The sequence below is a fragment of the Streptomyces sp. NPDC090083 genome (genome assembly GCF_044747445.1).
Lineage (GTDB): Bacteria > Actinomycetota > Actinomycetes > Streptomycetales > Streptomycetaceae > Streptomyces.
Genome location: NZ_JBIVED010000001.1, coordinates 803,148 through 859,515, shown reverse-complemented (window position 1 = coordinate 859,515; position 56,368 = coordinate 803,148). Strand labels below are relative to the sequence as shown.

The 56,368-nt window shown below is 72.6% G+C and carries 51 protein-coding genes (2 of these 51 only partly in view); 30 read left to right on the top strand and 21 right to left on the bottom strand.

Annotated features, from left to right (window positions below; all coding sequences use genetic code 11):
* The 3 genes from rsgA to ACIPTO_RS03620 all read left to right on the top strand — a co-directional run.
* Positions 1–552 carry the 3' portion of a ribosome small subunit-dependent GTPase A gene (gene rsgA / locus ACIPTO_RS03630; RefSeq protein ID WP_401189202.1) on the top strand. 543 nt of this gene lie to the left of the window's left edge, so only the last 552 of its 1,095 coding nucleotides appear in the window; the start codon falls outside the window, past its left edge; its stop codon occupies positions 550–552.
* Between the two features lie 92 nt (positions 553–644).
* Entirely contained in the window at positions 645–2,099 is a 1,455-nt protein-coding gene (locus ACIPTO_RS03625) for a bifunctional transcriptional activator/DNA repair enzyme AdaA (RefSeq protein WP_401189693.1), read from the top strand.
* A complete protein-coding gene (locus ACIPTO_RS03620) occupies positions 2,096–2,605 on the top strand; it encodes a methylated-DNA--[protein]-cysteine S-methyltransferase (RefSeq protein ID WP_366311958.1) in 510 nt (169 codons plus the stop codon). The genes ACIPTO_RS03625 and ACIPTO_RS03620 overlap by 4 nt, the downstream gene beginning before the upstream one ends.
* A gap of 1 nt (position 2,606) precedes the next feature.
* Here the strand turns inward: ACIPTO_RS03620 and ACIPTO_RS03615 are convergent, their stop codons facing one another.
* Positions 2,607–2,978, bottom strand: coding sequence for a PPOX class F420-dependent oxidoreductase (locus ACIPTO_RS03615; RefSeq protein ID WP_401189200.1), 372 nt, complete (start codon positions 2,976–2,978; stop codon positions 2,607–2,609).
* Positions 2,979–3,158: 180 nt separating this feature from the next.
* Here ACIPTO_RS03615 and ACIPTO_RS03610 point away from each other — a divergent pair, with 180 nt between their 5' ends.
* On the top strand, positions 3,159–4,523 hold the full coding sequence (locus tag ACIPTO_RS03610) for an SGNH/GDSL hydrolase family protein (RefSeq protein WP_401189197.1): 1,365 nt from the start codon (positions 3,159–3,161) through the stop codon (positions 4,521–4,523).
* A gap of 10 nt (positions 4,524–4,533) precedes the next feature.
* Here ACIPTO_RS03610 and ACIPTO_RS03605 read toward each other — a convergent pair whose 3' ends face one another.
* From ACIPTO_RS03605 to ACIPTO_RS03595, 3 genes are all read right to left on the bottom strand, one after another.
* The gene (locus ACIPTO_RS03605) at positions 4,534–5,016 is read right to left on the bottom strand and encodes a DUF456 domain-containing protein (RefSeq protein ID WP_366311953.1); all 483 of its coding nucleotides are present in this window, start codon (positions 5,014–5,016) and stop codon (positions 4,534–4,536) included.
* Positions 5,017–5,052: 36 nt separating this feature from the next.
* Positions 5,053–6,033 carry a helix-turn-helix domain-containing protein gene (locus tag ACIPTO_RS03600; protein WP_401189194.1) on the bottom strand — a complete coding sequence of 327 codons (981 nt, stop codon included), beginning with the start codon at positions 6,031–6,033 and terminating at the stop codon, positions 5,053–5,055.
* A gap of 473 nt (positions 6,034–6,506) precedes the next feature.
* Entirely contained in the window at positions 6,507–6,770 is a 264-nt protein-coding gene (locus ACIPTO_RS03595) for a hypothetical protein (RefSeq protein ID WP_401189191.1), read from the bottom strand.
* A gap of 454 nt (positions 6,771–7,224) precedes the next feature.
* On the opposite strand from ACIPTO_RS03595, the gene ACIPTO_RS03590 reads away from it, so the two are divergent.
* On the top strand, positions 7,225–8,175 hold the full coding sequence (locus ACIPTO_RS03590; RefSeq protein WP_401189189.1) for a protein phosphatase 2C domain-containing protein: 951 nt from the start codon (positions 7,225–7,227) through the stop codon (positions 8,173–8,175).
* Between the two features lie 72 nt (positions 8,176–8,247).
* Positions 8,248–9,990: a pyruvate dehydrogenase gene (locus tag ACIPTO_RS03585; RefSeq protein WP_366311948.1), complete on the top strand. Its 1,743-nt coding sequence runs from the start codon at positions 8,248–8,250 to the stop codon at positions 9,988–9,990.
* Here ACIPTO_RS03585 and ACIPTO_RS03580 read toward each other — a convergent pair.
* Positions 9,987–11,249, bottom strand: a complete 1,263-nt coding sequence (locus ACIPTO_RS03580; RefSeq protein ID WP_401189185.1) for a helix-turn-helix domain-containing protein — start codon at positions 11,247–11,249, stop codon at positions 9,987–9,989. The genes ACIPTO_RS03585 and ACIPTO_RS03580 overlap by 4 nt on opposite strands.
* Positions 11,250–11,395: 146 nt before the next feature.
* Between ACIPTO_RS03580 and ACIPTO_RS03575 the strand changes: the two genes are divergently transcribed.
* Complete coding sequence (locus tag ACIPTO_RS03575; protein ID WP_401189183.1) at positions 11,396–11,866, top strand: hypothetical protein; 471 nt, start codon at positions 11,396–11,398, stop codon at positions 11,864–11,866.
* 484 nt (positions 11,867–12,350) lie between these two features.
* Positions 12,351–12,803, top strand: coding sequence for an ATP-binding protein (locus tag ACIPTO_RS03570; RefSeq protein WP_366311942.1), 453 nt, complete (start codon positions 12,351–12,353; stop codon positions 12,801–12,803).
* A 110-nt stretch (positions 12,804–12,913) separates the two neighbouring features.
* On the opposite strand, the gene ACIPTO_RS03565 is transcribed toward ACIPTO_RS03570, so the two are convergent.
* Together ACIPTO_RS03565 and ACIPTO_RS03560 are read right to left on the bottom strand one after the other, a co-directional pair.
* On the bottom strand, positions 12,914–13,957 hold the full coding sequence (locus ACIPTO_RS03565) for a DUF2637 domain-containing protein (RefSeq protein WP_366311940.1): 1,044 nt from the start codon (positions 13,955–13,957) through the stop codon (positions 12,914–12,916).
* A 303-nt stretch (positions 13,958–14,260) separates the two neighbouring features.
* Positions 14,261–15,109, bottom strand: a complete 849-nt coding sequence (locus ACIPTO_RS03560; RefSeq protein ID WP_366311938.1) for a (2Fe-2S)-binding protein — start codon at positions 15,107–15,109, stop codon at positions 14,261–14,263.
* A gap of 158 nt (positions 15,110–15,267) precedes the next feature.
* On the opposite strand from ACIPTO_RS03560, the gene ACIPTO_RS03555 reads away from it, so the two are divergent.
* Positions 15,268–16,074, top strand: a complete 807-nt coding sequence (locus ACIPTO_RS03555; RefSeq protein ID WP_401189179.1) for a GntR family transcriptional regulator — start codon at positions 15,268–15,270, stop codon at positions 16,072–16,074.
* 128 nt (positions 16,075–16,202) lie between these two features.
* Positions 16,203–16,463 (top strand): hypothetical protein, encoded by a 261-nt coding sequence (locus ACIPTO_RS03550; RefSeq protein WP_401189176.1) that lies wholly within the window; start codon positions 16,203–16,205, stop codon positions 16,461–16,463.
* Between the two features lies 1 nt (position 16,464).
* Here the strand turns inward: ACIPTO_RS03550 and ACIPTO_RS03545 are convergent, their stop codons facing one another.
* Both ACIPTO_RS03545 and ACIPTO_RS03540 read right to left on the bottom strand, forming a co-directional pair.
* Positions 16,465–17,247 carry a hypothetical protein gene (locus tag ACIPTO_RS03545; protein WP_366311932.1) on the bottom strand — a complete coding sequence of 261 codons (783 nt, stop codon included), beginning with the start codon at positions 17,245–17,247 and terminating at the stop codon, positions 16,465–16,467.
* A 128-nt stretch (positions 17,248–17,375) separates the two neighbouring features.
* Positions 17,376–19,049 carry a PucR family transcriptional regulator gene (locus ACIPTO_RS03540; protein ID WP_401189173.1) on the bottom strand — a complete coding sequence of 558 codons (1,674 nt, stop codon included), beginning with the start codon at positions 19,047–19,049 and terminating at the stop codon, positions 17,376–17,378.
* A gap of 323 nt (positions 19,050–19,372) precedes the next feature.
* Between ACIPTO_RS03540 and ACIPTO_RS03535 the strand changes: the two genes are divergently transcribed.
* From ACIPTO_RS03535 to ACIPTO_RS03515, 5 genes are all read left to right on the top strand, one after another.
* Positions 19,373–20,272, top strand: a complete 900-nt coding sequence (locus ACIPTO_RS03535; RefSeq protein ID WP_366311928.1) for a xanthine dehydrogenase family protein subunit M — start codon at positions 19,373–19,375, stop codon at positions 20,270–20,272.
* On the top strand, positions 20,272–20,856 hold the full coding sequence (locus ACIPTO_RS03530; protein ID WP_366311926.1) for a (2Fe-2S)-binding protein: 585 nt from the start codon (positions 20,272–20,274) through the stop codon (positions 20,854–20,856). Before ACIPTO_RS03535 ends, ACIPTO_RS03530 begins: the two co-directional genes overlap by 1 nt.
* Before the next feature lie 2 nt (positions 20,857–20,858).
* Entirely contained in the window at positions 20,859–23,243 is a 2,385-nt protein-coding gene (locus ACIPTO_RS03525) for a molybdopterin cofactor-binding domain-containing protein (protein ID WP_366311925.1), read from the top strand.
* A 154-nt stretch (positions 23,244–23,397) separates the two neighbouring features.
* Entirely contained in the window at positions 23,398–24,858 is a 1,461-nt protein-coding gene (locus ACIPTO_RS03520; protein WP_366311923.1) for an NCS2 family permease, read from the top strand.
* Positions 24,859–24,904: 46 nt separating this feature from the next.
* The gene (locus ACIPTO_RS03515) at positions 24,905–26,056 is read left to right on the top strand and encodes an XdhC family protein (protein WP_401189167.1); all 1,152 of its coding nucleotides are present in this window, start codon (positions 24,905–24,907) and stop codon (positions 26,054–26,056) included.
* A gap of 10 nt (positions 26,057–26,066) precedes the next feature.
* On the opposite strand, the gene ACIPTO_RS03510 is transcribed toward ACIPTO_RS03515, so the two are convergent.
* On the bottom strand, positions 26,067–28,232 hold the full coding sequence (locus ACIPTO_RS03510; protein WP_401189165.1) for a serine/threonine-protein kinase: 2,166 nt from the start codon (positions 28,230–28,232) through the stop codon (positions 26,067–26,069).
* Positions 28,233–28,392: 160 nt separating this feature from the next.
* Between ACIPTO_RS03510 and ACIPTO_RS03505 the strand changes: the two genes are divergently transcribed.
* Positions 28,393–29,034 carry a LysE family translocator gene (locus ACIPTO_RS03505; protein WP_401189162.1) on the top strand — a complete coding sequence of 214 codons (642 nt, stop codon included), beginning with the start codon at positions 28,393–28,395 and terminating at the stop codon, positions 29,032–29,034.
* Between the two features lie 10 nt (positions 29,035–29,044).
* On the opposite strand, the gene ACIPTO_RS03500 is transcribed toward ACIPTO_RS03505, so the two are convergent.
* Positions 29,045–29,485, bottom strand: a complete 441-nt coding sequence (locus tag ACIPTO_RS03500; protein WP_366311915.1) for an SRPBCC family protein — start codon at positions 29,483–29,485, stop codon at positions 29,045–29,047.
* A 202-nt stretch (positions 29,486–29,687) separates the two neighbouring features.
* On the opposite strand from ACIPTO_RS03500, the gene ACIPTO_RS03495 reads away from it, so the two are divergent.
* On the top strand, positions 29,688–30,698 hold the full coding sequence (locus tag ACIPTO_RS03495; protein ID WP_401189691.1) for a DUF2278 family protein: 1,011 nt from the start codon (positions 29,688–29,690) through the stop codon (positions 30,696–30,698).
* Positions 30,699–30,761: 63 nt separating this feature from the next.
* Here the strand turns inward: ACIPTO_RS03495 and ACIPTO_RS03490 are convergent, their stop codons facing one another.
* Both ACIPTO_RS03490 and ACIPTO_RS03485 read right to left on the bottom strand, forming a co-directional pair.
* The gene (locus tag ACIPTO_RS03490) at positions 30,762–31,496 is read right to left on the bottom strand and encodes a polysaccharide deacetylase family protein (protein WP_401189158.1); all 735 of its coding nucleotides are present in this window, start codon (positions 31,494–31,496) and stop codon (positions 30,762–30,764) included.
* 217 nt (positions 31,497–31,713) lie between these two features.
* Positions 31,714–32,304 (bottom strand): histidine phosphatase family protein, encoded by a 591-nt coding sequence (locus ACIPTO_RS03485; protein WP_401189689.1) that lies wholly within the window; start codon positions 32,302–32,304, stop codon positions 31,714–31,716.
* Positions 32,305–32,999: 695 nt separating this feature from the next.
* Between ACIPTO_RS03485 and lanL the strand changes: the two genes are divergently transcribed.
* The 4 genes from lanL (at position 33,000) to ACIPTO_RS03465 (ending at position 37,987) form a co-directional block, all read left to right on the top strand.
* The gene (gene lanL / locus ACIPTO_RS03480) at positions 33,000–35,705 is read left to right on the top strand and encodes a class IV lanthionine synthetase LanL (RefSeq protein ID WP_401189155.1); all 2,706 of its coding nucleotides are present in this window, start codon (positions 33,000–33,002) and stop codon (positions 35,703–35,705) included.
* A gap of 44 nt (positions 35,706–35,749) precedes the next feature.
* Complete coding sequence (locus ACIPTO_RS03475) at positions 35,750–35,905, top strand: VenA family class IV lanthipeptide (RefSeq protein WP_329347455.1); 156 nt, start codon at positions 35,750–35,752, stop codon at positions 35,903–35,905.
* 106 nt (positions 35,906–36,011) lie between these two features.
* The gene (locus tag ACIPTO_RS03470) at positions 36,012–37,112 is read left to right on the top strand and encodes an ATP-binding cassette domain-containing protein (RefSeq protein WP_401189151.1); all 1,101 of its coding nucleotides are present in this window, start codon (positions 36,012–36,014) and stop codon (positions 37,110–37,112) included.
* On the top strand, positions 37,109–37,987 hold the full coding sequence (locus ACIPTO_RS03465; RefSeq protein WP_401189148.1) for an ABC transporter permease: 879 nt from the start codon (positions 37,109–37,111) through the stop codon (positions 37,985–37,987). The genes ACIPTO_RS03470 and ACIPTO_RS03465 overlap by 4 nt, the downstream gene beginning before the upstream one ends.
* A gap of 25 nt (positions 37,988–38,012) precedes the next feature.
* Here the strand turns inward: ACIPTO_RS03465 and meaB are convergent, their stop codons facing one another.
* The 6 genes from meaB to ACIPTO_RS03435 form a co-directional block, all read right to left on the bottom strand.
* A complete protein-coding gene (gene meaB / locus ACIPTO_RS03460; protein ID WP_366311911.1) occupies positions 38,013–38,996 on the bottom strand; it encodes a methylmalonyl Co-A mutase-associated GTPase MeaB in 984 nt (327 codons plus the stop codon).
* Positions 38,993–41,182: a methylmalonyl-CoA mutase gene (gene scpA / locus ACIPTO_RS03455; protein WP_401189143.1), complete on the bottom strand. Its 2,190-nt coding sequence runs from the start codon at positions 41,180–41,182 to the stop codon at positions 38,993–38,995. Before scpA ends, meaB begins: the two co-directional genes overlap by 4 nt.
* Positions 41,182–42,987 (bottom strand): methylmalonyl-CoA mutase family protein, encoded by a 1,806-nt coding sequence (locus ACIPTO_RS03450; RefSeq protein WP_401189140.1) that lies wholly within the window; start codon positions 42,985–42,987, stop codon positions 41,182–41,184. Before ACIPTO_RS03450 ends, scpA begins: the two co-directional genes overlap by 1 nt.
* Positions 42,988–43,117: 130 nt before the next feature.
* Positions 43,118–44,467, bottom strand: coding sequence for a diaminopimelate decarboxylase (gene lysA, locus ACIPTO_RS03445; protein WP_401189137.1), 1,350 nt, complete (start codon positions 44,465–44,467; stop codon positions 43,118–43,120).
* A gap of 9 nt (positions 44,468–44,476) precedes the next feature.
* Complete coding sequence (locus tag ACIPTO_RS03440) at positions 44,477–44,920, bottom strand: SAV_915 family protein (protein WP_401189135.1); 444 nt, start codon at positions 44,918–44,920, stop codon at positions 44,477–44,479.
* Between the two features lie 157 nt (positions 44,921–45,077).
* Entirely contained in the window at positions 45,078–45,611 is a 534-nt protein-coding gene (locus tag ACIPTO_RS03435) for a universal stress protein (RefSeq protein WP_401189133.1), read from the bottom strand.
* Positions 45,612–45,976: 365 nt separating this feature from the next.
* Here ACIPTO_RS03435 and ACIPTO_RS03430 point away from each other — a divergent pair, with 365 nt between their 5' ends.
* Entirely contained in the window at positions 45,977–47,587 is a 1,611-nt protein-coding gene (locus tag ACIPTO_RS03430; protein WP_401189130.1) for a purple acid phosphatase family protein, read from the top strand.
* A 122-nt stretch (positions 47,588–47,709) separates the two neighbouring features.
* Here the strand turns inward: ACIPTO_RS03430 and ACIPTO_RS03425 are convergent, their stop codons facing one another.
* On the bottom strand, positions 47,710–48,285 hold the full coding sequence (locus tag ACIPTO_RS03425; RefSeq protein WP_401189128.1) for a hypothetical protein: 576 nt from the start codon (positions 48,283–48,285) through the stop codon (positions 47,710–47,712).
* A 204-nt stretch (positions 48,286–48,489) separates the two neighbouring features.
* Here ACIPTO_RS03425 and ACIPTO_RS03420 point away from each other — a divergent pair, with 204 nt between their 5' ends.
* The 4 genes from ACIPTO_RS03420 (at position 48,490) to ACIPTO_RS03405 (ending at position 52,372) form a co-directional block, all read left to right on the top strand.
* Positions 48,490–48,996 (top strand): SigE family RNA polymerase sigma factor, encoded by a 507-nt coding sequence (locus ACIPTO_RS03420; protein ID WP_366311897.1) that lies wholly within the window; start codon positions 48,490–48,492, stop codon positions 48,994–48,996.
* A 10-nt stretch (positions 48,997–49,006) separates the two neighbouring features.
* Positions 49,007–49,582, top strand: a complete 576-nt coding sequence (locus tag ACIPTO_RS03415) for a hypothetical protein (RefSeq protein ID WP_401189124.1) — start codon at positions 49,007–49,009, stop codon at positions 49,580–49,582.
* 292 nt (positions 49,583–49,874) lie between these two features.
* The gene (locus tag ACIPTO_RS03410) at positions 49,875–51,119 is read left to right on the top strand and encodes a glycosyltransferase (RefSeq protein ID WP_401189121.1); all 1,245 of its coding nucleotides are present in this window, start codon (positions 49,875–49,877) and stop codon (positions 51,117–51,119) included.
* Positions 51,116–52,372: a hypothetical protein gene (locus ACIPTO_RS03405; protein WP_401189120.1), complete on the top strand. Its 1,257-nt coding sequence runs from the start codon at positions 51,116–51,118 to the stop codon at positions 52,370–52,372. Before ACIPTO_RS03410 ends, ACIPTO_RS03405 begins: the two co-directional genes overlap by 4 nt.
* A 39-nt stretch (positions 52,373–52,411) precedes the next feature.
* On the opposite strand, the gene ACIPTO_RS03400 is transcribed toward ACIPTO_RS03405, so the two are convergent.
* Positions 52,412–53,341 (bottom strand): NADP-dependent oxidoreductase, encoded by a 930-nt coding sequence (locus ACIPTO_RS03400; protein WP_401189688.1) that lies wholly within the window; start codon positions 53,339–53,341, stop codon positions 52,412–52,414.
* A 104-nt stretch (positions 53,342–53,445) separates the two neighbouring features.
* On the opposite strand from ACIPTO_RS03400, the gene ACIPTO_RS03395 reads away from it, so the two are divergent.
* The 4 genes from ACIPTO_RS03395 to ACIPTO_RS03380 all read left to right on the top strand — a co-directional run.
* Positions 53,446–53,832, top strand: coding sequence for a winged helix-turn-helix transcriptional regulator (locus ACIPTO_RS03395; RefSeq protein ID WP_401189117.1), 387 nt, complete (start codon positions 53,446–53,448; stop codon positions 53,830–53,832).
* 540 nt (positions 53,833–54,372) lie between these two features.
* The gene (locus ACIPTO_RS03390; protein WP_401189116.1) at positions 54,373–55,911 is read left to right on the top strand and encodes an amino acid adenylation domain-containing protein; all 1,539 of its coding nucleotides are present in this window, start codon (positions 54,373–54,375) and stop codon (positions 55,909–55,911) included.
* Positions 55,908–56,198, top strand: coding sequence for a phosphopantetheine-binding protein (locus tag ACIPTO_RS03385; RefSeq protein ID WP_401189113.1), 291 nt, complete (start codon positions 55,908–55,910; stop codon positions 56,196–56,198). The genes ACIPTO_RS03390 and ACIPTO_RS03385 overlap by 4 nt, the downstream gene beginning before the upstream one ends.
* Positions 56,199–56,201: 3 nt before the next feature.
* Positions 56,202–56,368 carry the start of a thioesterase II family protein gene (locus tag ACIPTO_RS03380; RefSeq protein ID WP_401189111.1) on the top strand. It continues 601 nt past the right edge of the window, so the window shows 167 of its 768 coding nt (coding positions 1–167); its start codon is at positions 56,202–56,204; its stop codon lies off the right edge, out of view.

The window sequence follows — 56,368 nt, the reverse complement described above, 5'->3', positions numbered from 1 at the left end:
GTGAGCGCCGCCACCGGGGACGGCGTCGACGTGCTGGCCGCGGTCGCCGCCGGGGGCACGTCCGTGCTGCTCGGGCAGTCCGGCGCGGGCAAGTCCACGCTCGCGAACGCGCTGCTGGGCGAGGACGTGATGGACGTCCGGGCGACGCGTGACGTCGACGGCAAGGGGCGCCACACGACCACCACGCGCAACCTCCTCGCCCTGCCCGGCGGCGGGGTCCTGATCGACACCCCCGGGCTGCGCGGGGTCGGCCTGTGGGACGCGCAGACCGGCGTCGGCCAGGTGTTCGCCGAGATCGAGGAACTGGCGTCCCGGTGCCGTTTCCACGACTGCGCCCACACCGCGGAACCGGGCTGCGCCGTCCTCGGCGCCGTCGACTCGGGCACCCTCCCTGAGCGCCGCCTCGACAGCTACCGCAAGCTCATGCGCGAGAACCAGTGGATCGTCGCCAAGACCGACGCCCGTATGCGGGCCGAACTCCGCCGCGACTGGAAACGGAAGGGAGCGGAGGGCAAGGCGGCGATGGAGGCGAAGCGGGGGCGCCGGGTCTAGAGCGCGAGGCCCGGGCGCCCGCCCCCGCCCCCACCACCACGTCCGATTTCCGCCAGCCCCGCCCCCGGGGATGGCGGAGACTGGACACCGTGATGGACGAGGAGAGCAGGTACGAAGCCGTGCGGAGCCGGGATGCCCGGTTCGACGGGGAGTTCTTTTTCGCGGTGGTCACGACCGGCATCTACTGTCGGCCCAGCTGTCCCGCGGTGACGCCGAAGCGGCGGAACGTGCGGTTCTTCGCGACCGCCGCCGCCGCGCAGGGCTCGGGGTTCCGGGCCTGCCGCCGGTGCCGGCCGGACGCCGTGCCGGGCTCGGCCGAGTGGAACGCGCGCGCCGATGTCGTGGGCCGCGCCATGCGGCTGATCGGCGACGGCGTCGTGGACCGCGAGGGCGTCGCCGGGCTCGCCGTACGGCTGGGCTACAGCGCACGGCAGGTCCAGCGGCAGCTCACCGCCGAACTCGGCGCCGGGCCCGTCGCCCTCGCCCGGGCCCAGCGCGCCCACACCGCGCGCGTGCTGGCGCAGACCACCGACCTGCCGATCACCGACGTCGCTTTCGCGGCGGGTTTCGCCAGCGTGCGCCAGTTCAACGACACCATCCGCGCCGTGTACGCGTCGACCCCGAGCGAGCTGCGGGCCACCAAGGCGGCGCACGTGTCCAAGGCCACGGCCGGCGGCCCCTCCGCCGGAATCCCGCTGCGGCTCGCCCACCGCGGCCCCTACCAGTCCGCCGCCGTCTTCGACCTGCTCGCCCGCGAGGCCGTCCCCGGCGTGGAGGAGATCACCGGCAGCCCCGGCCGCCGTACCTACCGCCGCACCCTCCGCCTCCCCTACGGCACCGGAATCGTCGCCGTCGTCGAACGTCCCGGCGTCCTCAGGGCCGCGTCCCTGGCCCACCCGGGCGGCTGGCTCGACGCCCGGCTGCACCTCACCGACCACCGGGACCTGACCACCGCCGTCCAGCGGCTGCGACGGCTCTTCGACCTCGACGCCGACCCGTACGCCGTCGACGAACGGCTCGGCGAGGACCCCCGGCTCGCCCCGCTCGTCGGTGCCCGCCCCGGCCTGCGCTCACCGGGCACCGCCGACCCGGAGGAACTCGCCGTACGGGCCCTGGTCGGTCCCGCGGCGGCCGAGCGGCTGGTGAGGCGGTACGGCAAGACGCTGGACGCCCCGTCCGGCGGCCTCACCCATCTCTTTCCCGAGCCGTCCGCCCTGGCCGGGGCCGCACCCGGCGAACCCCTCTCCGCCCTCGCCACCGCCCTGGCCGACGGCACGGTACGGCTCGACGCCGGGGCCGACCGGGACGACGCCCAGGCCGCCCTGCTCGCGCTGCCCGGCATGGACGCCGCCACCGTCGCCGTCATCCGCACCCGCGCCCTCGGCGACCCCGACGTGGCACCACCCGACACCGACACCCCGGACGCCTGGCGGCCCTGGCGTTCCTACGCCGCCCAGCACCTGCGGCACGAGCGGCACGAACAGCACCCAGAGCACCGCGAACACCCACAACACCTGCCCATGGCAGAGGAGTTGGAGTCCCGATGACCGGCCCCACGATCGAACCGACCATCGTCCGCTGGACGAGCTTCGACAGCCCTCTCGGCCAACTCCTGCTCACCGCCGACGAGTCCGGGGCCCTCACCTCCCTCTCCGTCCCCGGCCAGAAGGGTGGCCGCGGCGTCCGGCCGGAGTGGCGGCAGGACCCCGGCCCCTTCCGTGCCGCAGGCGATCAGCTCGCCGCCTACTTCGCCGGTGAACTCAAGGAATTCCAGCTGGAGTTCCGCACCTCCGGCACCGACTTCCGGGAGCGTGTGTGGTCCGCCCTGGACTCCGTCCCGTACGGCGCGACGACCACGTACGGCGAGATCGCCGCGCGGATCGGCGCGTCCCGGGCCGCCGTGCGGGCCGTGGGCGGTGCGATCGGGGCCAACCCGCTGCTGGTCGTCCGCCCCTGCCATCGGGTGATCGGTGCCGACGGAGCACTGACCGGCTACGCGGGCGGCCTCGACCGCAAGGTCCAACTCCTCACCCTGGAGAACGTGTTGGGCTGAATCAGCCGGTCTCCAGGCCCCAGCTGTGGATCCGCCGGGGGTGGATGCGGATCACCTCTTCGCTCATGTGCGGCCCCAACTCGTGCGGGCCGACCAGGAGTTCGGCCTCACCCCGGATGTCGATGCCCCGTACCTGCCAGGGGCTGACGCTGACGATGTCGTCCACGACCAGCGCGACCTTCGGGTTCTTCCGCAGGTTGCGCCACTTCTTCGTCGTACCCATCGCATAGCCGCCGACCAGGATCGTCCCGTCGGCCTGCGGGAAGAAGCCGACGGGGTTCGCCTGCGGCTGGCCCTGCGGGTCGACGGTGGCCAGTCGGCCCAGCCGCTGCGAGCTGAGGTACGCGCGTTCGGCCTCGGTGAATTCGGTCATGCCCGCAGCCAAACACGCCCGCCCGCCCCGCGCATCGGCCTCGGGTCCCGGCCGCCGTCCGCAGTACGTCCTACGCCGGACAGGGGACGCGGGCCCCGGCACCGGTGATGCGCCGCCGTCCGCCCCTCCCCGCATGCCACGGTCGCCTTCGTTGTGGCTGGTGGGAGAGGTGGAGCGCGCATGGTCGGGGCCGGACGGGTCGTCGTGGGACTGCTGGTGCTGGGGCTGGGAGCGGCGGTCGGGACGGCGGGGACCGTGGAGACCGCCGGTGCGGCGACCCCCGACGCCTCCGCGTCCAGGTCCTCCGTGTCCACGTCCTCCACGTCCACGGTCCCGGCTCACCGAGGCGCTGTTCCTCAAGCCGCCGCTCCACGAGCCGCCGCTCTCCAGGCCGATGCTTCCGGAGCCGCCGTCCCCGATGTCCGGGCCCGCGACCCCTTCGGCACCTGGACCGGCACCTGGGAAGCGGCCCCCTCCGGAACCGCCCCGGCCCACCCCGGCGCCTCCTTCCGCAACGTCGTGCACCTCAGCGTCGGCGGTGGTGCCACCCGGGTGCGGCTCACCAACCGGCTCGGCACCGCGCCCCTCCGGCTCGACGCGGTGACCGTCGCGCTGCGGGAGTCGGGAGCGGACGCCGTGCCCGGCTCGATGCGTGCCGTCACCTTCGCCGGTGTCACGGCGGTCACTCTCCCCGCGGGCCAGGACCTGGTCAGCGACCCCGTCCCGCTCGCCGTGCCCGACGGTGCCGACCTCCTGATCACCGTCCACACGCCGGGCGACTCCGGCCCGGCCACCTACCACCGTGCCGCCGGACAGACCAACTACCGTGCCCCGCAAGGGAATCGGACCGCCGACGAGGACGGCTCCGCGTACACGGCGACCACCACCTCCTGGTACTACGTCACCGGCGTCGACGTCCTCGACGCGCAGGCGGCCGGCAGTGTCGTGGCCTTCGGCGACTCCCTCACCGACGGCAACGGCTCCACCCGCGACGCCAACCACCGCTGGCCCGACCGTCTGGCCGAGCGGCTCGGCGCCCTTCCGTCCTACCGCCGCCTCGGTGTCCTCAACGCCGGTGTCTCCGGCAACCGGCTGCTCCGCGACGACGTGGGGCCGAGCGGGCTGGCCCGGCTCGACGCGGACGCGCTCTCCCGGTCGGGCGTGCGCGTGCTGATCGTCCTCGAAGGCATCAACGACATCAAAGGCACCCCGAACGCCACCGACGCCGGTGCCTTCGAGGACGCGTACCGCACCCTCGTGGCCCGTGCCCACGCGCGGGGCGTCCGCGTCATCGGCGCGACCCTCACGCCGTACGGCGGCGCGGGCGCCTTCACGGCCGCGCGGGAGGCCGTACGGCAGAAGGTCAACACGTTCATCCGGGGCGGCGGGCCCTTCGACGGGATCGTCGACTTCGACGCCGCCGTCCGCGACCCGGCGCAGCCGCGGCGCATCCTTCCCGGCTACGACTCCGGCGACCACCTGCACTTCAACGACGCGGGCCTGCGGGCCCTCGCCGAAGCGGTCGACCTCACCGCGCTCGGCTGAGCGGCCCGGGTCAGCCCCAGATCACCGCGCCCACCCACGCGCCCATGATCAGCAGGCAGGTGAACAGCTCGGTCAGCACGCTGGAGCCGCCCGAGCGCATCGCCGTACGCAGGGCGGCCATCGCCTCGCCGTGCCGGCCCAGGCGGAGACGTTCGTGGAGGTAGACACCGGCCATGAAACCGGGGATCGCGCCGAGCACGGGGATCAGCACGAAGCCGAGCAGCGCGCCGACCCCGGCGTACACGCCCATTCGGGGAGTCGCGCCGCTCGCACGCAGCCGGCGCGGCGGCAGGACCCAGCGCACCACCTGGGAGAGGAAGAGGACGACGGTCGCGCCCACGAGGACGCCCCAGGCGACCGGCTGCGGGTCCTTCAGCGCCCACCACAGGACCGCAGCCCACACCAGCCACGACCCCGGCACTCCGGGCACCAGGACTCCGCACAGGCCGAGCAGGATGACGACGCCGACCAGGAGGAGTTCAGCCACTCCCATCTGTCCAGCGTGCGGGACGGACGGCGAAACCGCAGGTCAGCCACGGGCCACCCAGCCCCGTTCGTACGCGTGCCAGCCCAGTTGCAGCCGGGTCGTCACCCCGCTCAGCTCCATCAGCCGCTTCACCCGGCGCTGGACGGTGCGCAGGCCCAGATCGAGCTGTTTCGCGACGCTGGCGTCCGTCAGCCCGGCCAGCAGCAGGGACAGCACCTCCAGGTCCGTGCCGTCGGGGCCGTCCGGCTGCTGCTCGACGGCGCCGGACGTGCCCAGGCGCAGCGGGAGCGCGTCCCGCCAGACCGAGTCGAAGAGCCCGCAGAGCAGCTCCAGCAGTCCGCTCGCGTGCACGACGAGCGCGGCGGGCTCGGCGGTGTGCGAGGTCAGCGGGACCATCGCGAGGGTGCGGTCGGCGACCACCAGCTTCGTCGGCACGGTGTCCACCACCCGCACCTGTTCGTCACGGTCGAGGGCGGCGGTCAGCTCGGTGAGGCCGTCGGGCAGGTCGAGGGCGGCGCGTTCGAGGACGACCCGGTAGCGGACGCCCCGGTCGGCGGCCTGTTCCTCCGCGTGGTTCTCCCCGCCGGTGACGGCGACCGGGTTCCCGGTGACCAGCGCCCGCACCTCCTCGGTCGCGCCGAGCTGGAGCTGGAGGAAGCGGCTGCTGACGGCGGCGGCTCCGGTCACCACCTCCACCAGGTCGTGCACGGCGGGTTCGGCGGCGGTGGCCCGGTACTCCTCGGCGAGCAGTGCGGCGGCCAGTTCGGCCTTCTCCAGTTCGTGCCGCCGCTGGGTGAGCAGTGCGCCGAGGGCGACCCCGGGCGGGGCGGCGACCCAGCGGCCGGGGCGGGCGGAGGACTGGGCCGCGAGTCCGTGCCGTTCCAGGCGGCGCAGGGCGCGTTCGGTGTCGTGCTCCCCGAGGGTCAGCCGTCGGGCGAGATCGGGCACGTCCGCGGCACCCACGGACACCAGGGCGCGGTACGCCGACTCGTGCGCCTCGTCCAGGCCTATCGCTCCCAGCATCAGGTGCCGTTCCTCCCCGAAGACAGCACCCCGCGGGGTGCGCGGTGACGGAACCGGCCGCGGTGGCGGGAAACAGCCACGGCGCGAACCCGCCTCGGCACATCATCGCCGTACCACCCGTCACTCTGCCAAGGTTGCGTCACGGGGGCCTCAACTGCCGCCCGTAATGCCCGTATGGAGCCTTCTTGGTCTGTGGGTTCGCGTACGGCCCGCCGTGGGTGGGCCGTCGGACGTCACAGCGGATCTTCAGGAAGACGGGGCACACTCGGGCCGGGTCACCCAGGTCGTCGCCGGGCGGTTCTCCCGTGGGGGGTGGGACCGCCCGGCGGCTCTGTGCCGGATGGGTGTCCGGCAGGTCGCCGACGCGCCGTTCGCGGACCGGCTCACGTCTGATTTTCCGGACGCCCCGTTTCCAACCGGCCTGCGCGGTGGACAATTAGGGGCATGAGCCAGCAGGGGGGAACGCCGACCGGTCACGAGGACGACTGGTGGAGCCAGCTGTACGACGACACCACGGAGGACACGGGGCCGACGGCCGCGGGGGACTCCGTCGACGACCGGTTCGCCTCGGCCGCGGGCACGGTGGAGCTGCGCGGGCCGGGGGAGGGGACGGGGGCCGCGCCGGGTACCGGTTCGGGTCCGGCGACGGATCCCGGTACGGGTTCGGCGGGGTCGGGTGTTCCGGCGCCGCGTACGGCGGGCAACTCCGGGCGACCTGCCGCCGCGGACCCGCCCACCGAGCCTCCGGGGTTCAGGCCGTACGGACCCTCGGCCCCAGAGCCGCCGGCCGTTCCCGCGCCGCCTGCCGACACCCCCGTAGCCCCTCCGGAAGGCCTCCGACCGGAAGGCCTCAGGCCAGCAGGCTTCCGTCCGGACGGACCGGCCTCCCCGGGCGCCTCCCCGCAGCCGCCCGCCACCGCCCCCGGACCCCCGGCCCCCGCCCCGCCCTCCCTTCGCCCGGCCGGCCCGCTCCGCCCGTACGATCCGCGCCCGTACCCGCAGCCTCCCGCGGCCCCGCCGCCCGCCGACAACCCCGGTCCCGCGCGAGGGGACCTGCGTCCGGGGAACCCGCCCGGGCCCGCTCCGTACGCGCGGCCGGCCGCTCTTCCCGCCCCGGAGCCCGCCCCGCGGCCTCTCCCCAGCGCTCTGCCCCAGCCCCCGCCCCCACCACCCCTCACCACCCTCGACTACGTGGGTTCCGGACCTCCCACCTACGACGCCGAGCCCACCGCGCTGCCGCCCGCCGACCCGGACGAACTGGACGACCTGGTCGCGGACACCGTGCTGGACGGCGCGCGGTACGGGGCGAGCACGCTGCGGGCCGCCTCGGTGCGGGGGGACTCCGCGCGGTTCAGGGGGGAGCCGCGGCGGGACTCGTTGCTGACCGCGCGGTTCGGGGCCGGGGAGCAGGCGCTGGTGCTGGTGGCGATGGCGACCGGGGCGCGGGCCACACCGGGCGCGCACCGGGCCGCCGCCGAGGCGTGTCACTGGATCGCGCGCGCCGTGGGCCGCAGCCACGCGCGGCTCTCCGAGGACATCAGGGCCGCCCGGCGCGGTGACCTGAAGTCGGGGCTCCACCGCCTCACCGACCGCAGCCTCGGCAAGCTCCGGGCCAGCGCCGCCGAACAGGGCATCGACCCGGAGGAGTACTCGGCCGGTCTCCGCTGCCTGCTCCTCCCCGCCGACCCGGAGTGCCGTACCCGCGTGTTCTTCGGGGTCGGACCGGGAGGACTCTTCCGGCTGCGGGACGGCGAGTGGCAGGACATCGAGCCCAGCGTCGCCGACGCGATCGGCGAGGCCGTCGTCGGGTTCGGGTCGCAGCCCGCCGAGACCCCCGAGGGCGACCGGCTCACCATGGACCTCGGCATCCCGACACCCCCGAGCCCGTACGAACCCGCCCCCGAACCGCCCCGCGAACCCTTCCGCTTCCGTGCCTCCGTCGCCCGCCCGGGGGACGCGCTGCTCATGTGCACCGGCGGGCTGGCCGAGCCGTTGCGCGGCGAGCCCGAACTGTCCGCCCATCTGGCGGGACGCTGGTCCGGTACCACTCCGCCCGGTCTGGCCGCCTTCCTCGCGGACACCCAAGTGCGGGTCAAGGGTTACGCCGACGACCGCACGGCCGCCGCCGTTTGGGAGGCGTGAGCGCCGAGGCTGTGAATTCATGGACCCGGAGGGATCCGCAGGACACCGGAAACCGAAGGGCACGCGAGAACCATGGCCAAGCAGAACGTTGCCGAACAGTTCGTCGACATCCTCGTCCGCGCCGGAGTCAAGCGCCTCTACGGCGTCGTGGGCGACAGCCTGAACCCGGTGGTCGACGCCATCCGCCGCAACTCCGCCATCGACTGGATCCACGTCCGCCACGAGGAGACCGCCGCCTTCGCCGCGGGCGCCGAAGCGCAGATAACCGGCAGACTCGCGGCCTGCGCCGGCTCCTGCGGCCCCGGCAACCTGCACCTCATCAACGGCCTCTACGACGCCCACCGCTCCATGGCCCCGGTGCTCGCCCTCGCCTCGCAGATCCCGTCCAGCGAGATCGGCCTCGGCTACTTCCAGGAGACCCACCCCGACCGGCTCTTCCAGGAGTGCAGTCACTACAGCGAGCTCATCTCCAGCCCGAAGCAGATGCCCCGCCTGCTGCAGACCGCCATCCAGCACGCGGTGGGCCAGAGCGGCGTCAGCGTCGTCTCGCTCCCGGGCGACATCGCCGCCGAGCCCGCCCCGGACCGGGCCGCCGAGACCGCCCTCGTCACCTCACGGCCCTCCGTCCGGCCCGGCGACGCCGAGATCGAGAAGCTCGTCGAGATGATCGACGAGGCGGACCGGGTCACCCTGTTCTGCGGCAGCGGCACCGCCGGCGCGCACGCCGAGGTGATGGAGTTCGCCGGGAAGATCAAGTCCCCGATCGGACACGCCCTGCGGGGCAAGGAGTGGATCCAGTACGACAACCCGTACGACGTCGGCATGAGCGGACTGCTCGGCTACGGCGCCGCCTACGAGGCCACCCACGAGTGCGACCTGCTGATCCTCATCGGCACCGACTTCCCGTACAACGCGTTCCTGCCCGACGACGTGAAGATCGCCCAGATCGACGTACGGCCCGAACACCTGGGCCGGCGCTCGAAGCTGGACCTCGCGGTGTGGGGCGACGCGAAGGAGACGCTGCGCTGCCTCATTCCCCGGGTGAAGCCGAAGGAGGACCGGAAGTTCCTCGACCGGATGCTCAAGAAGCACGCCGACGCGCTGGAGGGCGTCGTCAAGGCGTACACGCGCAAGGTCGAGAAGCACGTCCCGATCCACCCCGAGTACGTGGCCTCCGTCCTCGACGAACTCGCCGACGAGGACGCCGTGTTCACCGTCGACACCGGCATGTGCAATGTCTGGGCCGCCCGCTACATCACGCCCAACGGCCGCCGCCGCGTGATCGGTTCGTTCTCGCACGGCTCGATGGCGAACGCGCTGCCGATGGCGATCGGCGCCCAGTTCACCGACACCGGGCGGCAGGTCGTCTCGATGTCGGGCGACGGCGGATTCTCCATGCTGATGGGCGACTTCCTCACCCTCGTCCAGTACGACCTGCCGGTGAAGGTCGTCCTGTTCAACAACTCCTCCCTGGGCATGGTCGAGTTGGAGATGCTGGTCGCCGGACTCCCCTCGTACGGCACCACCAACAAGAACCCCGACTTCGCCGCCGTGGCGCGCGCGTGCGGTGCCCACGGCGTGCGGGTCGAGAAGCCCAAGGACCTCGAAGGCGCGCTGAAGGCCGCGTTCAAGCACAAGGGCCCGGCGCTGGTCGACATCGTCACCGACCCCAACGCCCTGTCCATCCCGCCGAAGATCAGCGCCGACATGGTCACCGGCTTCGCGCTGTCGGCGTCGAAGATCGTGCTGGACGGCGGAGTCGGCCGCATGCTCCAGATGGCCCGCTCCAACATCCGCAACGTGCCCCGGCCCTAACCGCCGTACGGCACCCACCCGTTCGACGAGTACCAGAGGTGGGGCAGGCCCTTGATGCCGCTGGTGCGGAACGGCCTGCCGTGGTCGTCGACGCGGAGGGTGCCGGTGCGGCCCTGGGAGGACCAGTCCAGTTCCAGGTACCAGCGGCAGTCGCAGGTCCCGGTGCGGGCCTTGACCAGCAGGACCTCCGGGTCCGTGGCCGAGACCCGGTAGGGCAGGTGCGCCACCGGGACCGTCCGGCCCGTGTCGCTGCCGGGCTCCGGTTCGACGAGCGGGCGGTGGGCGTCCAGGTTCACGCCGAAGTAGCGCGGGGTGATGTCCCCGCCGCAGCCCTGGGCCATCGAGTACGCGGTGCCCGGGGCGGGGGCCGTGCGGCCGACGACCCGGACCCGAAGTGCCTCCAGGACCACGGCCGTCGAGCTCCGGCCCTGCACCGAGATCTCCACGTTCGTCTGCCCGCCGTGCACCGCGTGCTGTGTCGCCGCCCAGGCCCCGGCGTCCTGCTGGACCGGGGGCGGCGGCACGTCCTTCGGTGCCCTGTCGATGACGTAGTCGTGGTCGCAGCCGAGCTCCCAGATCTGGGAGTCGGCGGTCCAGGTGAGGGGCGCGGGGGCGGCGGACGGTGAAGTCCCGCTCGTGGCACCGGTGTTGGCCCCTGCCCCTGCCCCCGTTCCCGTCCCGCTCCTGGACCGGGCCGTGTCGTGCGTGGACACCGCCGACAGGGTGCCCCACACCGCGAGCACCGCGCACGCGGCGGCGGCCGTGAGGACGAGGCGCCGCCGGTACCGGGGCGAGCGGGCGGCGGTCACCGGCGGCTCACCGCCGTCCGGCACCGGCCCAGCGGCTTCGGGCACCGGCTCCTCGGCCGGTCCTTCCGGCGCCGCCTCGGCCACCGGGGCCGCCGACACCTCGGTCGCCCCGGCCGCCCCGGTCGTTCGGGCCGCCCCCGCCTCCCGCCGCCTCTGTCGTGCGGCCACCGCGAGGATCCAGTACCGGTGCAGCTCCACCCGCTCCTCCGGTGTCGCCCCGCACAGCGCCGCGAAGCGCTCCACCGGGGCGAAGCCGAGGGGGACGGCCTCGCCGACGCAGTAGCGGTGCAGGGTCGAGGCGTTCATGTCGAGGCGGCGGGCCAACTGGCCGTAGCTGCGGTCCGTGCGGGCCTTCAGGCGCCGCAGCAGCGCCGCGAATTCCTCGACGTCCTTGTCGTTGGCCTCGCCCGGCACCGTTGCTCCCGGATGTGTCGCGTCCCGGGGCGGCATCCCAGGGACTCCATGTACCAGGAGGTCAGAAGGGGTGGGACGGTTCCACCGTCGCGGGAACGGCGGGGGTGATTGCGGCCGGCGCCGCCGTCCGCCGAAGCTCGGTCCGACCACAGCACGGCACCCAACCGAAACGGGGACCACACGTGAACAGCAAGAAGGCCACGCGCCGCACCGCCCTCGCCGCCGGCCTCGCCCTCGCCCTCGGGCTGGGCGTGGCGGCCCAGGCATCCGCCGGCGCCCCGCGCACCGTGAGCGGCTCACCGGACGACAACATCACCCGCATCGCCGACTTCTACGGCGCCTACATCGACGCCGAGAGCAACCTGGACGGCGGCGGCGGGAAGCTGGTCACCGAGCTGCGCGCCTACTACCTCACCCCGGCCTACCTCAAGGAACTGACGGCCTGGGAGGCGAAGAACCACGCGGACGGTGTCCTCCAGGCGCAGAACACCCCCATGAGCTGGAAGGTCACCGACCACGGCACCGCCGACCACACCGAGGCCGCCATCACCCTCACCTGGAGCGGCGGCGACACCACCAGGCTGATCGTCGACATGACCCGCACCACCCACAAGATCATCCACATCGGCACCAAGGGAATCGGCGGCAAGTAGGGCCCGCCGAGGGCTTGTTGCCGGTTGCCGAGCGGCTGATTCCGGCCAGTTTCACGGAGCGCGGGTCCCGGGGGAGATCCGGGGCCGGTCAGGTGGGACGGGCCGGCCCGCGCCCGGGCGGACCATGGCCGGATCCGCCGTCCCGACCGGCGGCCGGTTCCCTCGCGCGTGGTCAGGACCTCACGGGGTGTCAGATCCCGTCGCCGGTGGCCCTGGCGCCCCGGAGGGAACGCACGAACCGCCTCGCCCGGGCCGGATGCTCCGCACAGCGGCTGTTCGACGTGTCGGACAGGGGTGCCCCCGGAACCCCCGCCCCGCAGGACCCGCCGTAGGCATGGCCGAACACCCGGTCGTCGACCGCTCGACATGAGTGCCCCGTTCCCGACGAGGGCATGGATCCCCGTGAACGTGTTCGAGCAGGAGGGAACCGGAAACCGGCGTGCAGGCGGGGGTCATGAAGAGGCAAGCACGAGGGGGCGGTCCCATGGCGATCGGGGCCTCCTCGGCGAAAGCGGCGGAGGACAAGGCCGACAGCGCCACGGAACCGGCGCAGCCGCCTCAACTGAGGCGCAGACTCGGACGCGCGGACCTGCGGGCGGTGCCCGAGGCGCGCAGGGCGTTGCGAGAACTGTTACGGCACTGGGGGAGGCCGGGACGATCGGAGATAGCGGAGCTGCTCACGAGTGAACTGGTCACCAACGCGCTGATCCACACCGACGACGACGCCGTGCTCACGGCGACCGTCGGACCGTGTGGACTCCGTGTGGAGGTAAGGGACTTCGTGGCCCGCAGGCCCCGCCTGCACGTACCGGACGCCGACGACGGTACGCACGGGCGGGGCCTGGTCCTCGTGCAGTCCCTCGCGGACTCCTGGGGCGTGTCGCCCCACGGGGTGGGCAAGTCCGTCTGGTTCGAACTGGATCCGGACGCGGTGTGAGCGACCTGACGGGCGCGGCACGGACAACGGGGCGGGGGCGGCGTCCAGTCGGACTCCGCCCCCGCCCCGTGTGTCGCCCGGTCCCGGTTCTCGTGTGACAGCTCTCCGGCTCAGCCGAACTGCTGCTCCAGGTCCTTGAGCTTGCGCTCCAGGGAGTCGAGACGCGGCAGGGCCATGGTGTCGTCCTCGGCGGTGAGGTCGACGGTTATCGGGTCAGATGCCCCGCGGACTGGCTGGAGTGAGGGACGCGTGCGAACCGGCAGTTGTTCCGGCGTCGATAGAGCAGGCTCCGCGGATGCTTGTCCGGAGCCGCCACGCTCCAGGGCCTGCGGTTCCGACGACCGGCCGCCGCCCCGGCCGATGAGGCCGCGCTGCCCCCGGCTTATGGCCTTGAGCTGGGCCCGCTCGATCCGCTGCTGGTCGCGGCGGCGCAGTCGGGTCTCCTCCTTCTTCGCCTTGTCCTCGCGCACCTCGTCGACCGCCTCGTCCAGGCTGCGCACGTTCTCCAGGAGCATCAGCGACCAGGCGCTGTAGGTCTCCCGGGGAGCCCGCAGCCAGCGGACGATACGGATCTGCGGCAGCGGACGCGGCACCAGACCCTGCTCGCGCAGCGCGGCCCGGCGGGTCTGCTTCAGCGCGCGGTCGAAGAGGACCGCGGCCGACAGGGACATGCCGGAGAAGAACTGCGGAGCACCCGCGTGGTCGACACCCCTGGGCGCGTGCACCCAGTTGAACCAGGCGGCCGCGGCCGCGAACGTCCACACGAGTATGCGCGAGCCGAGGGCCGCGTCACCGTGGCTGGCCTCGCGGACCGCGAGGACGGAACAGAACATGGCCGCGCCGTCGAGGCCGAACGGAACCAGGTACTCCCAGCCGTCGGTGAGGCCGAGGTTCTCCTGGCCGAAGCCGACGAGTCCGTGGAAGGAGAGTGCCGCGGCGACCGCCGCACAGCAGAACAGAAGGACGTAGGAGGCGATGCCGTATATGGCCTCCTTGCGCCTGCGGCGCTCCTCCGTGCGCTCCCACGAGTCGTCTTTCGCGTGCTCCCCGGCGGACCGCTTGCTCCGCGCGAGCACCGCAACCGCCGCCAGCATGCCCAGGAGCAGTACGGCGCCGGGAAGCAGCCAGTTAAGCGATATGTCGGTCAGTCTCATCTGGGGTCCCTTGCATTGGGATAGGGCGTAACGCCCGCCATAGTGGCCCAATCCCAACGGCCCTCAGGCGTTTTCGGGGCAAGAGGCCGCCAAGGAGGTGCAAGGGGATGCCCAGGACGGCTTTCTGCTCGAACTGCCGCTTGAGGGGCGGGAGTTGAGTTCGAATAAGACTACCCGTACGGGTGGTTCCACGGAAAGTTCCTGCGACAAGTGAGGAAGTTGTGAATCCCCTGTAACCGGGTGGGTGCCTCGTTCGGGGCTGATCCTAGCGGGCGTCGAGGGGTGCCTGTGACTGAGGGTCCCTCAACTCGCGGTGGCGGCCAGCAGCTTGGTGACCCGCTCGGTCTCACAGGTGCGCGGGCAGGTCGCGCAGGCGTCGTCCGCGTCCAGCGTGTAGTACATGCAGCAGCTCGCCCGGTCCCGGGTGGGCAGCGCCTCGCCGCCTGGTCCGGTCACCTCGCGGAACGCGGCCGAACCGACGTACGGCTTCGTGGATCCCGGCAGCAGCCGCTCCAACTCCCGTACGGCCCGCGGCTGTTCGCCGAAGAGGTCGGCGACGTACCAGATGCCCTCGACGACCTCGTCGGTCGCCATGCCCCACAGTGCGCGGCCCCGCCGGCGCATCCGCGGCCCGAAGCCGGCCAGTACGGGTTCCATGTGCTCGGCGACCGCGGCGCGCACCTCCGCCCGCAGCGCCTCCTCGTCGGCGACCACCCGGGCGCCGGGCAGGGCCGCGGCCGGGTCGCCGGGCAGACAGGCGAAGACGTCGGGACGGACGGCCAGCAGGCCCATGTCGTACCCCGCGGCCGTGCGGTCGTAGGAGACGTGGGTCACAGGGAGGCGGGGGACGCGGCGGTGCAGGAACCACGGGACGGTGAAGAGGAGGACGACCGGCCAGGAGTAGCGGTGCAGGCCGAAGGTGGCTATCACGTCCGGGCGCCCCCGGCGGCCGTGGTCGCGAAGGACCTGGGCGTCGTCCCAGGCGAGGAACGCCTCCAGGCCCGCGCCGCCCTCCGCGAGCGCCGCCGCCGAGGCCCAGCCGCCGCCGGTGGGGGTCGGCTGGTCCGGGCCGAGTTCCGTGATCCCGAGCCCGGGGACGACCTCGGTGAGGCGGGCGTACGCGTCCGCTGTGGCCGAAGAAGGCAGGGGCATGCCGGGACCACCGATTCGCCGTTGGTTTTAGAGGTAAGGCTTACCTTACCCATCCCGTCAAGGATTTGAACTAGTCCGATCTGCGCCTAAGGTGCTTGACGGACGAGTAACAAGCCGCCGTAATGACCCCAAGTACCGACACGTCCGGAGGAGGACCCGTGAAGCAGGGCACGCAGAGCTCCGCCGGTACGGGTGTCCCCGATCCCCGCCCCCGGGGTACCCGGGTGCCGCCGCAGCCGCGCGCCGCCGACGTGGACCGGGACCGGGGCGGCGCGGACGGCACGGGCGATGTGCGCGGCGAGCACACCCACAGCGAGACACCGATCCAGCCTCCCCGTGCGGTCGTCCAGCGGTCCTCCGTGCGCGGCCAGATCCTCGACGCGCTGCGCACCGCGCTCGTCGGCGGTGAACTGACCCCCGGCGAGGTCTACTCCGCGCCCGCGCTCGGCGACCGGTTCGGCGTCTCCGCCACCCCCGTCCGCGAGGCCATGCAGCAGCTCGCCACCGAGGGCGCCGTCGAGGTCGTACCGAACCGCGGCTTCCGCGTCATCGAGCGCGGCGCCCGCGAACTCGCCGAACTGGCCGAGATCCGCGCCCTGATCGAGGTCCCCGTGATGCTCCGGCTGGCCCGGACCGTGCCCGCCGCGCGCTGGGCCGACCTGCGCCCGCTGGCCGAGAGCACCGTCCGCGCCGCGGCCTCCGGGTGCCGGGCGACCTACGCCGAGTCCGACCGCGCCTTCCACCGAGGGGTCCTCGCCCTCGCCGGGAACGAGCAGCTCGTGCAGATCGCCGAGGACCTGCACCGGCGCGCCCAGTGGCCGCTGGTCGGCGGGCCGGTCACGCGCGGACGGGCCGACCTGGTCGCGGACGCGGCCGAACACCTCGCGCTCCTCGACGCGTTGGGCGCCGGGGAGTGGGACGTGGCGCAGTCACTGGTGCGGGAGCACTTCGCGGGAACCACGTGACCATGGATATGTGACTCCGGTCACGAGCGGGTCCGGGTCCGGCCACCGGACGCCGCGGTGGGAACCCGCCCGCCCGGCGCCGGCGTGCCCCACGGAGAGGACCGACCGATCCGTGGGGGAGAACGCCGATGTTTCCGAATCCCGGCCAGCAGGCCGCACGGCGCGGCGCCGAACAGTCCGCGCGCCAGGCGGCGCAGGACGGCATGCGTGCCGCCCTGACGGGCGCCCGGCGCGGCCACTCCGGCTCGTCACGCGGCGGCCTCCTGACCTTCCTGCTGCTCGTCGCCGTCGCCGTGCTGGTCGCCCGCGACCCCGAACTCCGTTCGTCCGTCCTGCACTTCGTCCATCACGTCGTGAACGTCGTGCAGAGCCGTACCGACCACGCCTGACCTACGCCGACGCCGCACCCGGCGCCGGAATCGCCAACTGCCGTGCCAGCCACGTCGGTACACCACCCAGCAGCCTGAACAGCCGCCGCGCCTCCTCGCGCAGCCGCGACGCCTCCGGCTCGGCCTCCGCGTCCGCGAGCGAGGCGAGCGCCGGTGCCGTACCGACGAGGTAGCCCAACTCCTCCCGGATCCGCAGGGATTCGGCGAAGCCGTGCCGGGCCTCGGCCAACTCCCCGTCCCGCAGGGCCAGTCCGGCCAGATGACGGTAGGTGAACGACAGCAGCAGCGGGTCGGCCTGGTCGGCGGCCCCCGCGTGCGCCCGCCGGTACGCGGCCCGCGCGGCCTGCGGCGAACGCGCCAGGTTCTCCGCGAGCAGCCCCCGCCGGAAGTCCAGCAGCGCCCGACCGGCGCCGTCCGGCGGGATCAGCGCCGCCGCCCGCCCGAGCGCGGCCCGCGCCTCGTCGGCCCGGTCGCGCACCCCGTGCAGCGTGGCCGCGTAGGCGAGGTGCCCGCGCTCGCAGGCCGCCGCGCCCCGCTCGTCGTCGCTGTGGGCCAGCGCCTCGGCCGTCCGCAGCGCGTCCTCGGCGTCCTCCCAGCCCTGCTCGGTGTAGAGACACCGCTCCACGAGCAGCGCGGTCCGCTGGAGGGCCGGTGCCGCGGACTCGGGCCGCAGCAGCGCCGCCGCGTCGGCCCAGCAGGCCCGCGAGCGCAGCCGCCACACCGCGGTCTGGAGGGGATCGTCGCCTTCGGTCGTTCCGATTCCGGACATGGCGGAAAGCGCCACGTTGCCCTCCCCGAGCACACCATTGAGCTGTTGAGTGGTGGCCGCATCTCAGCACGAATCCCGGGGCCCGGCCAAGGGGCTGGGTGAAAGAATTCACAAAGTCGTGGGATCGCCGGGCCGGCCCCGGGTCAGCTCATCCGCAGCGCCAGGAAGAAATCCAGCTTGTCCTCAAGGCGCGAGAGGTCACGACTCGTCAACTGCTCGATCCGGCCGACCCGGTAGCGCAGCGTGTTGACGTGCAGGTGCAGCCGGGCCGCGCAGCGCGTCCAGGAACCGTCGCACTCCAGGAACGCCTCCAGCGTCGGGATCAGCTCCGCGCGGTGCCGGCGGTCGTAGTCCCGCAGCGGGTCGAGCAGCCGTGCGGTGAACGCCCGCCGCACGTCGTCCGGCACGAACGGCAGCAGCAGGACGTGCGAGGCCAGCTCCTGATGACCCGCCGCGCACACCCGCCCGGGACGCGCCGCCGCGACCCGCCGCGCGTGCCGCGCCTCCTCCAGCGCCCCGCGCAGCCCCTCCGCCGAGTGCACGGCCGCGCTCACCCCGAGCGTCACCCGCCCGTCGCCGTCGAGCCCGGCCGCCAGCGGATCCCGTACGGCGTCCAGCAGCACGTCCGCGTGGATCCCCGACTCGGAGCCGTCGTGCTCCGCCGACACCGCCGGCAGCGGTACCAGCGCGATCGCCTCGTCGCCCGAGTGGGCCACCGCGATGCGGTCGGAGGGCTCCGGGCCCGTCGCCCGCGGGTCGACCAGGATCTCCTCCAGCAGCGACTGGGCGACCGGGCCCGCCTCGACGTCGGCGCCGTCCCACTCGACCCGGGCGACGACCACCTGCCAGTGCGGGGCCGCGCCGAGCCCGGGCAGCAGCACGGGAGCGGCGACCCGCAGGCGCGCGGCGATCTCGGCGGGCGCGGCACCCGTCTGGACCAGCTCCAGGACCTCCTGCGCGAGCCGTCTACGGACCGTGCGCGCCGCGTCCCGCCGGTCCCGCTCGACCGCGATCAGCTGGGTGACGCCCTGGAGCAGGTCGAGCCGTTCGTCCGGCCAGTCCCCGGCGTCCGCCTCCACCGCGAGCAGCCAGTCCGACAGCACCGTCTCGCGCACGTCCCGCGAGCCCTGCGGGGCGCGCCCGCCGCCGCGGACCGGGAAGAGCGAGTACGTCGACGCGCCGAGAGTCAGCCGGTGCGGTCCCCGGCGGCCCGTGCGGGCGGCGGCCAGCTGCTCGGCGGCCAGCCGCGCGCACACCTCGGCGGGCAGCGCGGGACCCGACACCTTCGAGCCCGCTATGAGCCGGCCGGTCGGCGACAGCACCCACGCCCGCAGATCCAGGTCCGAGCCCAGCAGGTCGAGGACCACGTCCGGGCCGCCCCCCGCGGGACCCGAGGTCATCATCCGGCGGTGCCGGTCCACCACGGCCGCGAGGTCACCGGCCCGCTCGCCCGACACCTGCCGTACGACATGCTCGGTGATCGTCGCGAACGCCACCGACTCGTTGACCGCGAACAGCGGCAGCCGGTGCCGGGCGCAGGCGGTCACCAGGTCGTCCGGGATGTCGCCCAGCTCGGCCTCGCCGGCGGCCAGCGCGGCCACCCCCGCGGTCACCAGGAGCCGTACGAACGGCTCGGTGTCGGCCGCGTACCGGCGCCAGGCCAGGCCGGTGAGGACCAGTTCGCCGCCGGAAAGGTAGCGGCTGGGATCGCGCAGGTCGGTGGTCATCACCCCGCGGACCGTGCGGTCCAGCTCGTCCTCGCCGCCGAGCAGCCGCAGCCCCAGCGCCCCGGTGTCCAGAAGTGCGCGCAGCCGCATCGCCGTCGCCGCCGTTCTTTGTCTAGAAAACTACGATGAACCAAGAGGTGCTGTGGTTGCGGGGCCGTGCGGGGCTGTTTCCCACGTTTCCACAGGGAAGCGGAAGGGTTACTGATGACCTCCGTTCATATGAATCTACAAGATGCCCGTGCTGGCCAGCCAACTCCTTCATGGTTTCCGTGACTGACCCGCTCAGCGCACCGCGCTGTGTACTGAGCCCACGCTGCATGAACAGCGCATGAACGAGCCGGACCCGCCGCACACGAACTGGCTTGATCCGTACGACCCCCGTACGACCCACGAGACGAAGAAGAGAGCCGGTCATGGACTTCCTTCGCCCCGCCAGCTGGGAGGAGGCGCTCGCCGCGAAGGCCGAGCACCCCACCGCAGTACCGATCGCGGGCGGCACCGATGTGATGGTCGAGATCAACTTCGACCACCGCAGGCCCGAGTACCTGCTCGACCTGAACCGCATCGGCGACCTCTACGAGTGGGAGGTCGGCGCCGACAGCGTGCGGCTCGGGGCCTCGGTCCCCTACACCCGCATCATGGAGAACCTGCGCGCCGAACTGCCGGGCCTCTCCCTCGCCTCGCACACGGTCGCCTCCCCGCAGATCCGCAACCGCGGCGGCGTCGGCGGCAACCTCGGCACCGCCTCCCCGGCCGGCGACGCCCACCCCGCGCTCCTCGCGGCCGGCGCCGAGGTCGAGGCCGAGTCGGTGCGCGGCAGCCGCCGTATCCCGATCGACGACTTCTACACCGGCGTGAAGCGCAACGCGCTCGCGCCCGACGAGCTGATCCGGGCCGTGCACATCAAGAAGGCCGACGGCCCCCAGCAGTACTCCAAGGTCGGGACCCGCAACGCGATGGTCATCGCTGTCTGCGCCTTCGGCCTCGCCCTGCACCCCGCCACCCGCACGGTCCGCACCGGCATCGGATCGGCCGCGCCGACCCCCGTACGGGCGAAGGCCGCCGAGGAATTCCTGAACGCCGCACTCGACGAGGGCGGCTTCTGGGACAACGGCCGGATCATCACCCCGTCGGTCGCCAAGCAGTTCGCGGACCTGTGCTCCGCCGCCTGCAACCCGATCGACGACGTCCGCGGCACCGCGAGCTATCGCCGCCACGCGGTCGGCGTCATGGCCCGCCGCACCCTGACCTGGACCTGGGAGTCGTACCGCCGCACGGACGGCCGCTCCAACGAGAAGGGGAGTGCCGCCTGATGCGCGTCAACTTCACCGTCAACGGCCGCCCGCAGGAAGCGGACGACGTGTGGGAGGGCGAGAGCCTCCTCTACGTCCTGCGGGAACGCATGGGACTGCCCGGCTCCAAGAACGCCTGCGAGCAGGGCGAGTGCGGCTCCTGCACGGTCCGCCTCGACGGCATCCCGGTGTGTTCCTGCCTCGTCGCCGCCGGCCAGGTCGAGGGCCGCGAGGTCGTCACCGTCGAAGGGCTCGCGGACTACGCCAAGCAGCGCGCCGAGCACGGGAGCTGTGCGACGGGCGGCTGCGGCACCTCCGTCGACGAGGCCAAGGGCTGGACGGCGAAACCGCTCGACTCGCAGACCGGCGAGGGCACACGGCTCGCCCCGATCCAGCAGGCGTTCATCGACGCGGGCGCGGTCCAGTGCGGCTTCTGCACCCCCGGACTCCTCGTCGCCGCCGACGAGATGCTGGAGCACAACCCCACCCCGACCGACGCGGACATCCGCGAGGCGCTCTCGGGCAACCTGTGCCGCTGCACCGGCTACGAGAAGATCATGGACGCGGTCCGCCTGGCGGCCGCCCGGCAGGGAGAGGCGGTCTGACCATGGGCACCACCGGCACCCCCACGAACCTCACCCAGCGCTCCGGGACCAAGGGCGGCATCGGCGAGTCCACGCTCCGCCCGGACGGCACCCTCAAGGTCACCGGCGAGTTCGCGTACTCCTCGGACATGTGGCACGAGGACATGCTCTGGGGCCAGATCCTGCGCTCCACCGTCGCGCACGCCGAGATCGTCTCCATCGACACCGCCGAGGCCCTGAAGACCCCGGGCGTCTACGCCGTCATGACCTACGACGACCTGCCGACCGACGTGAAGAACTACGGCCTGGAGATCCAGGACACCCCGGTCCTCGCGCACGGCAAGGTCCGCCACCACGGCGAGCCGGTCGCGATCGTCGCCGCCGACCACCCGGAGACCGCGCGCCGCGCCGCCGCGAAGATCAAGGTCGAGTACCGCGAACTCCCCGTCATCACCGACGAGGCGTCCGCGACCGCGCCGGACGCGATCCTCATCCACGAGGGCCGCGACGACCACCACATCGGCCATGTCCCGCACCCCAACATCGTGCACCGGCAGCCCATCGTCCGCGGAGACGTCGAACAGGCCGCCGCGAAGGCCGACTTCATCGTCCGGGGCGAGTACACCTTCGGCATGCAGGACCAGGCCTTCCTCGGCCCGGAGTCGGGACTCGCCGTGCCCTCCGAGGACGGCGGCGTCGACCTCTACATCGCGACCCAGTGGCTGCACTCCGACCTCAAGCAGATCGCGCCCGTCCTCGGCCTGCCCGAGGACAAGGTCCGTATGACGCTGTCCGGCGTCGGCGGCGCGTTCGGCGGGCGCGAGGACCTGTCGATGCAGATCCACGCCTGCCTGCTGGCCCTGCGCACCGGTAAACCGGTGAAGATCGTCTACAACCGCTTCGAGTCCTTCTTCGGCCACGTCCACCGCCACCCCGCCAAGCTCTTCTACGAGCACGGCGCGACGAAGGACGGCAAGCTCACCCACCTCAAGGCCCGGATCGTCCTGGACGGCGGCGCCTACGCGTCGGCCTCCCCGGCGGTCGTGGGCAACGCCTCCTCCCTGGGCGCCGGCCCGTACGTCGTCGACAACGTCGACATCGAGGCCATCGCGCTCTACACCAACAACCCGCCCTGCGGCGCGATGCGCGGCTTCGGCGCGGTCCAGGCGTGCTTCGCCTACGAGGCCCAGATGGACAAGCTCGCCGACAAGGTGGGCATGGACCGGGTCGCGTTCCGTCAGCTCAACGCGATGGAACAGGGCACGATCATGCCGACCGGGCAGCCGGTCGACTCCCCGGCGCCGGTCGCCGAACTCCTGCGCCGGGTCAAGGCGATGCCCATGCCGCCCGAGCAGCAGTGGCTCGCGGCCGGAGCGGACGCCGACGTACGGCAGCTGCCGGGCGGTCTGTCCAACACCACGCACGGCGAAGGCGTCGTGCGGGGCGTCGGCTACGCGGTCGGCATCAAGAACGTCGGCTTCTCCGAGGGCTTCGACGACTACTCGACGGCCAAGGTCCGCCTGGAGGTCGCGGGCGGAGAGCCCGTCGCCGTCGTGCACACCGCGATGGCCGAGGTCGGCCAGGGCGGCGTCACCGTCCACGCGCAGATCGCCCGCACGGAGCTGGGCGTCACGCAGGTCACGATCCACCCCGCCGACACCCAGGTGGGCAGCGCCGGTTCGACCTCCGCGTCCCGGCAGACCTACGTCACCGGCGGCGCCGTCAAGAACTCCTGCGAGCTGGTCCGCGAGAAGGTCCTGGAGATGGGCCGGCGCAAGCTCGGCACCTACCACCCGGCCTGGGCCACCGCCGAACTCCTCCTGGAGGGCGGCAAAGTCGTCACCGACGGCGGCGAGGTCCTCGCCGATCTCGCCGACGTCCTCGAGGGCGAGTCCGTCGAGATCGAGGCCGAGTGGCGCCACCGCGCGACCGAGCCCTTCGACCTCCGCACCGGACAGGGCTTCGGCCACGTCCAGTACACGTTCGCCGCGCACCGCGCCGTCGTCGAGGTCGACACCGAACTCGGCCTGGTCAAGGTGATCGAGCTGGCCTGCGCGCAGGACGTCGGCAAGGCGCTCAACCCGCTGTCCGTCATCGGCCAGATCCAGGGCGGCACCACCCAGGGTCTCGGCGTCGCGGTCATGGAGGAGATCATCGTCGACCCCAAGACCGCCAAGGTCAGGAACCCGTCCTTCACGGACTACCTGATCCCCACCATCCTCGACACCCCGACCATTCCGGTCGATGTGCTCGAACTCGCCGACGAGCACGCCCCGTACGGGCTGCGCGGCATCGGCGAGGCCCCCACCCTGTCGTCGACCCCGGCCGTCCTCGCGGCGATCCGGAACGCGACCGGACTGGAACTGAACCGGACGCCGGTACGCCCGGAGCACCTCACGGGCACGTGATCCTCCGGGATCGCCACCGGTGACGCCCTGGGGGGACTCGGTCCCCCCAGGCCCCCTTGTTCGTCTCGGGCCGTCCCCCGGGTCGTCCATCCCAAATCCCGCGCGCCGCCGAGGCGGCCGACGGGTGCCCCTGTGAACCTTGGGAGATGGCCCCATGACCCAGCAGTCAGTGGAACCCAGAACCGCCGCCGAGGACTCGGGAGAAGGAACCCGCGTCCCCGCCGGACGGTCCTGGCTGGACCGGTACTTCCACATATCCCGGCGGGAATCGACCGTCGCGCGTGAGGTGCGCGGCGGAATCACCACCTTCATGGCGATGGCGTACATCCTGCTGCTCAACCCGTTGATCCTGTCCGGCAAGGACGTCGCGGGAGACACGCTCGGCCAGAAGGGCCTGATCACCGCGACCGCGTTCGCGGCGGCCCTCACCACCCTCCTGATGGGCTTCGTCGGCAAGGTGCCCCTGGCGCTCGCCGCCGGCCTCTCCGTCTCCGGTGTGCTCTCCTCGCAGGTCGCCCCGCAGATGACCTGGCCGCAGGCGATGGGCATGTGCGTCCTGTACGGCGTGGTCATCATGCTGCTGGTCGTCACCGGCCTGCGCGAGATGATCATGAACGCGATCCCGCTCGCCCTGAAACACGGCATCACGATGGGCATCGGCCTGTTCATCGCGCTCATCGGCTTCTACAAATCCGGCTTCGTGCACCAGGGCAAGGCGACCCCGCTGACCCTGGGCCCGGCGGGCGAACTCGCGGGCTGGCCCGTCCTGTTGTTCGCCGGCACCCTGCTGCTGATCTTCATGCTCCAGGCCCGCAACATGCCCGGCGCGATCCTCATCGGCATCATCACCGGCACGGTCGTCGCCTCGATCCTCAACGCCGCCGGGGTCATCGCCCCCAAGCAGTGGGCCAGCGGCGCCGCCCCCGAACTGCACGGCAGCGCCGTCTCGATGCCGGACTTCTCGCTCTTCGGCCATGTGGAGTTCGGCGGCTGGGGCAAGGTCGGCGCGATGACGGTCGGCATGATCGTGTTCACCCTCGTGCTGGCCGGCTTCTTCGACGCGATGGCCACCATCATCGGCGTCGGCACCGAGGCCAGGCTCGCCGACGACAAGGGCCGTATGCCGGGCCTGTCCAAGGCACTGTTCATCGACGGCGCGGGCGGCGCGATCGGCGGGGTGGCGGGCGGCTCCGGCCAGACCGTCTTCATCGAGTCGGCGACCGGGGTGGGCGAGGGCGCCCGCACCGGCCTGGCCTCCGTCGTCACCGGCCTGTTCTTCGCCGCCTGTCTCTTCTTCACCCCGGTCACCGCGATCGTCCCGCAGGAGGTCGCGTCCGCCGCCCTCGTCGTCATCGGCTCGATGATGCTGATGAACGCCCGCCACGTGGACTGGGCCGACCGCGCCACCGCGATCCCGGTGTTCCTGACGGTGGTCGTGATGCCGTTCACCTACAGCATCACCGCGGGCGTCTCGGCGGGAGTCATCTCCTACGTCGCCATCAAGACCGCCCAGGGCAGGGCGCGCGAGGTCGGCGCCTTCATGTGGGGGCTGACGGTCATCTTCCTCGTGTACTTCGCCCTCAACCCCCTGGAGAGCTGGCTGGGCGTGCACTAGCCGCCCCCGACCCCCTTTCCCCGCACCCCCGTTAGGAGACCGAGAGATGCTGGACATCGCCGAAGAGCTGCACCGGTGGGTCGAGCAGGGCCGCGACTTCGCCGTCGCCACCGTGGTGGCCGTCGGCGGCAGCGCACCCCGCCAGCCCGGCGCCGCCCTCGCGGTGGACACCGACGGCACGGCGATCGGCTCGGTCTCCGGGGGCTGCGTGGAAGGCGCGGTGTACGAGCTGTGCCGACAGGCGCTCGCCGACGGCGAAACCGTCCTGGAGCGCTTCGGCTACAGCGACGAGGACGCCTTCGCCGTCGGCCTGACCTGCGGCGGAGTCATCGACATCCTCGTCACACCGGTACGGGCCGAAGACCCCGCCCGACCGGTGATCACCACCGCCCTCTCGACCGCGGCCGACGGCGGGGCGGCGGCCCTCGCCCGCATCGTCGCGGGCCCGGCCGCCCTGCGGGGACGAGCGATCGTCGTCCACCCCGACGGCTCCTACGACGGCGGGTTCGGCGCCCACCCCGAACTGGACCGCACGGTCGCGGCCGAGGCCGGCGCCCACCTGGACGCGGGCCGCACCGGCACCCTGGAGATCGGCGAGCAGGGCTCCCGGTGCGGGGCCCCGCTCACCGTCCTCGTCGAGTCCTCGGTGCCGCCGCCCCGGATGATCGTGTTCGGCGCGATCGACTTCGCCTCCGCCCTGGTCCGCGTCGGCAGGTTCCTCGGCTACCGCGTGACGGTGTGCGACGCGCGCCCCGTCTTCGCCACCCGGACCCGCTTCCCCGACGCCGACGAGATCGTCGTCGAGTGGCCGCACACCTACCTCGCCCGCACGGACGTCGACGCCCGCACCGTCCTGTGCGTCCTCACCCACGACGCCAAGTTCGACGTACCGCTGCTCCACCTCGCGCTGCGCCTGCCGGTCGCCTACGTCGGCGCGATGGGCTCCCGGCGCACGCACCTGGACCGCAACGAACGCCTGCGCCACGTCGGCGTCACCGAACTGGAGCTGGCCCGCCTGCGGTCCCCGATCGGCCTCGACCTCGGCGCCCGGACACCCGAGGAGACGGCCCTGTCGATCGCGGCGGAGATCGTCGCCAACCGGCGCGGCGGCAGCGGCGTCCCGCTCACCGGCGCGCACACCCCGATCCACCATGACGCGACGTCGCTGCCCGCGGGACGGATCGGTTCGGTGGCCTGAGCGCTACGGCTCAGCGCGCCGCGGGCGGCCGTACGGAGAAGGCGGTGTCGCCCGCCACGGCCACGACCGCGTCCTTGACGAGCAGCACGGACGGTGTGGTGTCGGCCGTCGAGTCACCGGCGTTCGACAGCGCCGACGTGCTCCACTCGACGGCTCCGGTGCCCCGGTCCAGGGCGAGCAGCCGGCCGAACCGGTTGGAGAAGTAGAGCCGGCCAAACTTCGCCGAGTACACCGGCGTCGACAGATTCTCGGTGTCCGTCTCCCGCTGCCACAGCCGCTTGCCGTCGGCCGCGCGGACGGCGGTGACCGTGCCGTTCGGGCGGACGAAGTAGATCACGCCGTCGACGAGGGTGGGCGTGCCGCGCCAGGCGCCCGGCAGCGGGACCCGCGCGCTCCCGCCGGCCGGGTCCACCTCGTCCAGGGCGGTGTACGGCTGGTCCTCGCCGCTGCCGAAGACGCCCTCCGCCAACTTCGGCACCGCGAACAGCAGCCGCCCGCCGCTCACGCCCAACGGATCCGCCCCGACGGGCAGTCGGCCGACCTCCTTCGCCGTGCCGGTCCTCGGGTCGAGGCGCAGCAGGCCGGTGTCGCCCTTGCTGGGATCGTCCTCCGGCGTGCACAGGCCGTAGGGGGCGCCGCCCAGCACGGCCGGGGTGCAGGCGTCGCCGCTCGGCGACTTCGCGGCGGCGGTCCACAGCTGGCGGCCGGACGCGTCGTAGGCGACGAACCGGGTCGCGTCCACGTCCATCGCCAGGATGCCGCCGTCGAACAGCACGGCGTTGCGGTCCTCGCTGACCGGGTGCTTCCAGAGCTGGGTGCCGGTCCGCGCGTCGAGGGCGACCAGGCGCCGGGGGATGTAGCTCTCGGACGAGTCCGGCTTGACGTAGGTGTAGACGCGGCCGTCCCGGACGCCGACCGGGCGCGAGGTCTCCGGACTGGTGCCCGAGCGCCAGCCGACCCGGCCGGAGGCGGAGTCGAGCGCGGTGACCGTGAAGCCGGTGCCCGCGCAGTACACGGCGGTGCCGCCCGCCACACAGCCGGACTCTCCGTAGTCGAGGGGCTCGCCCGTCTTGCCGGTGAGCAGGCTCGACCGCCACGGCTGCCAGCCGGCGGGCAGCGCCATGGCGGCGGCGGACGTGGACGCGGCCGGGGTGCCGGCGTCCGCGGGGCGCTCCGACATCCAGTGCAGGGTCGTCAGGCCGAGCACGGAGACGGCGACCGCGGTGGCCGCGGCGATGACCGACCGCCGGGCCCGGCGCGGTCGCCGGCCGTCGCTCGGGACCGTCTCCGGGGCGCCGGGACGGGGGTACGGCACGCGGGGACCGTCCGTCACCACGGTGGGCCAGGCCCCCTCCCCGGACCCGGACTCCGCGTCGGGCAGGTCCAGCAACAGGCCGTGCAGGTCGGCCAGTCGGGGACGGGCCGCCGCGTCCTTGTCCAGACAGCGCTCCGCGATGCTCCGCAGCGGCTCGGCCACCCCGTCCAGCCTCGGCTGCTCGTGCATGACCTGATAGCCCGTCAGATACGGGCTGGCGCCGTCGAAGGGCCGGTTGCCGGTGGCCGCGTAGACGAGGAGCGAACCGAGGGAGAAGACATCGGAGGCGGCCGTGACGTCCCGGGGCGCGGCGAACTGCTCCGGGGACATGAAGGGCGGGGTGCCGATCAGCCGGCCGGTGACGGTGAGGGACTGGTTGTCGGCCGCGCGGGAGATGCCGAAGTCGATGACGCGCGGGCCGTCCTCGGCCAGCAGCACGTTGCTCGGCTTCAAGTCCCGGTGCACGACGCCCGCTTGATGGATGTCCCGGAGCGCCTCGACCAGTCCCAGCGCGAGCGTACGCAGGGCACCGCCCACCAACGGGCCGTCCCGCTCGACGACTTCGGCCAGCGTGCGGCCCGGCACGTAGAGCGTGGCCATCCACGGCACCTCGGCGTCCGCGTCGGCGTCCACGACCGGGGCGGTGAAGGCGCCGCTCACCCGGCGGGCCGCCGCGATCTCCTGCCGGAAACGGGCCCGGAACTCCTCGTCCAGCGCGTACTGCGCGTGCACGACCTTGACGGCGACCTGCCGTCCCGAGGCCGAACGCCCCAGATACACGACGCCCATCCCGCCGCTGCCGAGCCGGTCGACCAGCGCGTATCCGCCGATCGACTCCGTGTCCCCGGGGCGAAGCGACATGGCGCCGGTCACCTTTCCTGATTCCGTGCCCGAACGGGCCGTCCAGGCCCCTCACACTAGGGCGTTCGTCCACCTCACGGGACATCGACCTCGCGGGGCACGGAGGCGGGGAGAGGGAAATGGGTTGCGGGCCCGGGGCGCCCGCACCTTCCATGGCCCCATGGTGTCCACCGACCGACTGCTCGCCTTCGCGGCCCTGTCCTTCCTGCTGATCATCGTCCCCGGCCCCAGCGTGCTGTTCGTGATCGGCCGCGCCCTCGCCCACGGCCGCCGGGCCGCGCTGACCACCGTCGTCGGCAACACCCTCGGCGCCTATCTGCTCGTCGTCGCGGTCGCGCTCGGCGTCGGATCGCTGGTGGAACGCTCGGTGCTCGTCTTCACGGCACTGAAGCTCGCCGGCGCCGCCTACCTGGTGTACCTCGGAGTGCGGGCCTGGCGTCAACGCGGCTCGCTGCGGGCCGCGTTCACGGGTGAGGAGACTGTCCCGCACAGCGGACTGCGCACCCTCTGGGAAGGGTTCGCCGTCGGGGTGGCCAACCCCAAGACCATCGTGTTCTTCGCCGCCGTGCTGCCCCAGTTCGTGGACCGCGAACAGGGGCATGTGACCGCGCAGATGCTGCTCCTCGGCCTCGTCTTCAACCTCATCGCCGTGGCCTCCGACAGCGTGTGGGGGCTGGCCGCGTCCACCGCAAGGAACTGGTTCGCGCGGTCACCCCGGCGGCTGTCCGCGGTGGGCGGGGTCGGCGGCCTCACGATGATCGGCCTCGGGGTGACGGTCGCGGTGACGGGCCGCAAGGACTGAGGAGGCGGGCTCACTCCCGCCGCAGCAGGCCGTTCACCGCCCGCCCGAACATCGACCGGGCCGTCCACCGCAGCGGTCCGTCGAAGAGGCGCGGCAGGAAGCGGACCCGCAGCTCCTCCTCCCACACCACGCGGCTACGGCCTCCGGGCCCCGGCCGCACCTCGATCTCGGCCCAGCCCAGGACGACCCGGCCCCGTTTCTCCAGCCGGACCAGACCCGGCTCGTCGTCCGTCGGCGGACGCCACACCGTGACCTCCATACGGTCGTCGAAACCGAGCGGCCCGAGCCCGGAGCGGGCCACGAAGACCGTGCCCTCGGCGGTCGGCGGGGGAGTGACCACGGTGACCCGGGTCAGCGGCACCACGTCGGCGTGGCGCGGCCAGTCCGTCAACCGGCGCCACGCCTCGTCGAGCGGGAGAGGGGCAGTGCGTTCGAGACGGAAGTCGACCATGTCTGGATCGTAGAGAACGCTTCTTGATCGGCGGTACTTTCGCCGAGGGCTCACACCCTTGGCCTAGCGGTTCACAGGTCCGGGGGCGTACACCGGACCGCCGCCGCGAGTTTCCCCGCGGCCGGTCCGGAGCGCGTGCCTCCCCCCTACGCTTGCCCGCATGGGCGGGCATCCCGCCTGCCCGCAGGGGGAGTTGGTCGTCATGCCGCTGAAGGCCTACGGCGTTCTGATCACACGCGCGGTCGACACGAGGCGCGAGGGCGCCGCCGGAACACCGCACTACCAGATCCATCTCACGGACGACTCGGGCACACACTTCCGGGCCGCCGTCAACGTCCTGTCGGCGGAGCAGCCCTCCGAGCTGCTCTACCTCGTCAGCGAGGACTTCCAGCACCCGGTCACCGCCCGCCTGGAGGGCCTGCCGAGCGGCTGGAACACCCTGCTTCCCGGCCCCGGCGGCCCGAACCTCGACTTCGTGCGCGGCAACCTCTTCGACCCGGCGGGCATGCGCACGCTGCCGCCGGACGCGAGCGGCCCCGACAACGACCTCGCCGACCTCCTCGACCACTACGTGCGCCGCGCGGTGGACGACCCGGACGCGCGGCTGTACGTCTTCGGCGAGCGCTTCGGGCCCGAACCGACCGTCAAGGACAAGGTGTTCGGCTTCCTGCCCGGCAACGGCGTCCACGACATCCACATGAACCAGGGCAACAGCCGCCGGTTCAGCGGCGACGACGGCGTCTGGCAGGACGGCGGCCTCCTCATCCACTTCCCGGCGCAGTCCCGGTGGGTCGGCATCTTCCTCGCCTTCCAGAGCCAGTCCTGGCACACCGACGACGCCACCGGCCACACCCTGGAGGGCACGGACGGTTCACGCCCCGACCCCGGCGGCCGGCCGCTGCGTGTCGTGGCGGCCCTGGTCAACCCGCGTGGTCCGGCGCCCGAGTCGGAGAGCGTGACGCTGATCAACGCCTCACCCGACCCGCTCGACCCGGCCGGCTGGCGCATCCGGGACCGGCTCGGCCACGCCTGCGCGGTACCGCCCGGCCTCCTCGCGCCGGGTGCCACCCTCCTCGTCCCGCTCACCGACGGCGTCCAACTCGGCAACCAGGGCGGCGAGATCACCCTCCTTGACGCGGACGGCCTCAAGGCGCACGGCGTCTCGTACACCGCGGACCAGGCCGCCCGCGAGGGCTGGACCCTGGTCTTCTGACCAACCGGCCCGCGTAGAAGGGGAGTTGTCCGGCCGGGGAGCGACTCCGTCCGGCCTGGCGGCTCAGGGGCGGTAGACCTTCCCCGGCTCGGCGCTCCCCGGCGCGAGCAGCTGCGGCACGGTCACGAACACGTACCCCCGCTCCTTCAGCGCGTCGATGACGTCCGGGACGGCGGGCACGGTGCCCTCGTACAGGTCGTGCAGCAGGATGATGCCGTCGCGGGAGACCTGGGCGAGGACGCGCTCGGTGATCAGCGCTGAGTCGGTGGTCGCGTAGTCCTTCGCGGTGACGCTCCACAGCACCTCCGAGAGGCCCAGCTCCCGGCAGATCCTGTGCACGGTGCCGTCGGTACGGCCCTGCGGCGGACGCATCAGCGTGGGCCGCTCGCCGGTGATGCGCTCTATCGCGGTGTTCGTGCGGTCCAGTTCGTCGCGTATCCGCGCGGGGGACAGCCGGGTCAGGATCCGGTGGTCCCAGGTGTGGCTGGCCACCTCGTGCCCCTCGGCCGCCATGCGCGCGACCAGCTCCGGGTACTTCTCGATGTGCCGCTTGCCGAGCAGGAAGAAGGTCGCCGGGACCTGCTTCTCCTTCAGCACGTCGAGCAACCGCGCCGAGTTCTCGCTCGGCCCGGCGTCGAAGGTCAGCGCGACGCACTTCACCTCACGGCAGTCGACCGCCCCGAAACGCGCCGGCGCGGCACCCGACCCCCCTTCGGCGCGGGCGGTGGCCGGCGCGGTCGTATCACCCCTGCCACACCCACTGGACGCCAGCACCACCGCCAGGCCCACCACGAACATGCCGACACCACGCAACCCGCCCCGGCTTCTTTCCCTCTTCTTGCGCAGAGACCTCAAAGTTGACATGTCGGGACTATACATAGCGAGTATATACGGGGTGTATAGCGGGGTAGCCTCGACCGATCCCGTCCGGCACAGCGCCCTTGGGGGCGCGGGGAACTGCGCGACCGGCCCCGCACCGGCCGGCAGTCAAGCGACTACCGGTCCCACCCGGCGTTCACCGCTGCCCGCCCCCACTCCCGTCCCCCAACTCCCGCCCGAGCCGCACGTTCCACCGCCCGCCCCGCCCGCTGACCTCGGTCGCGGTGAGCGGCGCCACGTCGAGCCGCCAGAACGCGGCCCCGGGAGCGCCGAGGACCGAGACCACGACGGCCCGCACGAACTCCTGCTCGACCACCGCGAGGGTCCGCCCCTCGGACCCGCCCGCCACCTCCAGCCACCGCACGGCCCGCTCGCAGAGCCCCCGTACCGACTCCCCGCCATGAGGCACCGCGTCCGGGTCGGTCAGCCAGCCCATCACCGCGTCCGGCTCCCGCCCCATCACCTCGTCGAGCGTCAGGCCCCGCCACCGCCCCATGTCCAGCGCCGCCAGCTCCGGTTCCACCACGGCCGACAGGCCCAGCGCGGACGCGGTCTCCCGGCACCGCGCGCTGGGCGAGACCAGCACCCGGTCGGCCGCCCGCAGGGAACCGGCGACGGCCGCGGCCCGCGCCGCGCCACTCGGGTCGAGCGGGCACCCGTCGTCGAACCGGGTCTCCCGCAGGGACCGGTTCATCGCGGGCGAGATCAGGGTGATGCGGCTGGTCACGTCGTCGCTCCAGTTGTCCGGGCTGTGGCGGACATCGTCCCTCACGGGGACCGGGTTCTCCATGAATGTGTGACGGCCTCAAGTCCTCCGTGCGGCAAGGCCGTTGCTGGTTCGACGCCCGGTGCGGCCGGCATTGCGCGTGGATTCTTCGCGTGCGGGGAGGCGGCAGGTCCACGGATTCGCGGGGGCGTTCCCTTTGTCCGACCGGAGGAAACCTGCTTTCCGTTCCTTTTCTGGTCCCTTTGCGGGGCGGTCTTGGAGGGGCGATGGGAAGCGGGAATTCCGGCAGATCGGTATCAGGAACTCCTTTGCTCCCCAGAATTCACATTCCTTTGCTCGCGGATACCGGACCCAACCGTGTCATCCGCACCGGCCGCACCGTCTGTCCCGTCCGTCGATCTTGGAATATCCGGCGCGACCTCGATGCGACCGCCCGGCGCGATGAAGTGAAACAATAAACGACAAATCCGAAACAAATCGACTCGAACTGTTTGCTTTCATGGGCGCGGATGATCACGTATTCGAACGGGTGGAGTATTATTTCTATGGGAAGGAATATGCGCCGTCTATATGCGCCGGACTGCGCCACCTTTCGCCTTTGTAACACCGAGCGCTCGCTGGATCTCGTTGTGCATTTATTCCTACTGAAGGAATATCTCTCTCAGCGGTTCTCACCGTTGGGAGGGGCACGCACGATGAGCCACGCAACCGAAGTCGACCTCGAAAGTCTGCTCAACCGGGCATTACAGGCCACGGGTACGAGCGCACGTTGGACCGCCGACGCGGAAGAGATGTGGTGCCGTCTCGCCCCCGAGTCCGGAATGCAACGCCGACAAGGCTGGAAACTGCATGTTTCCGCTACGTCCGCCTCCGCACCGGAAGTCCTCGTAAGGGCACTGGACGTACTCCTGCTCGACGACTCGGTATTCAAGTTCGTCCGGTCTCTCGAACAGGTGAGCGCGCTCAATTCCCGCGCCACACCACGGGGAAATGCCGGCAAGTTCATCACGGTCTATCCGCCGACCGACAGTGACGCGGCCCGATTGGCGCTGGCACTGCACGAGGCCACGGCGGGACTGGCCGGCCCCCGGATTCTGTCGGACCAGCCGTACGCCCCGCACAGTCTCGTGCACTACCGCTACGGCGCATTCGTCGGCCGGCGGCGGCTGTCGGAGCAGGGACTGCTGGTGTGGTTCATCGAGGACCCGGACGGCAATCCGGTGGAGGACAAGCGCACCGGGCAGTATGCGCCACCCCCCTGGGCGGTCAGCCCCTTCCCCGCCTCGTTGCCCCTTCCGCCGAAGAAGGAGAAGGCGAAGCGGAGCCCGGTGGTGCTCGGCGGGCGGTTCTCGGTCCGGGAGGCGATCCGGCACACCAACAAGGGCGGTGTGTACCGGGGCACCGACGTCACCACGGGCGGCGGTGTCGTGATCAAGGAGGCCCGGCCGCACGTCGAGGGCGACGCGTCCGGCTCCGACGTCCGCGACTGGCTGCGGGCCGAGGCCAGGACACTGGAGAAGCTGACGCACACCGGCCTGGCGCCGGAGCCGGTCGCCATGTTCGAGATGGGCGGGCACCTGTTCCTCGCCCAGGAGGAAGTGCCGGGCGTGCCCCTGCGCGTCTGGGTCGCCGAACGCTTCCGCGACGTCGGAAGCGAACGCTACCGGGCCGACGCGCTCGCCCAGGTCGGCCGGCTGGTGGAACTGGTCTCGCAGGCCCACGCCCACGGCTGCGTCCTGCGGGACTTCACGCCCGGCAACGTCATGGTCCGCCCCGACGGGGAACTGCGCCTCATCGACCTGGAGCTCGCCGTCCTGGAGGGCGACGCCGCACTCCCGACGAAAGTGGGGACGCCGGGGTTCAGCGCCCCGGAACGCCTGGTGGACGCCCCGGTCTCCCCGACGGCCGACTACTACAGCCTCGGTGCCACCGTGTGCTTCGTGCTCTGCGGGAAGGTGCCGAACCTGCTGCCCGAGGAACCGGCAGACCGGCCCGCCGAGCAGCGGCTCGCCGAGTGGCTGACCACGGTGTCCGGCACCCTGCGCCTGCCGGACACCGTGGTGGAGACGATCCTCGGGCTGATGAGGGACGACCCCGGCGAGCGCTGGGACACCGCCAGGGCACGTGCCGCGCTCCGGGAACCGGACCCGCCGCGACCGGGACGCCGCACAGCCGGACGGGGTCGCCACGCCGCCGGACGGGCGCGGACGGCTCGGCCGGACACCACGCCACGGGCCGGTGTCGAGGCCACGGTCGCAGGGATGGTGAACCACCTCGTCGATTCGATGACCCCCGCCGACCATCCACGGCTGTGGCCCGTGTCCGTCCTGGCCGGGGAGACCGACCCCTGCACCGTCCAGCAGGGCGCGGCCGGTGTGCTGGCGGTCCTGACCCGCTGCTTCGAGCTGACCGGCGACCCACGCCTGCCGGAGCTCCTCTCCACCGCGGGCCGCTGGATCGCCGCGCGCAGCGACCTGAAGTCCATCCGCCCGGGCCTGCACTTCGGTGGCCGGGGAATCGCCTGGGCGCTGTACGACGCCGGGCGGGCCGTCGACGACCGTACGCTCATGGAGCACGCGTCGGCCCTGGCGCTGGCCCCCCTGGAGTCGACGCCCAGCCACGACATCACGCACGGCTCGGCGGGCAGCGGACTCGCCGCCGCCCACCTGTGGCACCGGACGGGCGACCCGCGCCTGGCCGAGCTGGTCACCGACGCGGCCGACCGGCTGGTGGCCGCCGCACAGCCCGAGCCGCCGGCCGGCGCGAGCTGGCCCGTCCCCGCGGAAGCCGTGTCGGAGGAGGCGGGCAAGCGCTACCTGGGCTTCGCCCACGGAACGGCCGGCATCGGCAGCTTCCTGCTCACCGCCGCCGCGATCTCCGACGATCCACGGCACCTGGAGCTGGCCGTGGCGGCGGGAGAACACCTCGTGGCCCACGCCGTACCGGTCGGCCCCGCGACCCAGTGGCCGTCCCAGGCCACGGACCCGCCGACAGCCCCGTACTGGTGCCACGGTTCGGCCGGCATCGGATCCTTCCTGATCCGACTCGGGCGGCGGACCGGGGACGAGCGCTACGACGACCTCGCCCGCGGCGCCACCCACGCCGTGCTGGAGCGCGCCTCCCGCGCCGCCCTCACCCAGTGCCACGGACTGGCGGGGAACGGGGACTTCCTGCTCGACATGGCCGACGCGACCGGTGACCCCGCGTACCGCGCGATGGCCGACGACCTTGCCCGGCTCATCGTCTCCGAACGCGCCCACCGGGGCAGCCACATCGTCTTCCCCAACGAGTACGGAGACGTCTCGACGAGTTGGAGCGACGGCTCCGCGGGAATCCTCGGATTCCTCCTGCGGACCCTCCACACAGACCCCCGGCACTGGACTGTCCAGCAGCCGGGTTGAGCGACAGAAATCCCTGTCGCCACCGCTCACAGAAGGAGAATGTCATGGAGAACCAGGCCCTCGAACTGCTGGCCCACCTGCACGCCCTTCCGGAGACCGACCCGGTCGACTTCGACGGAGCCTCGTTCTCCGGAACGTGTGCGTGCGTCGGCCTGCTGACGATCCTCCAGACCGTCTGCGTGGGCGTCAGCTGCGCCTAGCCAGACACTCCGGCCGGCGGCTGCCTCGCGCAGCCGCCGGCCGGAGCCGCGGCCGCTGCGGCCGGCAGGCCTGCGGAAGACATCCCCCGGAAGCGAGGACCCGACCATGCGGCCACCTGCCGACGACGCCCCCCGCACCCCCGCACCCCTGCTGACCACCGCCCGCACGAGCCCCGGCACCGTACGGCCCGCCGACCACCCCGTCCCCGCCATCAGCGCGCACGGCCTGGTCAAGAGCTACCCGGGCCCGCACGGCACCACCACCCATGCCGTCCGCGGCCTGGACCTGGAGGTGTCACGAGGCGAGACCTACGCCTTCCTCGGCCCCAACGGCGCGGGGAAGTCCACCACGATCTCCCTGCTCTGCGCGCTCGCCCGCCCCACCGCCGGACGGGCCACCGTGGCGGGCGCCGACGTACGGACCCGACCGGACCAGGTACGACGACGGGTCGGCATGCTCTTCCAGCACAGCGCCCTGGACCCGGACCTGACGGCCGAACAGAACCTGTTCATCCACGCGCGCCTCTACGGACTGAGCCGCCGTCACGCCCGTCTGCGCGCCGCCCGGACGCTGGAGACGGTCGGACTGGCCGACCGCCACCGTTCCGCGGTACGCACCCTCTCCGGAGGCATGCGCCGCCGGCTGGAGCTGGCCCGCGGTCTGCTGCACGCGCCCGAAGTGCTGTTCCTCGACGAGCCGACCACCGGACTCGACCCGCACGCCCGCGCGGAGGTCTGGGAGCACCTGCGCGCGCTGCGCGACCGGCACGGCAACACGCTCTTCGTCACCACCCACTACCTGGAGGAGGCGGAGAACTGCGACCGCATCGGCATCATCGACCACGGCCGCCTCGTGGCCCAGGGCACACCCCTCGCGCTCAAGGCCGAGATCGGCGACGACCGTGTCACCCTGCGCACCGGCGACGACATCACGGCACGACAGGTCGTGGGCCGGACCGCGCCGCCGGGCGTCGCCGTCACCCTGGACGGCGAAGGGCTCTCCCTGCGGGTGTCCGAGGGCAGCGCCTGGATTCCCCGACTGTGCTCGGCGCTTGAGGCCCACGGCATCGCGGTGCACGCCGCCTCCGCGACCCCGCCGACGCTCGACGACGTCTTCTTCCACCACACCGGCCGCAGCATCCACACCCCGGGCACCCACCCGGCACCGGCCGCCCCGGATCCGGCCGACGAGGAGGACGCCCTGTGACCGCACCCGCGCTCCCGGCCCCGGAGGCGTCCGGCACCCCCGACGACGCCGGCACCGGCGGTCAGCCGGGAAACGCCCTGCGCCACGAACTGCGGGCGGTCCACGCCCTGGTCCACCGCGATCTGCTGCGTCTGTCGGCCCAGCGCACGCACACCGCGCTGATGCTGCTCCAGCCGGTGCTCTACCTCCTCGTCCTGGGGGGCGGTCTGGCCGCTCTGATCCCGCACTCCTCGCTGGGCGTCGGCTACCAGGCGTTCCTCTTCCCGGGCGTGCTGGTGATGACGGTCCAGGCGCCGGCCATCGTGGTCGGCATCCGCCTGATCACCGACCGGCAGAGCGGCTATCTGCGGGAACTCCTGATGGCCCCGGTCAGCCGGTTCACGCTCCTGCTCGGAAGCTGTGCGGGCGGCACCATCGTCTCCACGGTCCAGGGCGCCGTCCTGCTCGGCCTGGGCGGAGCCGTCGGCCTGCCCTACGACCCGCTGCTGCTGACGCTGCTCCTGGCCGGCATGATCCTGGTCTCCTTCACCATCACGGCCCTGCTCCTGCTGCTGGCCGTGAGCCTCGACCGGCCCGAGAACTTCCACATGCTGCTCGGCCTGGTGATGATGCCGCTGCTGTTCCTGTCCGGCGGCTTCTTCCCGATGGCCGGCCTGCCCGGCTGGGCCCACACGCTGGCCGCCGTCAACCCGCTCGCGTACGGCGTCGACCTGCTCCGCCGCTGCATCGCGCTGCGGGTACCGGACCGGGCGGCCACGACGGGGGTCGAGTGGTTCGGCCGGCAGCCGCCGCTGCTCCTGGAGGGCGCCCTCCTGTTCGCCCTCGGAGCCGCGGCCCTGCTCTGGGCCGCCCACCGCTTCAGCCGCCCCGAATGACAACAGGCCGCGGCACCGGACGGCTTCAGCCCGGCGGGGTGCCGAACGCCCGCAGGATCTCCTCGGCCGCCAGCGTCGCCGTCAACTCGCCCTCCCGTACCCGGCGTTCGAGGTCCGGGGCCAGTGCGCGGACCGACGGGTCGGCGTGCAGGCGGCCCAGGAGTTCGTCCCTGACCATCGTCCACGTCCAGTCCACCTGCTGCTCGCTGCGCTTCGCGGCCAGCCGACCGGTGGACTCCAGCAGCGAACGGTGTTGTTCGAGGCGTTCCCAGACCGTGTCCAGGCCGGTGCCCTCACGCGCGCTGCAACTGAGGACCGGCGGGGTCCAGGCCGCGTCGGCGGGGTGCATCAGCCGCAGCGCGCCCGCCAGTTCGCGGGCCGCGCTCCGCGCGTCGCGTTCGTGCGGGCCGTCCGCCTTGTTGACGGCGATGACGTCCGCCAGCTCCAGGACGCCCTTCTTGATGCCCTGCAGCTGGTCGCCCGTGCGGGCCAGGGTCAGCAGGAGGAACGAGTCGACCATGTTGGCCACCGCCGTCTCCGACTGGCCCACGCCCACCGTCTCGACGAGGACCACGTCGTAGCCCGCCGCCTCCATCACCACGATGGACTCGCGGGTCGCCTTCGCCACGCCGCCGAGCGTGCCGGCCGTGGGGGAGGGGCGGACGAAGGCGGCCGGGTCCACGGCGAGGCGTTCCATGCGGGTCTTGTCGCCGAGGATCGAACCGCCGGTGCGGCTGGACGAGGGGTCCACGGCCAGGACCGCCACCCGGAAGCCCAGCGAGGTGAGGAGGGTGCCGAAGGCGTCGATGAAGGTCGACTTGCCCACACCGGGTACGCCACTGATTCCGATGCGCCGGGCCCGGCCGCTGTGCGGGAGGAGTTCGGTCAGCAACTCCTGCGCCATGACCCGGTGCTGGGGCTTCGTCGACTCGACGAGCGTGATGGCGCGGGCCACGAGGGCCCGCTTGCCGTCGAGGACGCCCTTCACATAGGTGTCGACCTCGATCACAGGGTGTGCCCGAGGTCGGCGGCCAGTCGCCGCACGAGGTCGTAGGCCGCGTCCGGGATCACCGTCCCGGGCGGGAACACGGCCGCCGCGCCCATCTCCAGGAGGGTGGGGACGTCCTGCGGCGGGATCACGCCGCCGACCACGATCATGATGTCCTCCCGGCCCTCCTCGGCGAGGGACTCCTTCAGCGCCGGTACGAGGGTCAGGTGTCCGGCCGCGAGGGACGAGACCCCGACGATGTGCACGTCCGCCTCCACGGCCTGGCGGGCCACCTCGCCGGGGGTCTGGAACAGCGGGCCGACGTCGACGTCGAAGCCGAGGTCGGCGAAGGCGGTCGCGATCACCTTCTGGCCGCGGTCGTGGCCGTCCTGGCCCATCTTGGCGACGAGGATGCGCGGGCGGCGGCCCTCGGCCTCCTCGAAGGCGCCCACCAGGGTGCGGGTGCGCTCGACGGACGGGGACTCGCCGGCTTCGGTGCGGTACACACCGGAGATCGTACGGATCTGGCTCGCGTGCCGCCCGTACACCTTCTCCAGTGCGTCGGAGATCTCACCGACCGTCGCCTTCGCGCGGGCCGCGTCGACCGCCAGCTCCAGGAGGTTGCCGGTGCCGCCTTCGGCCGCGCGGGTGAGGGCGTGCAGGGCGTCCTGGGTGGCCTGTTCGTCGCGCTCGGCGCGCAACCGCCGGAGTTTCTCGATCTGTTGGGTGCGCACGGAGGAGTTGTCGACCTTGAGGACGTCGATCTGCTCGTCGGTCTCCACGCGGTACTTGTTGACGCCGATGACCGGCTGGCGGCCGGAGTCGATACGGGCCTGGGTGCGGGCCGCGGCCTCCTCGATGCGGAGCTTGGGGATGCCCGCGTCGATCGCCTTGGCCATGCCGCCCGCCGCCTCGACCTCCTCGATGTGCTGCCAGGCGCGGCGCGCGAGGTCGTAGGTCAGCTTCTCCACGTACGCGCTGCCGCCCCACGGGTCGATCACGCGGGTCGTGCCGGACTCCTGCTGGATGAGGAGCTGGGTGTTGCGGGCGATGCGCGCCGAGAAGTCGGTGGGCAGGGCCAGGGCCTCGTCCAGGGCGTTGGTGTGCAGCGACTGGGTGTGGCCCTGGGTCGCGGCCATCGCCTCCACGCATGTGCGGGTGACGTTGTTGAAGACGTCCTGCGCGGTCAGCGACCAGCCCGAGGTCTGCGAATGGGTGCGCAGGGAAAGGGACTTGGCGTTCTGCGGGTCGAACTGCCTGACCAGTTTGGCCCACAGGAGGCGGGCCGCGCGCAGCTTCGCGATCTCCATGAAGAAGTTCATGCCGATCGCCCAGAAGAAGGAGAGCCGCGGGGCGAACGCGTCCACGTCCATCCCCGCCTCCCGGCCCGCCCGGATGTACTCCACGCCGTCCGCGAGGGTGTACGCCAGCTCCAGGTCGGCCGTCGCCCCCGCCTCCTGGATGTGGTAGCCGGAGATGGAGATGGAGTTGTAGCGCGGCATCCGCTGCGAGGTGTACGCGAAGATGTCGGAGATGATCCGCATCGACGGCTTCGGCGGATAGATGTAGGTGTTGCGGACCATGAACTCCTTGAGGATGTCGTTCTGGATGGTCCCGGCCAACTTCTCGGGCGGTACGCCCTGTTCCTCCGCCGCCACGATGTACAGCGCCAGCACCGGCAGCACGGCGCCGTTCATCGTCATCGACACCGTCATCCTGTCCAGCGGGATGCCGTCGAAGAGCTGGCGCATGTCGTAGATCGAGTCGATCGCCACGCCCGCCATGCCGACGTCACCGGTCACGCGGGGGTGGTCGCTGTCGTAACCCCGGTGCGTGGGCAGGTCGAAGGCGACCGACAGGCCCTTCTGGCCGGCCGCCAGGTTGCGCCGGTAGAAGGCGTTGGACTCCTCGGCCGTGGAGAAACCCGCGTACTGACGGATCGTCCAGGGCTGGTTGACGTACATCGTCGGGTACGGGCCGCGCAGATACGGCGCGATGCCCGGGTAGGTGGCGAGGAAGTCCAGGCCTTCCACGTCCTGCCCCGTGTACAGGGGCTTGACCGCGATGCCCTCCGGGGTCTCCCACAGCAGGTCGTCACCGCTCGCCGCCTTCTTCACGGCGTCACGCCACTCGTCGGCGCCCGTTCCGGCGGCCGGGGCCCCCAGCTCGACCCCGGAGAAGTCGGGGATCCGCCCCGTCGCTGCCATCAGGACACTCCCATGCGGTCGAGGGTGGCGGAGAGCACGGCTACGGCGTCGCAGCCCGCGAAGACGTAGTCGTCGACTCCTGGGTACTGCCCGGGGCGGCCCGCGAGGAACACCCGCGCGGCACCGGCCGCCTTCAACTCCCCGGCGACCGTGGCCGCCTGCTCCTCGTACAGCGCGTCGCTGGAGCACAGACACGCCTCGGCGGCGCCGCTGTCCGCGAACTCGCCGCCGGTGACGGGCTCGATGCCGCCGGCCTGGAACAGGTTCGACGCGAAGGAGAGCCGGGCGGTGTGCGCGGCGGCCGGGCCGAGCGCCGCCAGGAAGATCCGCGGCCGGGAGCCGGTCGCCGCGAGATGCGCGTCCGAGCGGGCGCGCAGCTCTTCGTAGGCCTCGTCGCGGCGCACCCGCGGCAGCCCGCCGGAGGGCTCCGCCGGGGCGGGTGCCCGCTCCGGGAGACGCTCGGTCAGGTTCGGGAACTCGCTGACACCGGTGATGGGTTCGCGGCGCTTGGCGAGCTTCGCGCTGCGCGCGGCCCAGGTCGTGGCGAGGTCCTCGCGGAGGCTGCCGGAGCGCAACACCGCCGCCTGACCGCCCTGTTGCTCGATGTGCTGGAAGAACTCCCAGCCCGCGTGGGCGAGTTCGTCCGTGAGGCGCTCCACGTACCAGGAGCCGCCCGCCGGGTCGATCACCCGGGACAGATGCGACTCCTCGACCAGGATCGTCGAGGTGTTGCGGGCGATCCGGCGTGCGAACGCGTCCGGCAGCCCGAGGGCGTGGTCGAAGGGCAGCACGGTGACGGACTCGGCGCCGCCCACCCCGGCGGCCAGCGTCGCCACCGTCGTGCGCAGCATGTTCACCCACGGGTCGCGGCGGGACATCATCACCGGCGAGGTCACCGCGTGCTGCACCTGCCCGCCCGGCGCCCCGCACACCTCGGCGACCCGCGCCCACAGCCTGCGCGCGGCCCGCAGCTTGGCGATCGTCAGGAACTGGTCGGCGGTGGCCGCGTACCTGAACTCCACCTGTCCCGCGGCCTGTTCGACGCTCAGGCCCGCCTCGGTCAGCTCGCGCAGATAGGCGACCCCGGTCGCCAGCGAGGCGCCCAGCTCCTGCGCCGCCGAACCGCCGGCCTCGTGGTACGGCAGCGCGTCCACGGTCAGCGCGCGCAGCCCCGGGTACCCCTCGGCGCAGCGCCGGGCGAGCGCGGCGACGGGGGCGAAGGGGAAAGCCTCGTCCCCGGTGCGGGCCGCGTGGCCCAGAGGGTCGGCGCCGAGGGTGCCGCGGGCGGCTTCGGGCGCGACGCCCCGCTCCTCGTACAGCCGGAGCAACTCGGCCGCCGCGGGCTCGACTTCGCCGCCCGCGTCGAGGGCGACGGGTGCCAGGTCGAGGTAGACGCCGTCGAGGGTGGCGCCGAGCGACGCGACCGGGATGCCGCGCTCGCCCGCGACCAGCCACAGCGAGGTGACGCCGTTCTCCAGGTCGCCGAGGACCGCCGGGTTGTCGGCGGTCGTGTGGCGCTGCCGTACGTCCCAGCCGCCGAGGGTGTTGCCCTCGGCGCGCGCACCGCGCACGAAGGGGGCGAAGCCGGGGAGGCCGGGGTCGGGCGCGGAGTCGTCCGCGGTGTACAGGGGGCGGGCGCGCAGCCCGTCCTCCAGCGAGGTGGACAGGGCGTCTTCCGCTGCCGGGCCCGAGACTTCCTTGCCGGACTTGCGCAGGACGCCTGCCACCAGGCTTTGCCACTGCTCATGGGTCGCGTCAGGGAACTCGGCGGCCAGCGAGAGCCCGTCGTCAGGCAGGACCGTCATGCTCGGATGCTAGGGCAAATGCGCAGGTGAGCAGCAGAGGACGCGGCTGTGACCTTTGCCTCTCCGGGCGGTCTAGACCAGTCCGCGTGCCGTTCTCCGGCGGGCCTCCACCGGAGCGCGGGACCCGGGACTACGGTCCGACGTCCCTGCGGCTCATGTCGTCCAGCGACTCGCGGCGGACCAGCACCCGAGCGATCCCGTCGGCCACCGCGACCACCGGCGGACGGCCCACGAGGTTGTAACCGGACGCCATCGACAGGTGATACGCCCCCGCCGCCGGCACGGCGAGCAGGTCGCCGGGGTGGACGTCTCCGGGGAGCGCCACCTCGTCCGCGAGGATGTCGCCCGCCTCGCAGTGCCGGCCCACGACGGTGACCGGGCGGGTCGGCGCGGTCGCCGGGCGGCCGACCAGACGGGGCGCGTACCGCACGCCGTAGAGCGCGGGCCGCGGGTTGTCGCTCATGCCGCCGTCGACCGCGACGAACGTGCGGTCGCCGGTGCGCTTGACGGCCAGGACGCGGTAGACGGCGACCCCGGCGGGGCCGACGACGGCCCGCCCCGGTTCCAGGGTGAGCCGGGGCACGGGCAGCCCGGTGCGCGCGCAGCCGTCCTCCAGTTCGGCGCGGATCCGGTCCGCGAGGACGGAGACGTCCAACCGCTCCTCGCCGGGTCGGTAGGCGATGGCGTGGCCGCCGCCGATGTCCAACTGCGGCAGGGTGACGCCGTGTTGGTCGCGGACGCTGGCCAACAGGCCCACCAGGCGCCGGACCGCGGCGACGTACGGCTCCGTGCCGGCTATCTGGGAGCCGATGTGGCAGTGCAGGCCCACGAGTTCGAGGTGCGGCTGGTCGAGTATCCGGGTCACCGCGTGCTGCGCGGAGCCGTCGGTGATCGACAGGCCGAACTTCTGGTCCTCGGTCCCCGTGCGCACCTTGACATGGGCGCCGGCCGCGACGCCGGGTACCACCCGCACCAGCACCTTCTGCCGGGTGCCGGCCGGGGTGATCGCGGCCAGCCGGGCGATCTCCGACGTGCTGTCCACGACGATCCGGCCGACCCCGAGGCGCAGCGCGGTGCGCAGGTCCTCCGGGCTCTTGGCGTTGCCGTGCAGCACGATCCGCTCCGGCGGGAAACCGGCGGTGACGGCGAGCCCGAGTTCACCGGCCGAGCAGACGTCCAGGCCGAGCCCCTCCTCCCGCACCCAGCGGGCCATCGCCCGGCACAGGAACGCCTTGGCCGCGTAGACGACGTCGGCCTCCGGGAACGCCGTGCGGTAGGAACGGCAGCGCTCGCGGACCTCCCGCTCGTCGAGGACGTAGACCGGGGTGCCGAAACGGTCGGCGGCCTCGGCGAGCGGGACACCGCCGACGGTGAGGTCGCCGGTGGGGGCGGAGCGGGTGGAACGGGGCCAGACGGCCAGGTCGGCGGCGTCCGCCGGGATCTGGGGCAGGCCGTGCAGCGGGGCGTCCAGGACGGACATGGCGGCTCCTCAGCCGATCAGGAGGTTCAGGCACGCGACGACGACGGCGGAGCCGGTCACGCGCAGGGCACCGACGCGCAGGGGATGCCGGCGGCGCCAGGAGTTCTCCCGCTCCCGCACGGCGGCGGCCGTACGGTCGGCGGCCGGGGCGGAGAACTGCGGGTCGACGGTGAGGGCCGTCACGCCGAGCGGTGCGGCCAGGGCGCGCAGCGCCGGTTCGGAGAGCCTGATGCTCGCCTGCCCGGCGCCCAGGGTGGCGGCGAGCCGCGCCGCCGAGGTGAAGCCGACCGCCGTACGGCCGCCGGGCGGCGTACGGAAGAAGCGGGCCGTGCAGCCCGCGGGACCCGGCCGGACCGGGACGTACAGAAGTCCGGCCGGGACCCGTTCGGAGGGCTCGGCGTCCCCCGGTTCATCGAGGCCCTCGGCGTGCTCGGCGTGCTCGGCTGGAGACATCGTGCGGCTCCTTGCGGAAGGTGATGAGGGGGGCCCGGCCGGTGCGGCCGGGCGCACTTCGAAGCTAGGCCCGACGGGGAGGGGCACGGGTGCCCGCTGACGGATGCTTGACGGGGGAGGGCCCAGCCATGACGCCCTGCTGACGGAGGGCGACGGCTCAGCCCCCGCCCTCCGTCAGCTCCCGCGCGTCGACCGCGAGCCGCAGCGAGACCCTGCGGTGCAGCGACGCCAGCTCGCTCTCCAGGGGCGACGGCGGCACCGTCAGGACCGGGCAGCACGCGTGCGCGACGCAGTAGCGGGTGACGGACGGGAACAGGGCGCGGAGCGGGCCGCGCGGGCCGGGGCCGACGACGAGGAGGTCGTCCGGGCGGTCGGCGGTCTCCACCAGCGCGCGGCCCGCCGTGCCCCGGACCACCAGACCCTGGAACGGCACCCCGGGGCCCGCCGTCCCGAACGCGGCGTCGAGCACGGCCAGCAGCCGGTCGGCCGCGTCCCGGCGGAGGCGGGCCACCGGGAGTGCCGACAGCGAGCGCCCGTGGGCCAGTTCACCGCCGGGCGGCTCCCAGGCGAGAACCGCCAGCAACCCGGCGTCCGTGCGGCGGGCCTCCCGCACCGCCCGGTGCAGCGCGGCCAGGCTGCCCGTCGACCCGCTCACCCCGACTACGACACGTGCTCGCCCGCCACTGCCCATCGTCGCTCACCTCTCGGCGTACCCGGTTGTCCGTGTCCCATCGAACGGGGCAACAGGGCGGACCTCACGCGGTGTTGGCGCGCGCCTGACGCCCGAGGGCCGAATCCTGACGCGCCGGTGACGCGCCGTGGACGCGACGAGAGGGGATGCCGGCCGTGGCCGGAAAGCGCCACCCGCCCCGCGCCCCGCGACCCGCCCGCGTCAACGACGTGGCCGTCCCAGGCAAAGGCCGGGGCAAGAATCGCCTCCGGCGCCCGCACCCCGGGCCGCGATGACCGTCCCGCAACGCACCGTTCACTCGGGGGCCGCCGGGAAGCGCCACTGTGCGGTCGTCGTCAGCTCAACTGCTCGCCAGGGAGGGCACCATGACCACACAGACCGAGACACCGGACGGTTCCGCGCAGTCGTCCGAGGGGTTCAGCCGGCGGCACGCGCTGGGCCTCCTCGGTACGGCCGGCGCCGGCGCGGCCGTCACCCCCTTGCTGGGCGCGGGCACGGCGCAGGCCGCCCCGCTCGCCGCCCCGGCCCTGCACCTCACCGCGGACTCCTCCGGCACCTCCCCGGTCCAGGGCCTGCACCTCACCTTCGGCGCCGACCCGCGCACCCAGATGAACGTCTCCTGGATCACCGACAAACCGGTGACCAGACCCGTCGTCCGCTACGGCACGCTGGAGCACGGCTTCGGCTCCAAGGCCGATGCCCGCACGGTGACCTACGTGGACGGCACCTCCAGCCGCACCGTCTACGTCCACCACGCCTCGCTGAAGCGGCTGTCGCCCGGCACCGACTACGTCTACATGGCCACCCACGAGGGCGCGACCCCCGACAGCGGCACCTTCCGCACCGCGCCGCGCGGCCGGGCCCCCTTCACCTTCACCAGCTTCGGCGACCAGTCCGCCCCGCAGGTCACCTGGGCGGCCGACGGCACCGTCGCGCTGGACGCGAACTCCACCCCGGCGACGAAGGACATCGTCACCGGCATCGAGCAGGTCGCCCCGCTCTTCCACCTCCTCAACGGCGACCTCTGCTACGCCAACCTGGACGTCGACCGGGTGCGCACCTGGAACAACTTCTTCACCAACAACACCCGTTCGGCCCGCTTCCGCCCCTGGATGCCGGCGGCCGGAAACCACGAGATCGAGAAGGCCAACGGCCCGATCGGACTCGGCGCCTACCAGACCTACTTCAACCTCCCCTCCACCGAGACGGACGCCGAACTCGCGGGCCTGTACTACGCGTTCACCGTCGGCTCGGTCCGCGTGATCGTGCTGCAGAACGACGACAACTGCCTCCAGGACGGCGGCGACGTCTACATCAGCGGCTACTCCGGCGGACGCCAACTGGCATTCCTGGAGAAGGAGTTGAAGGCAGCCCGGGCCTCACGCGACACCGACTGGATCGTCGTCGCCATGCACCAGGTGATGATCAGCTCCTCGGACGCCAACGGCGCCGACCTCGGCCTGCGCCAGAAGTACGGCCCCCTCTTCGACCGCTACGGCGTCGACCTGGTCCTGTGCGGCCACGAGCACAACTACGAGCGCTCGCTGGCCGTGCGCGGTGTCGTCACCGGCAGCGAGACGCTCACCCCGAACCCGGTCTCCACGGCCACCGACTCCATCGACACCGGCCTCGGCACCGTGCACATGATCCTCGGCGGCGGCGGTGTCTCCGGCACCACGAACCAGAGCTTCTTCAAGGACGGCACCGCCAAGGTCATCACCGCCGTGTCGTCCAGCCCCGGCTCCAACGGCAAGCGCACCTCCACCTACACCAAGGAGGAGGCGATCTGGACCGGCGTCCGCGACACCGAACACCCCTACGGCTTCGCGGCGTTCACCGTCGACCCGGGGCGCCACGCCGGTGACACGACCCGCATGCACGTCACGTACTACAACGTGAACAAGCCGCACGGCGAGCTGTCGGTCTTCGAGACGTTCACGATCCACCGCAAGCGCTCGGACGGTCGCACCCGCTGATCCGGCGGGCCGGACCGGAGTTCCCTCCGCATGCCGACGGTCCCGCGGGTCCACACCGTTCCGGTGGACCCGCGGGACCGTCGTACTGTTCCTGTTCCTGGTCCTCGGCCTCGTCCCCGTCTTCAGCCCGTCGTCACGGACTTCTGTCCGGAGGGGGCGACGGCGAACCACTCGCCGTCCTTGCCCTGGCCGTTGACCTGCCCGGCCGCCGTGTCGCCGATGTACCGGTACAACGGCCAGCCGCCCAGGGTGAGTTGCTTGAGGCCGCTGCGGTGGACCGTGCCGAGGAGACTCTTCTCGACCCCCGACGTCCGGACGGAGTCCCGCACGATGACCGGGATCCACGTCATCGTGCACGCGCCCTTGCACGTCCACTTGGACGGGGACGGCTCGTCCTTGTCGAAGCGGTAGAGGGTCATGCCGTTGTTGTCGGTGACCACGTTGCCGAGGCCGGTCATCGCCTTGGCGGTCACGGCGGTGGTCGTGGTGCCGCCGTCGGAACCGGTGCCGGCCGTGCTGCTCGCGGTCGCATTCGCGCTCGCGCTCGGCGGGGAGGCCACCGGTGTCGAGATCGCGGGGTCGGACGCGGCCGGGGCGGCATTGCCGGTGCCGGTGTCGTTCGAGGAACCGCACGCCCCCAGCAGCAGCGTGGAGGCGAGCCCTGCGACGAGGCTCAGGACGATGCGTCGCGGGTTCAAGGAAGTGCCCTTCGTCGGGTGTCGCGTCTGCTTACGCCCTTAGTACGTCCGCAGGTCCCGGCCCTCTCAGCCCCGGATTCCACATGACGCACTCTTGACCCCCGCCCGGATGTAACCCGGATCACAGCGGCGAAGTGCAGCGCGGTACCGGGTCCAGGGCCTTTCTCTCTGTGTAAGGGGCTTGCCTGAACGGGGACGGTACGGATGGAACAGAGTCGGGCCGAGGGGTTCGACGGGTTCGTGGCAGCCCGCTGGTCGGCGTTGTTCCATCTGGCCTGTCTGCTCGTGGGAGGTGACCGGCACCGCGCCGAGGACCTCCTCCAGGAGGCCATGGTCAAACTCTGGTTCGTCTGGCCGAAGATCGGCGAGGAGGCACCGGAGCCGTATGTGCGCAGGATCCTCGCGCGGGCGGCGGCGCGTTCGGCGCGACGGCGCTGGTGGGGCGAGCGCCCGGTCGAGCAACTGCCCGACCGGGCGGAGACCGGGGACGTGTCCGCCGTGGTGGCGGAGCGCTCGCGACTGGAGGCCGCGCTGGCCCAACTGCCGCCCGCGCAACGGGCCGCCGTGGTCCTGCGCTACTACCAGGACCTGACCGACAAGCAGGTCGCCGAAGTGCTGGGGTGTCCGGTCGGCACCGTCCGGTCCCATGCGTCGCGGGGCGTGGCGCGGCTGCGCCGCATCCTCGGCGACGTCATCGAGCCGGTGGGATGAGGGGGAGCTGATGGACCACGTCGACCACGGCGAACAGCGCGACCGCGGCGAGCAGTTCGACCGCTTCGAGAGAGAGCTCGCGCGGATGATGCGCGACACCCGGGAGATCACCCCCTTCGAACCCAGGCACCGGACCCGGCTCCGCGACGGCGTACGGGCCAGACGCCGGGCCCGTACGGCGCAGCGGGCGGTCGGCTCCGTCCTGGCCGTCGCCGGGATCGGCCTCGGCTTCTTCCTGCTGCCGCACGACCGGGTGGACGACAGGCCGCAGGCCCCGCTGCCCCGCCCCGCCCTGAGCCCCACTCTCCCCGGCCCCACCCCGACGCCCGACCCCACCGGGAGCGGGACCACCGGCCCGACCCCCACCGACACCACCGTGCCGCCCACCACGGAGACCTCGGCCCCGGGCGGAGACTCGTCCACCCCCTCCACGGACCCGACCGCGACCGGTCCGGCCGCGCCGCCGTCCGCCACGGGGACGGCCAACACCCCGACGGGGCAGAGCACTTCGACGTACACGGTCACGACACCACCGGCGACGGAGTCGTCCGGGACGCTGGACGTGGGCGCGACGAGCACCGGATGACCCGCCCCACCCGGCACGCCCCGAGCCCCGGACGCCCAGAGCCCCGTAAGCCCACAGGCCCTTAAGTCCACAGCCCCTTAAGCCCATAGGTCCCTAAGCCCCATAGGCCCGTACGGCTCAGCCCGTTCCTCCCCGCCGCGACATCGCGCCCGCCGGCGATCCCGCATGCCCTGCGACGACTCACAGACCAGGACGAAACATGAAATTGCCGACGCATCAGATGATCCGTACGAGCCGGCCGTGTCAGCCGGGTCGGGCAGGTCCGACGAGCCGACTGCCGCTCCGCACACCGGTGCCGGCCCACCAGCACGAGCCCGTCCTCGACGTCGTCGTCCCCGTGCACAACGAGGAGACGGACCTCGAACCGAGCGTACGGCGCCTGCGCGCCCACCTGCTGGAGACGTTCCCGTACCCCTTCCGCATCACGGTCGCGGACAACGCCAGCACGGACGCGACCCCGCGCATAGCCGCCCGACTCGCCGCCGAAATACCGGAGTTGAAGTGGCTCCGGCTCGCCGAGAAGGGCCGCGGCCGGGCGCTGCGCGCGGCCTGGTCCGGGTCGCGGGCGCCCGTCCTCGCCTACGTCGACGTCGACCTGTCGACCGACCTCGCGGCGCTCCTCCCTCTCGTCGCCCCGCTGATCTCCGGCCACTCCGACATCGCGATCGGCACCCGCCTGGCCCGTGGCTCCCGGGTGGTGCGCGGCCCCAAGCGCGAGGCCATCTCCCGTTGCTACAACGCCCTGTTGAGGTCCACGCTCGCCGTCGGCTTCTCCGACGCGCAGTGCGGTTTCAAGGCGGTACGGCGTGATGTCGCCGAGCGGCTGCTGCCGCTGGTGAAGGACTCCGGGTGGTTCTTCGACACCGAGTTGCTGGTGATCGCCGAACGGGCCGGACTGCGCATCCACGAGGTGCCGGTGGACTGGGTGGACGACCCCGACAGCCGCGTCGACCTCCTGTCCACGGCACTGGCCGACCTGCGCGGAATCGCGCGCATAGGACGCGAGTTGGCGCGCGGCACCCTTCCGGCGTCGGGGCTGCGCCGGTCCGCCGCCGACGGCTCGCCCCCGGCCGGCCTGGCCGCCCAACTGCTGCGCTTCGCCGCCGTGGGCGCGGTCAGTTCGGTCGGCTACGTCCTCCTGTACCTGGCGTTGCGCCCGGCGGCGGGCGGCCAGGCCGCGAACGCGCTGGCGCTGCTGCTCTGCGCCCTCGCCAACACGGCCGCCAACCGCCGCCTGACCTTCGGGCTGCGCGGCCGGACCGGCGCCCTCCGCCACCAGGCCCAGGGCCTCCTGGTCTTCACGATCGGCCTCGCCCTCACCAGCGGCTCCCTCGCGCTCCTCCACCGGGAGGCTCCAACTCCCGCGCGAGGTACGGAAGTCGGGGTACTGGTCGCGGCCAACCTGGCGGCGACTCTCGTACGGTTCCTGCTCTTCCGGGCCTGGGTGTTCCCGGCCGGGCGCCACGCAGGGACGGACGGGACGGACGGGACGGACCAGACGGCCGAGACGGACGAGGCGGAGGGGACGGCGGCATGAGCGGGACGACGACCTTGACGCGCCCCGGCTCCGAGGCCGCAACCAGCCTCCGCCGTAAGGAAGTCGGCGAGGTGCTGCGCCGCGCGGCCCGCCACTGGGGCCCGGTGCTCGCGCTGTACGGCGTGCTGAAGCTGATCGGCTTCGCCGTCTTCATGTACCTGCTGGACTCCGACGGCGGCTTCCGGACGAAGAACCCGCGCTTCGGCGGCGGCGCCCACGTGTGGGACGTACTCGCGACCTGGGACGGCTGGTGGTACCAGCAGATCGCCGCGCACGGCTACGACCCCGCGCTCGTCCATGTCCCCGGCGCCACCGGCATGATCACCCTCGAAGGCAACTCGGCGGCCTTCTTCCCGCTCTACCCGGCGACGATGCGACTGGTCTCCGAGGTCACGGGCCTGGGGCTGTACGGCTCGGGGATGCTCGTCTCGGTCGTGGCGTCGTTCGCCGCGGCGCTCGGCATCCACGCGGTCACGGCGCGGTTCGGGGGCAGGCGGGCCGGGTTCGCGGCGGCCGGTCTGTGGGCGGTGTGGCCCGGCTCCGGGATGGAGTGGGCCGCGTACTCGGAGTCCCTCTACATCGCCCTCGCGGTCTGGGCCTGCCACGCCGTCATGACCGACCGCTGGCTCACGGCGGGCGTCCTGACCTTCGCCGCGGGCCTGAACCGCCCCACGGCCGTCGCGCTGATCGCCGCCGTCTCGGTCGCCGCGCTCCAGACCCTCCACCGCCGCCGGGAACACACGGGGACCCCCTGGTTCGCCCTGCTGGTCGCACCGCTGGGCCTGGCCGGCTACCTCCTCTGGGTCGGCAACCGCATGGGCGACCTGGCGGGCTACTTCGTCCTCCAGAAGGGCGCCTGGGGACACACCTTCGACTACGGCAGGCAGACGGCCGACGTCTTCGGCTCCATGGCGGTCGGCCGCTTCGACTACCTCTTCGCGTTCCCCTTCGAGGACACCATCGCCGCGGCCACCGTCCTCCTCGCCGCCCTCCTCCTCCCCTTCCTGATCCGCCTGCGCCCGCCGGCCGTTCTCGTCGTCCACACCCTGCTCACCCTCGCCCTGGTCCTGGGCAGCCAGCAGATCTTCGGCAACGTCTCCCGCTATCTGCTGCCGTGCTTCCCGCTCTTCATCCCGCTCGCGGTCAGACTGCGGACCGTCGGACTGCCCACGCTCTGCCTGGTGTTGGGCGTCGCGGCGATGGCGTCGGGGTCCTACGCGGGGTACGTGCTGTTCGAGGCGGGGGTGCCGTAGCCGGGCCGGGACGGCCGGCCCGGCCCGGCTACAGCGGGGTCAGAGGGTGAGGACGAGCTTGCCCCGCAGATGGCCGGAGTCGAGCCGCCGGTGGGCGTCCGCGACGCGCTCGAAGGGGAACGTCTCCTGCACGTGGACGCGGAGCCTGCCTTGGTCGACGAGTGCGGCGAGGCCGCGCAGGGCGACCGGGTCGGGGTCGACCGCGATACCGCTGAAGCGCAGGCCGGCCGCCTCGCAGCGGGCGATGAGGTCCGGGTCGTCCTCGGCCACCGCCGTCACCAAGTGGCCACCGGGGCGCAGCACTTGGAGCGACCGTCCGGCGGTGTCGCCGCCGATCGTGTCGAGTACGACGTCGACGTCGCGGACCGCCTCGGCGAAGTCGACCGCCGTGTGGTCGATGACCTCGTCGGCGCCGAACCCCTCGACGAACTCCCGCTTGCCTTCGCTCGCGGTCGTGATCACGTGCGCGCCGAGCGACTTCGCGAGCTGGATCGCCACGTGGCCCACTCCGCCGCCACCGCCGTGGACCAGCACCCGGTCGCCCTCGCCCACGCCGCCGAGATCGACGAGGCCCTGCCACGCCGTCAGGCCGACGATCGGCAGCGCGGCCGCCTCGACGTGCGACATCGAGGCCGGTTTGCGGGCCAGGTGCAGCGCGGGCGCCGACACGACCTCGGCGTACGCGTTCGCCGCCCGCGGGAACAGCGGCATCCCGAACACCTCGTCGCCGGGCCTGAACCGCCAGGTCTGCGGGGCCTGTTCGACCACACCGCTGATGTCCCAGCCGAGGACGAACGGCGGCGGGCCGAGCAGTGGGAACTCACCGGCGCGCAGCCGCGCCTCCAGCGGGTTCAGCCCGATCGCCCGGACGCGGACGAGCACCTCGGCAGGCTGGGGCAGGGGTTCGGGCGCGTCCACGACGGTGAGGACCTCGGGCCCGCCGAGGGACCGCTGGGTGATGACGCGCATGGATCGCACGGGTCGCACGGTCTGCATGACTCTCCTGGCTGGGGAAAGGGGGTGGAGGACCCACGCTAGGTTTCCGACAGGAACCGCCAGGTACCTTGGGCGCCATGAGCGGTTTCGGTCCCGGTGGTCCCTTCCTCGCCGACTGCCCGGCACGTCTGACGGTCGAGCTCCTCGCCGACAAGTGGACCGCGGTCGTGCTCTACGGCCTCAGCCAAGGACCCGTGCGCCACGGCGAGTTGGCCGGGCTGATCGGCGGCATCTCCCGCAAGGTGCTCACCCAGACCCTCCGCCGACTCCAGACCCACGGACTCGTCCGCCGCCACGCCTACGCCGAGGCGCCGCCCCGTGTGGAGTACGAACTCACCTCGCTCGGCGCGTCGTTGCTCGACCCGATCCACACGCTGACGGAGTGGGCGAGGGCGAACGGGGACGCCGTACTCGATGCGCTCGACACCGAGAGCGAGGCCGAGCCGGTCACTCGCGGTGACTGAAGTCCCGCCGCTGCCCGGGGCGTCCGCTCGCCGCCGCCCGCTACCGGCACGGCGGACACCGGAGCCGCAGGGGCTCATCTTCCTCGCGGGCAAACGGACTTGCCGACCGCCGTCGATCGGGGCGCGGAGCCGGACGTGAGCCGCCCCCCGCCTTCGCAGTACCGGACAGGTGTGCCCCTTACAAGGGCGAATCGACGCGTCCGAGGGGGCGCCCGGAAGCGGAATCCCGTGGGCCTCAGGAGGCCGGTATCCACCGCTCTGGTCCCATTGCGGCACCCTGGTCAGCGTGTCACCATGGACCGGCCCGGGACTGACCACCCAGGCCAGCGCGTGAAATGTGTGACAAAGAGTCACCAGAGCTGTATCCCTCTCCCAGTGAGAGGTACGGGGGTGTGACGAGGCGTGTCGCTGTCCGCTCGATCCACGATTCGATCAACGACTTCATCAACTCCGGTCGCCCGACAGGCAGTCGGCGCGTCCGGGCACGGGGACGGGAGCGTTCCCGGGGCCGTCGGCGCCACCTGGACGGCCCTGCGCGAAGTGGCCGCGCGCCACCCCGACCGGGACTGCCTGGAGGACGCCGCGGGTGTCGTCACCCTCGGTCAACTGGCGGGCCGCAGTGGCGAGATCGCCGAGGCGCTGCACGCGGGCGGCGTGTCGGACGGCATCGTCGCGGTGCTGCTGGAGCGCGACCGGGACCTGCCCGCCGCGTTCTTCGCCGTCCACCGGGCCGGGGCGACGTATCTGCCGCTCTCACCCGTCCATCCGGACGCCCGATTAGCCGCCGTCGTCGAGGACGCCGGGCCCCGCTGCGTCATCACGAGCGGCGCGTTGGCGCACCGGCTTCCGGACCGCGTGCCCAAACTGCTTCTGGACGACCTGAGTTGGCAGGGCGGGGCGCCGTCCCCGGCGGAGCCGGGCGTCCCGGACTGTGCGTACGTGCTGTACACGTCCGGCTCGACCGGGCAGCCCAAGGGTGTGCTCATCGCGCACGACAGTCTGGCGGGCTTCTTCACCGCCCTTGACAACGATTTCTCCGAACCGGCGGAGCAGGTGTGGCTCGCCCACGCGAGCGCCGGCTACGACGCCAGTCTCCCCGAGCTGATCTGGGCGCTGAGCAGGGGGCATTACGTCTGCCTCACCGGCAGCGACCCGCTGAGCATCATGACCTCCCAGCTCGCGACCGGCACCCGGCACGGCCGCCGCGTCAGCCATCTGCTCGTGACCCCCTCGCTGCTCCGCCTCCTCGTCGAACACGACGCGGCCTCGGCGGGCCTGCGCGCACTGCACACGCTGCTCGTCGGCGGGGAACCCTTCCCCGTCGACCTGGTGCCCCGACTACTCGATCCCGGCTCAACTCCGCCTTGCCGGACCCAAATTCGCAACCTGTACGGCCCCACCGAAGCCACCGTCTGGGTCGCCGGCGCGCCCTGCACCGCTCCCGGCGACGCGGCCACCCGGATCTCCGTGACCACCCCCGACACCCGCGTCCGCGTCCTCGACGAGCGGATGCGCGAGGTCGCTGAAGGCGGGACCGGGCGGCTCTTCATCGGGGGACGGCAGGTCGCCCTCGGCTATCTGCACCGCGAGGAGCTGACGCGCCGGCGGTTCGTCGCCGATCCGCTCGGCGCACCGGGGGACCGGCTGTTCGACACGGGCGATCTGGCGCGCCGGGAGGCGGACGGCGCGTTCGTGGTCACCGGACGGTCCGACGACCAGATCAAGATCGCCGGACACCGGGTCGAACTCGGCGAGATCGAGGCCGTGGTCCGCACTCACCCCGAAGTGACCGACGCGCTCTGCGTCCCCGACAGCGCCCCCGTGGCGACCTCCCTGACCGTCCTGGTCACCTCGTCGTCCACCACGCTGGACACCGTGGAGCTGCGCCGCTGGCTGAAACAGCGCCTGCCCCCGCACATGGTGGCGACGCGCATCGAGACCCGCGCCGAACTCCCCCTGACACCGTCCGGCAAGACCAACCGGGGACGCGCCGCACCGACCGGGACGAGCGACGCGGAAGACCCCGTAGCACATCACGACGCGGCCGACGCGGACGGCCGGACGAAGGGCAGGGCATGACGGACAGCGTGGAGCACAGCACCGAACGGGCCGCGGCCGACGGCTTCCGTGAGGCCTCGGAGGCGGTGACCGCCGTGTGGCGGAAGGTACTCGGGCGCGACGACGGGTTCGCGGACGACGACGACTTCTTCGACATCGGGGGCCACTCGATGCTCGCGCTGCGCGTCGTCAAGTCGCTGACCCTGCGGCTGGAGACGGACGTCCCCCTCGAACTGCCGTTCCGCGAGACGACGTTCGGCGGCCTGGTCGCCGAGGTCGCGCGGCTGAGGCAGAGCAAGGGGGCGTAGGGGATGGGGAGCCGCTGGGCCGTCGACCATCAGCTCACCGCGACCGATCCGAAGGCGCTCCTCTACTCGCTCCCCAAGCCCGGGGCGGGACCGTCCGACCACGCCTGGCTGGCCGGGCTGACCCCCGACTGGCTCCAGGTGCTGACGTTCCGGCTGCCCGGCCGCGAGAA

Excerpts from the sequence above, each read along its gene's own strand:
- ACIPTO_RS03385 (WP_401189113.1), top strand. The coding sequence starts at position 55,908 with ATGACGGACAGCGTGGAGCACAGCACCGAACGGGCCGCGGCCGACGGC.
- ACIPTO_RS03430 (WP_401189130.1), top strand. The coding sequence starts at position 45,977 with ATGACCACACAGACCGAGACACCGGACGGTTCCGCGCAGTCGTCCGAG.
- ACIPTO_RS03525 (WP_366311925.1), top strand. The coding sequence starts at position 20,859 with ATGGGCACCACCGGCACCCCCACGAACCTCACCCAGCGCTCCGGGACC.
- ACIPTO_RS03405 (WP_401189120.1), top strand. The coding sequence starts at position 51,116 with ATGAGCGGGACGACGACCTTGACGCGCCCCGGCTCCGAGGCCGCAACC.
- ACIPTO_RS03570 (WP_366311942.1), top strand. The coding sequence starts at position 12,351 with ATGGCGATCGGGGCCTCCTCGGCGAAAGCGGCGGAGGACAAGGCCGAC.
- ACIPTO_RS03585 (WP_366311948.1), top strand. The coding sequence starts at position 8,248 with ATGGCCAAGCAGAACGTTGCCGAACAGTTCGTCGACATCCTCGTCCGC.
- ACIPTO_RS03625 (WP_401189693.1), top strand. The coding sequence starts at position 645 with ATGGACGAGGAGAGCAGGTACGAAGCCGTGCGGAGCCGGGATGCCCGG.
- ACIPTO_RS03540 (WP_401189173.1), bottom strand. The coding sequence starts at position 19,049 with ATGCGGCTGCGCGCACTTCTGGACACCGGGGCGCTGGGGCTGCGGCTG.
- ACIPTO_RS03495 (WP_401189691.1), top strand. The coding sequence starts at position 29,688 with ATGCCGCTGAAGGCCTACGGCGTTCTGATCACACGCGCGGTCGACACG.
- ACIPTO_RS03450 (WP_401189140.1), bottom strand. The coding sequence starts at position 42,987 with ATGACGGTCCTGCCTGACGACGGGCTCTCGCTGGCCGCCGAGTTCCCT.
- ACIPTO_RS03600 (WP_401189194.1), bottom strand. The coding sequence starts at position 6,033 with ATGCTGGGAGCGATAGGCCTGGACGAGGCGCACGAGTCGGCGTACCGC.
- lanL (WP_401189155.1), top strand. The coding sequence starts at position 33,000 with ATGAGCCACGCAACCGAAGTCGACCTCGAAAGTCTGCTCAACCGGGCA.
- ACIPTO_RS03560 (WP_366311938.1), bottom strand. The coding sequence starts at position 15,109 with ATGCCCCTGCCTTCTTCGGCCACAGCGGACGCGTACGCCCGCCTCACC.
- ACIPTO_RS03535 (WP_366311928.1), top strand. The coding sequence starts at position 19,373 with ATGGACTTCCTTCGCCCCGCCAGCTGGGAGGAGGCGCTCGCCGCGAAG.
- ACIPTO_RS03620 (WP_366311958.1), top strand. The coding sequence starts at position 2,096 with ATGACCGGCCCCACGATCGAACCGACCATCGTCCGCTGGACGAGCTTC.
- ACIPTO_RS03510 (WP_401189165.1), bottom strand. The coding sequence starts at position 28,232 with ATGTCGCTTCGCCCCGGGGACACGGAGTCGATCGGCGGATACGCGCTG.
- lysA (WP_401189137.1), bottom strand. The coding sequence starts at position 44,467 with ATGTCCGTCCTGGACGCCCCGCTGCACGGCCTGCCCCAGATCCCGGCG.
- ACIPTO_RS03520 (WP_366311923.1), top strand. The coding sequence starts at position 23,398 with ATGACCCAGCAGTCAGTGGAACCCAGAACCGCCGCCGAGGACTCGGGA.
- ACIPTO_RS03400 (WP_401189688.1), bottom strand. The coding sequence starts at position 53,341 with ATGCGCGTCATCACCCAGCGGTCCCTCGGCGGGCCCGAGGTCCTCACC.
- ACIPTO_RS03615 (WP_401189200.1), bottom strand. The coding sequence starts at position 2,978 with ATGACCGAATTCACCGAGGCCGAACGCGCGTACCTCAGCTCGCAGCGG.
- ACIPTO_RS03505 (WP_401189162.1), top strand. The coding sequence starts at position 28,393 with ATGGTGTCCACCGACCGACTGCTCGCCTTCGCGGCCCTGTCCTTCCTG.
- ACIPTO_RS03610 (WP_401189197.1), top strand. The coding sequence starts at position 3,159 with ATGGTCGGGGCCGGACGGGTCGTCGTGGGACTGCTGGTGCTGGGGCTG.
- ACIPTO_RS03605 (WP_366311953.1), bottom strand. The coding sequence starts at position 5,016 with ATGGGAGTGGCTGAACTCCTCCTGGTCGGCGTCGTCATCCTGCTCGGC.
- scpA (WP_401189143.1), bottom strand. The coding sequence starts at position 41,182 with ATGGCAGCGACGGGGCGGATCCCCGACTTCTCCGGGGTCGAGCTGGGG.
- ACIPTO_RS03415 (WP_401189124.1), top strand. The coding sequence starts at position 49,007 with ATGGACCACGTCGACCACGGCGAACAGCGCGACCGCGGCGAGCAGTTC.
- ACIPTO_RS03580 (WP_401189185.1), bottom strand. The coding sequence starts at position 11,249 with ATGCCGCCCCGGGACGCGACACATCCGGGAGCAACGGTGCCGGGCGAG.
- ACIPTO_RS03565 (WP_366311940.1), bottom strand. The coding sequence starts at position 13,957 with ATGAGACTGACCGACATATCGCTTAACTGGCTGCTTCCCGGCGCCGTA.
- ACIPTO_RS03530 (WP_366311926.1), top strand. The coding sequence starts at position 20,272 with ATGCGCGTCAACTTCACCGTCAACGGCCGCCCGCAGGAAGCGGACGAC.
- ACIPTO_RS03475 (WP_329347455.1), top strand. The coding sequence starts at position 35,750 with ATGGAGAACCAGGCCCTCGAACTGCTGGCCCACCTGCACGCCCTTCCG.
- ACIPTO_RS03550 (WP_401189176.1), top strand. The coding sequence starts at position 16,203 with ATGTTTCCGAATCCCGGCCAGCAGGCCGCACGGCGCGGCGCCGAACAG.
- ACIPTO_RS03440 (WP_401189135.1), bottom strand. The coding sequence starts at position 44,920 with ATGTCTCCAGCCGAGCACGCCGAGCACGCCGAGGGCCTCGATGAACCG.
- ACIPTO_RS03470 (WP_401189151.1), top strand. The coding sequence starts at position 36,012 with ATGCGGCCACCTGCCGACGACGCCCCCCGCACCCCCGCACCCCTGCTG.
- ACIPTO_RS03515 (WP_401189167.1), top strand. The coding sequence starts at position 24,905 with ATGCTGGACATCGCCGAAGAGCTGCACCGGTGGGTCGAGCAGGGCCGC.
- ACIPTO_RS03395 (WP_401189117.1), top strand. The coding sequence starts at position 53,446 with ATGAGCGGTTTCGGTCCCGGTGGTCCCTTCCTCGCCGACTGCCCGGCA.
- ACIPTO_RS03490 (WP_401189158.1), bottom strand. The coding sequence starts at position 31,496 with ATGTTCGTGGTGGGCCTGGCGGTGGTGCTGGCGTCCAGTGGGTGTGGC.
- ACIPTO_RS03420 (WP_366311897.1), top strand. The coding sequence starts at position 48,490 with ATGGAACAGAGTCGGGCCGAGGGGTTCGACGGGTTCGTGGCAGCCCGC.
- ACIPTO_RS03435 (WP_401189133.1), bottom strand. The coding sequence starts at position 45,611 with ATGGGCAGTGGCGGGCGAGCACGTGTCGTAGTCGGGGTGAGCGGGTCG.
- ACIPTO_RS03500 (WP_366311915.1), bottom strand. The coding sequence starts at position 29,485 with ATGGTCGACTTCCGTCTCGAACGCACTGCCCCTCTCCCGCTCGACGAG.